The 52,457-nt window shown below is 72.6% G+C and carries 52 protein-coding genes and 1 pseudogene (1 of these 53 running past the window's edge); 23 read left to right on the top strand and 30 right to left on the bottom strand.

Annotated features, from left to right (window positions below; translation table 11 throughout):
• The first annotated feature begins 465 nt into the window (after nt 1-465).
• From ACYVOF_RS13930 to ACYVOF_RS13880, 11 genes are all read left to right on the top strand, one after another.
• Nucleotides 466-1,131, top strand: a complete 666-nt coding sequence (locus ACYVOF_RS13930; protein ID WP_460867422.1) for a GntR family transcriptional regulator — start codon at nt 466-468, stop codon at nt 1,129-1,131.
• Nucleotides 1,132-1,220: 89 nt separating this feature from the next.
• Nucleotides 1,221-2,099 (top strand): FAD binding domain-containing protein, encoded by an 879-nt coding sequence (locus ACYVOF_RS13925; RefSeq protein ID WP_460867420.1) that lies wholly within the window; start codon nt 1,221-1,223, stop codon nt 2,097-2,099.
• A gap of 1 nt (nt 2,100) precedes the next feature.
• Nucleotides 2,101-2,655 carry a (2Fe-2S)-binding protein gene (locus tag ACYVOF_RS13920; protein ID WP_460867418.1) on the top strand — a complete coding sequence of 185 codons (555 nt, stop codon included), beginning with the start codon at nt 2,101-2,103 and terminating at the stop codon, nt 2,653-2,655.
• Nucleotides 2,652-5,132, top strand: a complete 2,481-nt coding sequence (locus tag ACYVOF_RS13915) for a xanthine dehydrogenase family protein molybdopterin-binding subunit (protein ID WP_460867417.1) — start codon at nt 2,652-2,654, stop codon at nt 5,130-5,132. Before ACYVOF_RS13920 ends, ACYVOF_RS13915 begins: the two co-directional genes overlap by 4 nt.
• Entirely contained in the window at nt 5,129-6,037 is a 909-nt protein-coding gene (locus ACYVOF_RS13910; protein ID WP_460867415.1) for a cyclase family protein, read from the top strand. Before ACYVOF_RS13915 ends, ACYVOF_RS13910 begins: the two co-directional genes overlap by 4 nt.
• Nucleotides 6,038-7,045 (top strand): NAD-dependent epimerase/dehydratase family protein, encoded by a 1,008-nt coding sequence (locus ACYVOF_RS13905; RefSeq protein WP_460867413.1) that lies wholly within the window; start codon nt 6,038-6,040, stop codon nt 7,043-7,045.
• Nucleotides 7,046-7,067: 22 nt separating this feature from the next.
• On the top strand, nt 7,068-7,916 hold the full coding sequence (locus ACYVOF_RS13900; RefSeq protein ID WP_460867411.1) for a fumarylacetoacetate hydrolase family protein: 849 nt from the start codon (nt 7,068-7,070) through the stop codon (nt 7,914-7,916).
• A 37-nt stretch (nt 7,917-7,953) separates the two neighbouring features.
• Nucleotides 7,954-8,247, top strand: coding sequence for a putative quinol monooxygenase (locus tag ACYVOF_RS13895; RefSeq protein ID WP_460867409.1), 294 nt, complete (start codon nt 7,954-7,956; stop codon nt 8,245-8,247).
• 51 nt (nt 8,248-8,298) lie between these two features.
• Nucleotides 8,299-9,693 (top strand): NAD-dependent succinate-semialdehyde dehydrogenase, encoded by a 1,395-nt coding sequence (locus tag ACYVOF_RS13890; protein WP_460867408.1) that lies wholly within the window; start codon nt 8,299-8,301, stop codon nt 9,691-9,693.
• A gap of 73 nt (nt 9,694-9,766) precedes the next feature.
• Nucleotides 9,767-10,843, top strand: a complete 1,077-nt coding sequence (locus ACYVOF_RS13885) for a 2,3-butanediol dehydrogenase (RefSeq protein WP_460867406.1) — start codon at nt 9,767-9,769, stop codon at nt 10,841-10,843.
• Nucleotides 10,844-11,170: 327 nt separating this feature from the next.
• On the top strand, nt 11,171-11,386 hold the full coding sequence (locus ACYVOF_RS13880) for a TetR/AcrR family transcriptional regulator C-terminal ligand-binding domain-containing protein (RefSeq protein ID WP_460867403.1): 216 nt from the start codon (nt 11,171-11,173) through the stop codon (nt 11,384-11,386).
• Nucleotides 11,387-11,486: 100 nt separating this feature from the next.
• On the opposite strand, the gene budC is transcribed toward ACYVOF_RS13880, so the two are convergent.
• Both budC and ACYVOF_RS13870 read right to left on the bottom strand, forming a co-directional pair.
• Complete coding sequence (gene budC / locus ACYVOF_RS13875) at nt 11,487-12,260, bottom strand: meso-2,3-butanediol dehydrogenase (protein ID WP_460867402.1); 774 nt, start codon at nt 12,258-12,260, stop codon at nt 11,487-11,489.
• Nucleotides 12,257-12,922 carry a GntR family transcriptional regulator gene (locus ACYVOF_RS13870; protein WP_460867400.1) on the bottom strand — a complete coding sequence of 222 codons (666 nt, stop codon included), beginning with the start codon at nt 12,920-12,922 and terminating at the stop codon, nt 12,257-12,259. Before ACYVOF_RS13870 ends, budC begins: the two co-directional genes overlap by 4 nt.
• A gap of 85 nt (nt 12,923-13,007) precedes the next feature.
• Between ACYVOF_RS13870 and ACYVOF_RS13865 the strand changes: the two genes are divergently transcribed.
• A complete protein-coding gene (locus ACYVOF_RS13865) occupies nt 13,008-13,718 on the top strand; it encodes an SDR family oxidoreductase (protein ID WP_460867398.1) in 711 nt (236 codons plus the stop codon).
• Between the two features lie 11 nt (nt 13,719-13,729).
• Nucleotides 13,730-14,269, top strand: coding sequence for a tetratricopeptide repeat protein (locus ACYVOF_RS13860; RefSeq protein ID WP_460867397.1), 540 nt, complete (start codon nt 13,730-13,732; stop codon nt 14,267-14,269).
• A 12-nt stretch (nt 14,270-14,281) separates the two neighbouring features.
• On the opposite strand, the gene ACYVOF_RS13855 is transcribed toward ACYVOF_RS13860, so the two are convergent.
• The 3 genes from ACYVOF_RS13855 to ACYVOF_RS13845 form a co-directional block, all read right to left on the bottom strand.
• Nucleotides 14,282-14,635 (bottom strand): DUF1636 family protein, encoded by a 354-nt coding sequence (locus ACYVOF_RS13855; protein ID WP_460867395.1) that lies wholly within the window; start codon nt 14,633-14,635, stop codon nt 14,282-14,284.
• A gap of 31 nt (nt 14,636-14,666) precedes the next feature.
• The gene (locus ACYVOF_RS13850) at nt 14,667-15,977 is read right to left on the bottom strand and encodes a metal-dependent hydrolase family protein (RefSeq protein WP_460867393.1); all 1,311 of its coding nucleotides are present in this window, start codon (nt 15,975-15,977) and stop codon (nt 14,667-14,669) included.
• 65 nt (nt 15,978-16,042) lie between these two features.
• Complete coding sequence (locus ACYVOF_RS13845) at nt 16,043-17,701, bottom strand: bifunctional fumarylacetoacetate hydrolase/alpha/beta hydrolase family protein (protein WP_460867390.1); 1,659 nt, start codon at nt 17,699-17,701, stop codon at nt 16,043-16,045.
• A gap of 189 nt (nt 17,702-17,890) precedes the next feature.
• Between ACYVOF_RS13845 and ACYVOF_RS13840 the strand changes: the two genes are divergently transcribed.
• Nucleotides 17,891-18,556, top strand: coding sequence for a FadR/GntR family transcriptional regulator (locus ACYVOF_RS13840; protein ID WP_460867388.1), 666 nt, complete (start codon nt 17,891-17,893; stop codon nt 18,554-18,556).
• Nucleotides 18,557-18,970: 414 nt separating this feature from the next.
• Here the strand turns inward: ACYVOF_RS13840 and ACYVOF_RS13835 are convergent, their stop codons facing one another.
• From ACYVOF_RS13835 to ACYVOF_RS13825, 3 genes are all read right to left on the bottom strand, one after another.
• Nucleotides 18,971-19,183 carry a hypothetical protein gene (locus ACYVOF_RS13835; protein WP_460867386.1) on the bottom strand — a complete coding sequence of 71 codons (213 nt, stop codon included), beginning with the start codon at nt 19,181-19,183 and terminating at the stop codon, nt 18,971-18,973.
• Nucleotides 19,184-19,280: 97 nt separating this feature from the next.
• On the bottom strand, nt 19,281-19,526 hold the full coding sequence (locus ACYVOF_RS13830; RefSeq protein WP_460867384.1) for a hypothetical protein: 246 nt from the start codon (nt 19,524-19,526) through the stop codon (nt 19,281-19,283).
• 382 nt (nt 19,527-19,908) lie between these two features.
• Complete coding sequence (locus tag ACYVOF_RS13825; protein WP_460867382.1) at nt 19,909-20,892, bottom strand: SDR family oxidoreductase; 984 nt, start codon at nt 20,890-20,892, stop codon at nt 19,909-19,911.
• Between the two features lie 188 nt (nt 20,893-21,080).
• Between ACYVOF_RS13825 and ACYVOF_RS13820 the strand changes: the two genes are divergently transcribed.
• From ACYVOF_RS13820 to ACYVOF_RS13790, 7 genes are all read left to right on the top strand, one after another.
• Complete coding sequence (locus ACYVOF_RS13820) at nt 21,081-21,920, top strand: SDR family NAD(P)-dependent oxidoreductase (protein ID WP_460867380.1); 840 nt, start codon at nt 21,081-21,083, stop codon at nt 21,918-21,920.
• Complete coding sequence (locus tag ACYVOF_RS13815; protein ID WP_460867378.1) at nt 21,907-22,854, top strand: alpha/beta fold hydrolase; 948 nt, start codon at nt 21,907-21,909, stop codon at nt 22,852-22,854. Before ACYVOF_RS13820 ends, ACYVOF_RS13815 begins: the two co-directional genes overlap by 14 nt.
• Before the next feature lie 50 nt (nt 22,855-22,904).
• Nucleotides 22,905-23,594: a TetR/AcrR family transcriptional regulator gene (locus tag ACYVOF_RS13810; RefSeq protein WP_460867376.1), complete on the top strand. Its 690-nt coding sequence runs from the start codon at nt 22,905-22,907 to the stop codon at nt 23,592-23,594.
• A 54-nt stretch (nt 23,595-23,648) separates the two neighbouring features.
• Nucleotides 23,649-24,605 carry a fumarylacetoacetate hydrolase family protein gene (locus ACYVOF_RS13805; protein WP_460867374.1) on the top strand — a complete coding sequence of 319 codons (957 nt, stop codon included), beginning with the start codon at nt 23,649-23,651 and terminating at the stop codon, nt 24,603-24,605.
• 15 nt (nt 24,606-24,620) lie between these two features.
• Nucleotides 24,621-25,259 (top strand): VOC family protein, encoded by a 639-nt coding sequence (locus ACYVOF_RS13800; RefSeq protein WP_460867372.1) that lies wholly within the window; start codon nt 24,621-24,623, stop codon nt 25,257-25,259.
• Complete coding sequence (locus ACYVOF_RS13795) at nt 25,256-27,082, top strand: FAD-dependent oxidoreductase (protein ID WP_460867371.1); 1,827 nt, start codon at nt 25,256-25,258, stop codon at nt 27,080-27,082. The genes ACYVOF_RS13800 and ACYVOF_RS13795 overlap by 4 nt, the downstream gene beginning before the upstream one ends.
• Before the next feature lie 260 nt (nt 27,083-27,342).
• Entirely contained in the window at nt 27,343-28,065 is a 723-nt protein-coding gene (locus tag ACYVOF_RS13790; RefSeq protein WP_460867369.1) for a VOC family protein, read from the top strand.
• Between the two features lie 428 nt (nt 28,066-28,493).
• Here the strand turns inward: ACYVOF_RS13790 and ACYVOF_RS13785 are convergent, their stop codons facing one another.
• On the bottom strand, nt 28,494-29,468 hold the full coding sequence (locus tag ACYVOF_RS13785; RefSeq protein ID WP_460867367.1) for an SDR family NAD(P)-dependent oxidoreductase: 975 nt from the start codon (nt 29,466-29,468) through the stop codon (nt 28,494-28,496).
• Between the two features lie 43 nt (nt 29,469-29,511).
• Between ACYVOF_RS13785 and ACYVOF_RS13780 the strand changes: the two genes are divergently transcribed.
• Nucleotides 29,512-30,105, top strand: a complete 594-nt coding sequence (locus tag ACYVOF_RS13780; protein WP_460867365.1) for a TetR family transcriptional regulator — start codon at nt 29,512-29,514, stop codon at nt 30,103-30,105.
• A gap of 28 nt (nt 30,106-30,133) precedes the next feature.
• Here the strand turns inward: ACYVOF_RS13780 and ACYVOF_RS13775 are convergent.
• The 7 genes and pseudogenes from ACYVOF_RS13775 to ACYVOF_RS13745 form a co-directional block, all read right to left on the bottom strand.
• Nucleotides 30,134-30,382 (bottom strand): annotated as a pseudogene (locus ACYVOF_RS13775) (DUF1349 domain-containing protein); the annotation flags it as partial.
• 198 nt (nt 30,383-30,580) lie between these two features.
• Complete coding sequence (locus ACYVOF_RS13770) at nt 30,581-31,273, bottom strand: alpha/beta fold hydrolase (RefSeq protein WP_460867364.1); 693 nt, start codon at nt 31,271-31,273, stop codon at nt 30,581-30,583.
• Nucleotides 31,274-31,381: 108 nt separating this feature from the next.
• On the bottom strand, nt 31,382-32,770 hold the full coding sequence (locus tag ACYVOF_RS13765) for a DUF1254 domain-containing protein (RefSeq protein ID WP_460867362.1): 1,389 nt from the start codon (nt 32,768-32,770) through the stop codon (nt 31,382-31,384).
• A gap of 80 nt (nt 32,771-32,850) precedes the next feature.
• Nucleotides 32,851-34,209, bottom strand: a complete 1,359-nt coding sequence (locus tag ACYVOF_RS13760; protein WP_460867360.1) for a DUF1254 domain-containing protein — start codon at nt 34,207-34,209, stop codon at nt 32,851-32,853.
• 43 nt (nt 34,210-34,252) lie between these two features.
• Nucleotides 34,253-35,965 (bottom strand): ABC transporter permease, encoded by a 1,713-nt coding sequence (locus tag ACYVOF_RS13755; RefSeq protein WP_460867359.1) that lies wholly within the window; start codon nt 35,963-35,965, stop codon nt 34,253-34,255.
• Nucleotides 35,962-37,134 (bottom strand): ABC transporter ATP-binding protein, encoded by a 1,173-nt coding sequence (locus tag ACYVOF_RS13750; RefSeq protein ID WP_460867357.1) that lies wholly within the window; start codon nt 37,132-37,134, stop codon nt 35,962-35,964. Before ACYVOF_RS13750 ends, ACYVOF_RS13755 begins: the two co-directional genes overlap by 4 nt.
• A 45-nt stretch (nt 37,135-37,179) precedes the next feature.
• Nucleotides 37,180-38,244 carry an ABC transporter substrate-binding protein gene (locus ACYVOF_RS13745; protein WP_460867355.1) on the bottom strand — a complete coding sequence of 355 codons (1,065 nt, stop codon included), beginning with the start codon at nt 38,242-38,244 and terminating at the stop codon, nt 37,180-37,182.
• A gap of 235 nt (nt 38,245-38,479) precedes the next feature.
• Here ACYVOF_RS13745 and ACYVOF_RS13740 point away from each other — a divergent pair, with 235 nt between their 5' ends.
• A complete protein-coding gene (locus ACYVOF_RS13740) occupies nt 38,480-39,232 on the top strand; it encodes an SDR family NAD(P)-dependent oxidoreductase (protein ID WP_460867353.1) in 753 nt (250 codons plus the stop codon).
• Between the two features lie 9 nt (nt 39,233-39,241).
• Here ACYVOF_RS13740 and ACYVOF_RS13735 read toward each other — a convergent pair whose 3' ends face one another.
• From ACYVOF_RS13735 to ACYVOF_RS13670, 14 genes are all read right to left on the bottom strand, one after another.
• Nucleotides 39,242-40,264 (bottom strand): MBL fold metallo-hydrolase, encoded by a 1,023-nt coding sequence (locus ACYVOF_RS13735; RefSeq protein WP_460867351.1) that lies wholly within the window; start codon nt 40,262-40,264, stop codon nt 39,242-39,244.
• Nucleotides 40,261-40,584 carry an EthD family reductase gene (locus ACYVOF_RS13730; protein ID WP_460867349.1) on the bottom strand — a complete coding sequence of 108 codons (324 nt, stop codon included), beginning with the start codon at nt 40,582-40,584 and terminating at the stop codon, nt 40,261-40,263. The genes ACYVOF_RS13735 and ACYVOF_RS13730 overlap by 4 nt, the downstream gene beginning before the upstream one ends.
• A 53-nt stretch (nt 40,585-40,637) precedes the next feature.
• Complete coding sequence (locus tag ACYVOF_RS13725) at nt 40,638-41,294, bottom strand: TetR/AcrR family transcriptional regulator (RefSeq protein WP_460867347.1); 657 nt, start codon at nt 41,292-41,294, stop codon at nt 40,638-40,640.
• A gap of 1 nt (nt 41,295) precedes the next feature.
• The gene (locus ACYVOF_RS13720) at nt 41,296-42,795 is read right to left on the bottom strand and encodes a class I adenylate-forming enzyme family protein (protein ID WP_460867345.1); all 1,500 of its coding nucleotides are present in this window, start codon (nt 42,793-42,795) and stop codon (nt 41,296-41,298) included.
• 58 nt (nt 42,796-42,853) lie between these two features.
• On the bottom strand, nt 42,854-43,930 hold the full coding sequence (locus tag ACYVOF_RS13715; RefSeq protein WP_460867343.1) for an alcohol dehydrogenase catalytic domain-containing protein: 1,077 nt from the start codon (nt 43,928-43,930) through the stop codon (nt 42,854-42,856).
• Nucleotides 43,927-44,691 carry an SDR family NAD(P)-dependent oxidoreductase gene (locus tag ACYVOF_RS13710; RefSeq protein ID WP_460867341.1) on the bottom strand — a complete coding sequence of 255 codons (765 nt, stop codon included), beginning with the start codon at nt 44,689-44,691 and terminating at the stop codon, nt 43,927-43,929. The genes ACYVOF_RS13715 and ACYVOF_RS13710 overlap by 4 nt, the downstream gene beginning before the upstream one ends.
• Complete coding sequence (locus tag ACYVOF_RS13705; protein WP_460867340.1) at nt 44,691-45,449, bottom strand: SDR family NAD(P)-dependent oxidoreductase; 759 nt, start codon at nt 45,447-45,449, stop codon at nt 44,691-44,693. The genes ACYVOF_RS13710 and ACYVOF_RS13705 overlap by 1 nt, the downstream gene beginning before the upstream one ends.
• Entirely contained in the window at nt 45,446-46,756 is a 1,311-nt protein-coding gene (locus ACYVOF_RS13700; RefSeq protein WP_460867338.1) for an acyl-CoA dehydrogenase family protein, read from the bottom strand. The genes ACYVOF_RS13705 and ACYVOF_RS13700 overlap by 4 nt, the downstream gene beginning before the upstream one ends.
• A 30-nt stretch (nt 46,757-46,786) precedes the next feature.
• Nucleotides 46,787-47,773 (bottom strand): phosphotransferase family protein, encoded by a 987-nt coding sequence (locus tag ACYVOF_RS13695; RefSeq protein ID WP_460867336.1) that lies wholly within the window; start codon nt 47,771-47,773, stop codon nt 46,787-46,789.
• A complete protein-coding gene (locus ACYVOF_RS13690) occupies nt 47,770-48,972 on the bottom strand; it encodes an acyl-CoA dehydrogenase family protein (protein WP_460867333.1) in 1,203 nt (400 codons plus the stop codon). The genes ACYVOF_RS13695 and ACYVOF_RS13690 overlap by 4 nt, the downstream gene beginning before the upstream one ends.
• Before the next feature lie 8 nt (nt 48,973-48,980).
• Nucleotides 48,981-50,129, bottom strand: coding sequence for a thiolase family protein (locus tag ACYVOF_RS13685; protein ID WP_460867433.1), 1,149 nt, complete (start codon nt 50,127-50,129; stop codon nt 48,981-48,983).
• On the bottom strand, nt 50,129-50,521 hold the full coding sequence (locus tag ACYVOF_RS13680; protein WP_460867332.1) for a Zn-ribbon domain-containing OB-fold protein: 393 nt from the start codon (nt 50,519-50,521) through the stop codon (nt 50,129-50,131). Before ACYVOF_RS13680 ends, ACYVOF_RS13685 begins: the two co-directional genes overlap by 1 nt.
• A gap of 40 nt (nt 50,522-50,561) precedes the next feature.
• The gene (locus ACYVOF_RS13675) at nt 50,562-51,350 is read right to left on the bottom strand and encodes an enoyl-CoA hydratase/isomerase family protein (protein WP_460867330.1); all 789 of its coding nucleotides are present in this window, start codon (nt 51,348-51,350) and stop codon (nt 50,562-50,564) included.
• A gap of 132 nt (nt 51,351-51,482) precedes the next feature.
• Nucleotides 51,483-52,457: the 3' portion of an acyl-CoA dehydrogenase family protein gene (locus ACYVOF_RS13670; RefSeq protein ID WP_460867328.1), read on the bottom strand. Its footprint extends 174 nt past the window's final position; 975 of the gene's 1,149 nt are visible here — the last part of the coding sequence; the start codon falls outside the window, past its right edge; its stop codon occupies nt 51,483-51,485.

The following is a 52,457-nucleotide window of genomic DNA, read 5'->3' as shown; positions in this document are numbered from 1 at the left end:
ACCACCTAGAATCAGCACCCAGGATCACGCGGAACACCGACTCACACACCACCTCCCTGGACGCGACCGCATCGTGCGCCGGTGTCGCTGTCGCGACGAAGCTAGAACGGCGTGCCGGCATGCTTTCGGCGACGGTGTTGGACCCCTAGTGATCGGCCCGCCGGTCGCGTCGCGCCGTGTCCTTTCGAAGCGTCCGTGGTCCGGAGTCACAGGCTGCACCGCGCCGACGCGGTATGCGCGGAGATGTCGGCAGTCGACTCACGGTCGAGCCTGAACGTAGAGCCGACCCTCCGAGCTTCCCCCAGACGGAGGTATCGGTCACCGCCGCGCATCAGGTTCTAACGGCCGCCGTGCGCGAGGTGATCAGCTCGGCCCGTCGCGCCCACATCGGCCGCCGCGGCTAGCCGTGCGGGGCTCGAAAACGAGACCGTTGACACACTCTCGATTATCGAGAATCCTAGGGACATGACGTCGTCGTCGGACGCCCTGTCGCGAGGCAGCCTTCGTGAGCAGGTCCGTGAGCTGGTACTCAAGCGCATCTTGGACGGGGTCTATGCGCCCGGTGATCGAGTCGTTGAGTACCGGCTCACGAAGGAGCTAGGCATCAGCCAGGCGCCGGTCCGGGAAGCGTTGCGCGAGCTCGAGGCCATGCGCTTCGTCGAGAGCGAGCCCAACCGTGGCGTCAGAGTTCGGTTCATGTCCCCGGCCGAGATCGGCGAGATGTATCCGGTCCGCGCGACGCTCGAGGAGCTTGCTGGCCGTACAGCAGCGCCGGTGATCACTGAGGAAACGCTGGCCGCCCTCGACGTCGAGGTTTCGCAGATGCGAGCGGCCGCTGAGCGCGGCGACACCCACGAACAGCTCCGCCACGACGCCCGCTTCCACGAGCTGATCGTCCAGGCGGCCGGCAACAGCTTGCTGTTCGACCTCTGGCGTTCTCTGCACGTCGAAACCCGAACTCTTGTCACTCTCGCCCGCATCGAGCACGACCTCCCGGCGATAGCCGACACCCACATCCCGATCCTCAGCGCTTTGCGCCACGGCGATCCAGAGCTGGTCGGCAAGGAGATGCGGAACCACATCGAGTACTTCGGTGCGCTCGTCATGCGCACGCCACCGGCTTCGAGCTGACCACCGGCTCGACCCACCCTCAGCACTACCGGTTTTGACCCACCGTCAGCACCACCGCCCCGGCACCGACGCCGAGGAAGGACACAACCGTGAAGCCCTCAGCATTCGAGTACCACGCACCGACCGCCATCGACGAGGCCATCAGCCTCCTCGCCGAGCACGGCCCAGAGGCCCGCGTCCTCGCCGGAGGCCAGAGCTTGGTGCGTCTGATGAACGCACGCAGCGAGACCCCGTCGGTCATCATCGACATCAATCGGATTCCCGACAGCGATCAGGTGACCGTGGACGGCACCACGATCTGTTTCGGGCCGCTGGTCAGACAACGCGCCTCGGAGACCTCCCCGGTAATCTTGCAGCACGCACCGGTGTTCTCCGAGGCGGGCGCTGAGGTCGCCCACGTCTCGGTTCGTGAGCGCGGCACCGTCGTTGGCAGCCTGGCCTACGCGGACCCGTGCGCCGAGCTGCCGACCGCGTTCCTGGTCCTCGACGGGGAGGTCACCGCCCGAAGCGCCCGCGGCGACCGCGTGATCGCCGCACGTGACTTCTTTCACGGCCCTTACGCCACCGCCGTGGCGGACGACGAGATCCTGACCGAAGCCCGCATCACGGCCCTCCCCACCGGTCGCACCGGGTCGGCGTTCATCGAGATCACCCGGCGCCATGGCGAACTGCCCGTGTGTGGGGTCGCCACCGTCGTCAGGCTGGATGACGACGGGCTGATCGCCGAGGCCCGTATCTCGGTCGGTGGCGTCGGGCAACGACCGACGCGAGCGTCGGCCGCCGAGTCGGAGTTGATCGGTCAGCGAGCGGACGACGAGTCCTTCCGAGCCGCAGGCGACGCGGCTGCCGCCGAGATCGAGCCGCGCCCAACGGTCCACGGTTCCACGGCCTACCGCCAACACCTCACCACCGTCGTCACCCGACGGTCGCTCGCCCGCGCTGCCGCCCGCGCCGCAGAAGGAGCCTGACATGACCGACAAAGTCCGCCTCACCGTCACCGTCAACGGCGACGAGCACGACCTGCTGGTCGAGCCACGCAAGCTGGCTCTCGACCTGATTCGCGACGATCTACACCTGACCGGGACCCACGCCGGCTGCGAGCAAGGCGTGTGTGGTGCCTGCACCGTTCTCGTCGACGGCCAGGTCACCCGCGCCTGCATGATGTTCGCCGTTCAGCTCGACGGCTGCTCGATCGAGACCGTGGAGTCGATGGGCTCGCCCGACGGGACGCTGCACCCCATCCAGCAGGCCTTCACCGACCACCACGGCCTCCAGTGCGGCTTCTGCACCCCAGGAATGCTGATGGCCACCCAGGCCTTTCTGCGTGAGAATCCCGAGCCCGACGCCGACGCCGCCCGCGCCGCCATCTCCGGGAACCACTGCCGCTGCACCGGCTACCAGAACATCGTGGCGTCGGTCTGCGCGGCCGGGCGCACCCTGTCCGGCCAGGTCCCACCCGAGCCCGACTCACAGGCCACGAACGTCCAGGACGTCGACGCCGACGAGCAGGGAGTCCCGGCATGACTGACATCCAGACCAACCCCGACACCGACGTGAAGGTCGTCGGCGGTCACGACGGGTTCAAGTGGATCGGCAAGTCGGTCGCCCGCAAGGAGGACCCGGCGCTGGTCACGGGCCGGGCCACCTACGTCGGCGACGTCGACCTGCCCGGCATGCTTCACGCGGCCGTCCTCGGCAGCCCCCACAGCCACGCCCGGATCGTCTCCATCGACACCTCCCGAGCGAAGGCGCTGCCTGGTGTCGCCGCCGTCCTGACCGGTCGCGAGGCGACCGAGCTGATCGGCCCGATGACGGCGTTCTGCGCCGAGCCAGTCCAGCAGGACGCGATCGCGGTCGACAAGGTGCGCTACTGGGGCGAGCCGGTGGCGGTGGTGGCCGCCAGCGACCGCTACGTCGCCGAGGACGCGCTCGCGCTCATCGACATCGAGTGGGAGCTGTTGCCGCCCTTGGTCGACATGGTCGCGGCGATGGACGACGGTGCCGCGAAGGTGCACGACACCCTCGACAGCAACGTCGTGTTCCACTCCGACCGCAGCTACGGCGACGTCGAGGCGGACTTCGCGCGCGCCGACCGTGTGATCCGGACCAAGGCCCGCTGGCACCGCATGGGCGCACAACCCATCGAGACAGCCGGCGCCGTCTGCTCCTGGGACCCGTTCTCCCAGGCCATGACCATCTGGTCCAACTCGAACTTCTACAACTTCCTGCCGTGGTCGTTCGCGGCCATGCTGAAGATCCCCACCAGCCGCATGCGGATCATCCCGTGCGCCGTGGGAGGCAGCTTCGGCAGCAAGCACCTGACGAACAAGGTGCTGGCCATCGCCGGTGCGCTTTCCAAGGCCACCGGCAAGCCGGTCCGCTACCTGGAGGACCGGCTGGAGAACATCTCCGCCAACGACAACGTCGGCTGCGACCGGATCTACGAGGCCGAGCTCGCCGTCACCGACGCGGGGGAGATGCTCAGCCTGCGGCTGCACTGCATCGACGACTACGGCGCCTACTTCCAGTTCGGTCCAGGTCAGCACGGCTGCGCGATGGCGCAACCAGTTGGTCCATACCGCATTGCCAGCCTGCAGTACGAGGTGTCGGCGGTGCTCACAAACAAGGTGCAGCAGGGGTTCTTCCGCGGCGCCGGCGCCGACCACGGAAACTTCATACTCGAGCGCGTCGTCGACGCCGCCGCCGACGAACTCGGCATCGACCGCGCCGAGATCCGCCGGCGAAACTTCATCCAGCCTGAGCAGTTCCCGTACAAGATCCCGTCGGGCAACATCTACGACAGCGGCAACTACGAAGGCGTCCTCGACCGCGCGCTGGCCCTGGCCGATGTCGACTACTGGCGCGCCGAGCAGGAGCGCGCCCGGGCCGAGGGCCGCTACATCGGCATCGGCCTCGCGACCTGCCAGGAACGCACCGCCTACAACGCGACTGAGTGGTGGTTCCTCTACGACACCCCGCCGCTGCCCGCCACCTCGACCCCCGAGACCGTCAAGGTCGACGTCGACGCCTTCGGCGGGATCCGCGTCGAACTAGGCTGCCCCGTCTGGGGCAACAGCCCCCAGACCGTGGTCTCGCAGGTCATCGCCGAGGAGTTCGGCGTCGACCCGGCCGACATCAGCGTCGAGCACAACGACTCCACCTCGGGAGCTATTTCCGCCGGACCGGGCGGGAGCCGTCTCACCGTCATGCTGTCCGGCGCAGCACGAGGCGCGTCGAAGGCCATCTTGCAGAAGATGGCCCGCATCGCCGCCCACGCGATGGAGGCCGATCCGGATGACATCGAGCTCGTCGACGGATCGTTTCAGGTCAAGGGTGTGCCGACCGAAGGGTTGTCGATGGCTGACGTGGCCATGAAGGCGCACCTGTTCGTGCAGACCGGCCCAGAGGGCGAGTCCAGCGGTCTCGTGAGCACCTACACCTATGACCACCCGCTCGCCTCCATGCCGAGCGAGGACCGCAAGGACACCGGCGCCTTTTACCCGATCGTCTCTCACGGTTGCCACATCCCCATCGTCGAGGTGGACCCGGAGACCGGCATCGTCCGACTGCTGAAGTACTACGCGGTCAACGACTGCGGGACCGTGATGAACCCCAAGTTGGTGGAGGGCCAGGTCGTCGGTGGCGTGGTGCAGGGCATCGGGGCCGCGTTCATGGAGGAGTACCGCTACGACGACCAGGGCGGGCTGCTCAGCGGCTCGTTCCGGGAGTACCTCATGCCCAGCGTGTTCGAGGTCCCCGAGATCGTCGTCGAGCACCAGGAGACGCCCTCGCCGGTCACCGAGTACGGCGTCAAGGGCGCGGGCGAGGGCGGACGGTTGATCGCGCCGACCGCGATCGCCGCCGCGGTCGACGACGCACTGAAGCCGTTCGGGGTGTGGATCGACGAGCTGCCGATGACCCCCGAGCGCGTGATCGAGGTGCTCCGGCTCGCGCGAACGGACAACAAGCGGACGGACAACACGTCGGAGGGACAGTCATGACCAACACCGAGACCACCCGCCCAGCCGGAGTCGGTCCCGCCGGCTCCCTGCCGCCCGAGCAGCGCGTGCGCGCAGCCGCGATGGTGAAGACCGGCCAGGCGTACTCGCTGGCCGCGTCCCGCTTCCCCGGCATGCCGCTGTTCCCCGGCCACCCGCCGTTCCAGGTGCTCACCTACCGCACACCCCAGGGCCTGCGGTCCGCCGGGCAGAACTTGTGGGAGCCGACCCCGAACGAGGTCGAGCTGGGCTGCATGACCGAGGTCGTCAGCTCGAGCACGCACAGCGGAGCGCACATCGACGCACTGGCGCACATGACGGTCGGTCACGACGCGCACTGGTTCGGCGGCTGCACCGCCGGCGAGCACCTGACCGACTTCGGTCCCACGGTGGGCGACGCCGCCGCACTGCCGTCGTTCTTCACGCGCGGCGTGCTCATCGACGCCGCACGCCACTTCGGCGTCGACTGTCTGCCCGCCGGCCACCCAGTCACCGCCGACGACGTCCTGGCCGCAGCGGACGAGCAGGGCGTCACCATCGGGCAGTGGGACGTCGTGCTGGTGCGGACGGGGTACATGGGCCTGTGGCCCGACGCGGAACGGATGGCCGAGCACAAGACCCCCGGCCCGGACCTGTCCGCTGCGGACCTGTTCGCCGACCGCGGGGTGATCGCCGTCGGCAGCGACACCGAGACGTTCGAGGTGCAACCCGCCCCTGACCCGGGATCGCCGTCGAACCCGCAACCCGTCCACGTGCGGCTGCTGATCGAGAACGGCATCTACATCATGGAGAGCCTGAACCTCGAGGAGCTCGCCGCGGCGGGCGTCTACGAGTTCCTGTTCGTAGGGTTGCCGCTGAAGATCGCCGGCGCAACCGGGTCCATGCTGGATCCGCTGGCGGTGGTGTGAGTGACCACCACGTTGATCACGGGCGGCACCGGACTCATCGGCGCTACAGTGGCCGACCGCCTGTTGGCCCGCGGTGACGGTGTCGTGCTACTCGACATCCTCCCTTCACCTAGTAGAGAAGCGGCACTGCGCAGGAAATTCCCCGAAGGGCAACTGCACGTCGCCCGAGGTGACGTCACCGCGCTCGCGTCTCTGCTCGACCTGGCCGAAGCCCAGGACGTCGATGCGGTCATCCACCTGGCGTCGATGCTCGGACCGGACAGCGACGCCGATCCCGGACTCGCCGCCAGCATCAACTGCGCCGGGACGACGAACGTGCTCGACCTCGCACGGTTACGGGGGCTGCAGCGAGTCGTCATCGCCAGCTCGATCGCGGTCTACGGCGACGACTCGCGCTACACCGCAGAGGACTTCCCCCTTCGGGAGGACTCCCCGCAGTGGGGCGCTCCCGGAATGAGGATGTACTCCGCCGCCAAGATCTACGGCGAGCAGCTTGCCCAGCACTACCGCGACCGCTTCGGCGTCTCCGTGGCGGCGCTGCGCCCCAGCGTCGTGCACGGGCTCGGGCGCCGCAACGGCGCCACCGCGGTGGTCACCAAGATCATCGAGGACGCCGCGCTCGGTGAGCCGGTGACTGCCGGTCTCGGCGACGCGAGGATGAGCCTCATCTACGTCGAGGAAGTCGCGGACCAGTTCCTTGCCCTGCTCGACGCCGATCCGGACGTCCTGAAGCAGCACACGTTCTTCAACACGGGCGGGTTTGCCTGCACCGTGCGCGAGCTCGCCTCGGTGGTCACCGACATGGTGCCCGAGGCCCGGATCACCGTCGAGTCGTCGACTCAACGCGACGTCGGAGGTCTCGCGAGCGAGGTCAGCGGGGAGCTGATCGCCGACGTCCTCGGCTACAAGCCCCGATACCCGACGCTGGCCGACGGAGTTCGCCACCAGATGGACCTAGCAGTTGGCGCCGCTCGGCCGTCGCCAGCGGGTGCTACGGGCGCAAACTGACGGCAGTTGGGAGCTGACGACCGTGAAGTACCTGACCTATTCCGACGCCGGACTGGCCCGCGTGGGGTTCCTCGACGGCGAGGACGTCGTGGACGTCGGCTTCGACGGCGACATGGTGGCGTTCATCGAGGCCGAGGCCCCGCACCCGGCAGAACGTCGAGTCGGCTCGATCGACGGAATCACCCTGCTCGCGCCCCTACGGCCGCGGACCATCCGTGACTTCCTGGCCTTCGAGGGTCACCTGAAGAACGCCTTTGCCGGCCTGGGCAGGGAGATTCCCGACGAGTGGTACGAGGTCCCCGCCTACTACAAGGGCCTGCCAGACACCGTCATCGGACCCGGCGCCGAGATCCCGTGGCCGAACTACACCACCAAGCTCGATCACGAGCTCGAACTCGCAGCCATCATCGGGCGGTCCGGCAAGGACATCGCCCCAGGGGACGCTCTGTCTCACGTCTTCGGCTACACGTTGTGGAACGACATGTCCGCCCGCGACACCCAGACCAGAGAGCTTCCCGTCGGCATGGGCCCGTGCAAGGCCAAGGACTGGGACGGGTCCAACGTCTTAGGCCCCTACCTGGTCACCGCCGATGAGGTCGACCCCCACGACGTCGACCTCGAGGTCATCGTCAACGGCGAACGCTGGGGCGGTGACAACACCGGCGCGATGCACCACACCTTCGAGGCGATGATTGCCTACGCCTCGCAGGGTCTCACGCTGCGCGCCGGCGAGCTGCTCGGTTCCGGCACCGCCACCGGTGGCTCGGGGCTCGAGCTCGACCGCTGGCTGCAACCCGGTGACCGCATCGAGATGCACGCCTCCGGGATCGGCACCCTCCGCAACACCGTCGGCACCCGTACGACCTGTTGACCACCACCCGAATCACCCACGAACGAGGAGTCAAAGCATGGCATTCGTCGTCGCCGCCATTTGGAAGGCCAAGCCCGGGGAGGCCGACCGGGTCGAGAAGACGATCCGCGAGATGACGCCGCTGTCTCGAGAGGAGCCGGCCAATCTCTACTACCAGGCCCAGGTCTCACCCGAGGACCCCGAGACGTTCTTCCTCTACGAGCAGTACACCGACGAGGCCGGCTACGAAGCCCACAAGGCTTCGCCGTACTTCCAGGAGAAGGTCTTCGGCTACATCATCCAGCACCTCGCGGAACGGTCGGTCAAGACCTACACGACCATCGACGTCTGAGCTCTTGAGCCGACGTTCCAGTGGAGTTCCAGCATGGGGAGGCGTTGCGTCGTGAGCGCTGATGCAGTCACCACGGTCACCACCATCAACCCCGCGACCGGTGAGCCGATCGCGACCTACGACGCGATGAGCGGCAGGGACATCGCCGCGGTCGTCGACCGGGTGGTCGACGCCCAGGCGGCGTGGGCGGACACACCGATCGAGAAGCGGGCGCAGGTCCTGCGGGACGTGGCCGCGACGTTGCGCGAGCAGAGTCACGAGTTGGCCGCACTCGCGACCACTGAGATGGGCAAACCCATCGCCGAGTCGCGGGCTGAGGTCGAGAAGTGCGCCTGGGTGTGCGAGTACTACGCGGACCAGTCTCCGAGGGTTCTGGCCGACCGTGAGGTCGAAGCGTCCGGCTCGCGCAGCTGGGTGAGCTACGAATCGCTCGGTGTAGTGCTGGCGATCATGCCGTGGAACTTCCCCTTCTGGCAGGTCTTCCGGTTCGCGGCGCCCGCGCTCATGGCGGGCAACGCGAGCGTGCTCAAGCACTCACCCAACGTCACCGGCACCGCATTGGCGATCGAGTCCGTGCTGACGGACGCAGGCTTGCCGGCCGATGTGTTCCGCGCGCTGGTCGTCGTCGAGCCCGATGTGCCGGGCGCGGTCGAGCGGCTCATCGCTGACGATCGCGTCGCGGCGGTCACCCTGACCGGCAGCAACCGCGCGGGAGAACAGGTTGCGGCCGCGGCCGGTCGGGCGACGAAGAAGACGGTGCTGGAGCTGGGTGGGTCGGACCCGTTCGTCGTCCTCGCCGACGCTGACCTCGACGACGTCGTCCCGAAGGCCGTGGCCGGGAGGTTCCTCAACTCCGGTCAGTCGTGCCTGTGCGCGAAGCGGTTCATCGTCCACGAGTCGTTGGTCGACGAGTTCGGCCGACGGTTCGCCGAGCAGGTCGAGGCGCTCGAGGTCGGTGACCCGCAGCAGCCGACCAGCAAGATCGGCCCGCTCGCCCGCGCCGACCTCGCCGACAATCTGTTGCGGCAGGTCGGTGAGTCGGTCGCGGCGGGAGCCACAGTGCTCACTGGCGGTCGACGGTTGGACCGCGGTCCGGCGTGGTTCGCTCCGACCGTGCTGGCCGACGTCACCACCGACATGCCGGTGATGAGCGAGGAGACGTTCGGACCGGTCGCGGCGGTCATCGGGTTCGACACCGACGACCAAGCGGCGGTGCTGGCGAACGACACCCCGTACGGTCTCGGCGCCAGCGTGTGGTCGGCTGACACTGAGCGGGCCCTGGTAGTCGGGCGGCGCATCCGGTCCGGGGCGTTGTTCATCAACGCCAACACCGCATCCGACCCGCGGTTGCCGTTCGGCGGCGTCAAGAAATCCGGGTACGGCCGTGAACTCGGCGACGCCGGCGCCACCGAGTTCACCAACATGCGCACAGTACTGCTGGGCTGACAGAGCAGCGCAGAACGCCTGTGAGAGCGGACGGTCACGTGAGGACAAGCCGAACACAACCAAGAGGAGACAGATGAAGGCCGCGCGGTGGCATGCGAAGGGCGACGTCAGGATCGAAGACGTTCCAGAGCCGGAGATCCGGGCCGGTGCGGTCAAGATCGACGTCGCGTGGTGCGGAATTTGCGGGACCGACGTTCACGAATTTCTGGAGGGCCCTCTCTACATCCCTCGCCCCGGTCATCCGCATCCCCTCAGCGGCTTGGAACCACCAGTGATCTTGGGACACGAGTTCGCCGGAACAGTCTCAGCAGTGGGGGACGGGGTCGACGACCTGTCGATAGGTGACCGGGTCGCCGTCGAACCTCTCACGGTGTGTAACGAGTGCCCACCCTGCAAAGCAGGAAACTACAACACTTGTCACAAGCTGGGGATCCTCGGTCTTGGCGGCGGTGGCGGTGGTCTCAGCGAGCGCGTGGTCGTGGACCGGCGTTGGGTTCACCCCGTCGGGGACATGCCGCTGGATCAGGCGGCGATGATCGAGCCCCTTGCAGTCGCACGTCGCGCGGTTGTCCGAAGCGACTGCAGCTCCGGCGACGTCGCGGTGGTGGGAGGAGCGGGACCAGTCGGTCTGCTCGTAGCCGCCGTCCTTCGCGGCATCGGCTGCAAGACCGCTCTGCTCGAAGTCAGCGCGGAACGAAGGGCAGTAGCCGAACGATCCGGCGTCGCGGACTGGGTGCTGGATCCCACGGCTGTCGACGTCGTGGCCGAGGTCATGCGTCTCACCGGAGGCCGAGGCGCCGACACCGCCTTCGAGTGCGCGGGCGTCGACGCCGTTCTCGACACGTGCCTCTCCGTCGTCAAGCCGGGAGCCGTCGTCGTCAACGTGGCCATCTGGGGTCACCGCCCTCCCCTCGACATGGAGCTCATGGTCAACAAAGAGATTGATCTCAGAGGGATTCTGGCGTACCGCAATGACCACCCCGCAACGATCGACCTCGTACGCAGCGGCGCCATCGACCTCACTCCGTTCATCACGAGCAAGATCGAACTAGACGATCTGGTTGCCCGTGGGATCAAGAGGTTGATCGACGACGCCGGTTCCGCTGTGAAGGTTCTTGTCCGTCCCGGAGCTGGATCCGAGACCCCCTGACGTCGAGCGCAAACCGGAGCGGTCCGGCGAGTCGCCACACGCGTTTGGTCACAAGGTGGATATCTGCGCGGGACGCACTCACCGTTGCGGTGTTCAGCCACGCGAGCCGCTCAACGCCGGTGTCGATCTGGCCGCCGTCCCCGCCGTCCGCTTCGGTCATCCGGGCGGTGGGGCCAAGCGTGGCCCGATTCGACCCTGACCAAGTGGCGGTACGTCCAATCCTGGGTGTCGCCTGAGGCTCGGAGTGGCGAGAGACGGCCAGGCAGCGGACGCGGGCCACGCCCCTCAGGCGTGGCCCCGTTACCTCGAGCCAGCTTTCGTCGACAGGTGCGACAGTTCGCGCTGGACGATTTCGACGGCGCCCCGAGCCAGGAAAACGGCGCCCTCGCCGTCGCGGTGATCGGGCGCGCCAGGCGCCGCGGTGAAGTCCCCTCCGCCCTCGACGCCGCCGGCACATTCGGTCTCCTCATCGCCCCGCTGCACTACAGGACGCTGCTGACCCGCCGATCTACCGCCAAACCATCACCAGCACTAGGATCCTGAACGCGTACCTCGATGGGTTTGAGACGCCGGGATTCAACCCTGACAACGGGGATGATCTCCTGCGGCTCTGGGGGATCATGCTGTGGCTCTGCGCGAGCCCTCAGGTGTGCGGCTGGCCGGTCGAGGCGCTGGTACCGCCGTCGACGGCGAGGACGGCGCCGGTGATGTAGTGGGCGGCGTCGCTGGCGAGGAACAGGACGGCGGGGGCGATGTCGTCGGGCTCGCCGGGGCGTCCGAGGGCGATGCGGTTGAGGAACGGTGCGAGCGACTCGTCGTCGCGGCCCATGCCCTCGGTGAGCTCGGTGAGGGTGAAGGCGGGGGCGACGGAGTTGACCCGGACTCCGCGTGCGCCCCAGTCGAGGGCCAGCGAGCGGACGAAGTTGGTGACGGCGGCCTTGGTGGCGTTGTAGGCGGCCTGTCCCCAGTCGCCTCGATCCCCGGACACCGAGGACACGGCGACGAGGTTGCCTCCGCTGCTGGCGAGGTGGGGCAGCGTGGCCTTGGCGAGGTGGAAGAACCCGTCGACGTTGGTGGTTCGCAGCGCCTCCCAGGCCTCGTCGTCGACGTCGGTGATCTCCCCGGCGACGTGGCCGCCGGCGTTGCTGATGACGACGTCGATCCGGCCGAAGCGCTCGAGGACGTCGGCGACGAGGGCGCGGACCTCGCCGCCGTCGGAGACGTCGGCGGCGAGTGCGGCGGTGCGCTCGGCCGGGTAGGGCGCGAGGGTCTGCTCGAGCCGCTCGCGGCGGCGTCCGGTGATCGCGACGGTGGCGCCGGCGTCGAGGAAGGCGGTGGTGATGGCAGCACCGATGCCGGTGCCGCCTCCGGTGACGAGGACGACGGTGTCGGTGAAGTCGTGGGTGGTGTTCTTCACGGGAGCTCCTGGGGGTCGGTGGGGGATCGGGTGGGGCGGGGGTCGAGGCGCAGGCCGTAGTCCGCGGCGTGCGCGGCGAGGAGCGTTGCCGCGGCGTCGGCGTCGCCGGCGTGGAGGGCGTCGAGGATGGGGGAGTGCTCCTCCGCCGCGCCGGCGAGGTCGATGTCGGCGCGGGCCAGGCTGACCGGGGTCAGGACCTCGATGCCGAGGGCCTGCCAGGCCTGTCGGAGCGGATTGTTGTCGGCGGCGTCGATGATCTGCCGGTGGAAGTCCACGCTGTGCCGGGCGAGACCGGGCAGGTCGTCCTCGGCGGCGGCGATGCGCATGCCGCGCAGCGAGTTCCGCAGCCCGTCGGTGGCACCGGCGAGCCGCGGCGCGGCCAGGGCGCCGGCGAGCGACTCCAGTGCTGCGCGCACCGGGTAGCTGGCGTGCAGGGCCCGGTCGTCGAGGTCACGGACCCGCGTCCCCCGGCGAGGTTCGGTGACGACGAGGCCGAGGGCGGCGAGCTCACGGAGGGCCTCGCGGACCGGGCCCTGGCTCACGCCGAGGGTGTGTGCGAGCGGGAGCTCGCGCACCCGGTCTCCGGGTCGCAGCTCCCCGGAGGCGAGCTGCTCGACGACGTGGGCGCGGACCTGCTCGGACAGGGATTGCCTGGGTTGCACGGGACCTCCTGTCATCGAGGTCGGGGAACAACCTGCGTCCCGGTAAGTTATCAATAATCGATAGCAACCAGCGTAGGGAGTCAGGATGAACGTGTCAGGGCAGAAGATCGTGGTCGTGGGAGGGACGTCGGGCATGGGCCGGGCGGTCGCCGAGGCGGCGGTCGCGGACGGCGCCGAGGTGGTCGTGGTCGGCCGGGACGCCGCGAGGGCCGGCGCGGTGGCGGCGGAGCTGGGCGCGACGGGGGTCGCGTGCGACCTCACCGACCCGGCGTCGATCGACGCTCTGGCGGAGCAGGTCGGGCCGTTGGACCACCTCGTGCTCAGCGCCGCGACGCTGTCCTACGGCCCGTTCCTGGAGATGGACGTCGACGAGGCCCGTGCGGTGCTGGACGGCAAGTTCTGGGGGTACTACCTGGCGGTGCGGGCGCTGGCCCCGCAGCTCTCGGAGCAGGGGAGCATCACACTGTTCTCCGGGGTCGCTGCAGTGCGCCCCGACTCCGGGACCACCATCGTGACCGCGGTCAACGCGGCGATCGAGGGGCTCGCACGGTCGCTGGCCATCGAGCTCGCGCCCCGACGGGTCAACGCGGTCAGCCCTGGGGTGGTGCAGACCCCGAGCTGGGCGCACCTCTCGGAGTCCGAGCGGCAGGACACGTTCGACCAGCTCGCCGACTCCCTGCCGGTCGGTCGGGTCGGGCAGCCTGCCGACGTCGCCCACGCCGTGCTGGAGCTCGCGAGCAACGGCTACACCACGGGTGAGGTCCGCACCGTCGACGGTGGCGCGCGACTCGTCTGAGGAGGACGGCAGTGGCACGGACAGACCCGGACGACCTGGGGGAGTTGATTCGCAGGGGGCGCGCGCACCGGGGGGCCGGCGATCTCGACGCAGCGGTCGCGGTGTTCACCGCGGCGCACCACGCACACCCGGCGCAGCCCCGGCCGCTGGTCGAGCGCGGAGCGATCCTGATCCTGCAGGGCGGCTATGACGCGGCGCGGGCCGACTATGACTCGGCCGCACAGCTCGATCCGGGCTATCCCGGGCTGGCGTCCTACGTGGCCGAGCTGGACCTCTACACCGGGCGTGCGCAGCAGGCATTGGAGCTGAGCACCACTGCAACAGTCGCAGAGCCGGACAACCTGATGCACCCGATCAACGTCGCCCACGCCCACCTGCTGCTCGGGCACCGCGATGAGGCGCTGGCCGGGTACCGGGCCGTGGCCCACCGGGTGCACCAGGGCAAGGGGCTGAGCGGGGCCGAGGTCGCCGCGCACGACCTGCACCTGCTCACCAGGGCCGGCGTCGATGTCCCTGGGCTTGCGGAGGTGCGGGCGCTGCTGCGCGGCTGAGGGTGGCTGGGTTCAGGGGTCGTCGCTGTGCCGCTTGCGGGTGACGGCGGTGATCCTGGCGGCCAGGTTCTCCGGCAGTGCCAGCTCGTCGGGGTCGCCGTGCACCGCGTCGGCGTGGGCGAGTGTCGCGGCCACGAGGGCAGGCGCGTCCTCGGCGGTGAGGCCGGAGAAGCGGATGCGGGTCTTGCCCACCGCGTCCAGGGTCACGCTGCCTGGCGTGGGGCAACCCGCTACGCACGCGACCTGGCGCAGCGGCAGCGCCCGGTCACCGGTGGACGCCCCGGCCAACGCCGGGAGCAGCGTCGCGGCGAACGCCCCGGAGTCGGGACGGTCGCGGGGGCAGGTGCGGCAGACCATCAAGGTCATGCTGGTACCTGCCCCCGCGGGGTCCGCTCGATCAGGGGTCGAGGCCCGTGCCGGCGCCGACGAGGTCGGTGTCGAGGCGGTGCTCGTCGCGGACGTCCGGGGTCGGGTCGCTGGGCTCCTTGTGGAACGCGCCGCCCTTCATGATCGCGGTGATCCTGCCGGCGTCCTGCAGGACGGTGATGTCCTCCAGCGGGTCGCCGTCGACGAGGATCAGGTCGGCGTAGAAGCCGGGCTTGACCTGGCCGAGGTCGTCGGGCATCCGCATGATCTGCCCACCCAGGGCGGTCGCGGTGAGCAGCGCCTCCTTGGTCGTGTAGCCGAGGAGCTCCACGAAGTGCTGCAGATCCCGGGCGTAGGTGCCGTGCGGGGTCCAGGCGAAGCCGTAGTCGCCGCCGGGCAGCACCCGGATGCCACGCTTCTTCATCTCCTTGAGACCCCAGATCGCGGCCTCGAGCTCCTTCTTGTAGCCGGCAGCCTCCGCCGCCTCGGGCGGGTAGCCGAAGCTCGCGGCGTCGTTGAGGGTGGCGATGAGCCAGTTGATGCCGGGGGCGACGAAGACCTCGTCCTTCTTGGCCTCCAGCATGTCCAGGCCCTCCTCGTCGATGAACGAGGCGTGGTAGATGATGTCGACCCCGTTGCGCAGGCTCATCTTGACGCTCTCCCCGGAGCGGGCGTGGGTGCAGACCCGCAGGCCGCGGCGGTGGGCTTCGGTGGTGACGGCGAGGACCTCCTCGTCGGAGAAGTAGTTGTCCTCGGCGTGCTGGTTGCCGGTGATCTCCTCCCCGGACATGGACAGCTTGACCAGGTCCGCGCCCTGGGACACGTTGAAGCGCACCTGCTTGCGCATCTCCTCGGGTCCGTCGGCGAAGGCGGTGATGCCGTCGATGAGCGCACCACCGGTGACGGCGATCTCCTGGCAGTTGGCCAGGTAGCGGGGGCCGGGGATCTGCCCCTCGTTGATGGCGTTGCGGATGACGACGTCGAGGCGGGGCTTGGCCGAGGCCGCACCGACGCACATGGTGTAGCCGGAGTCGATGTAGGTCTTGGCCGAGGCGGCGGAGAGCAGGGTGTGCTCCTCGACGCCCATCGTGCCGAGCCCGGGCAGGTCGGCGGAGTTGATCCAGGAGAAGTGGGTGTGGGCGTCGCACAGCCCGGACATGAGGAACTGCCCGCCGCCGTCGACGACACGGACGCCCTCCTGGGGCAGGTCGCCGCGGCCCTGGCGGACCTCGACGATGCGCTCGCCCTCGACGAGGACCTCGCCGTCGAACGGGTCGGAACCGGTCGAGTCGAAGACGCGGACGTTGGTGAACAGGATCTTGCTGGGGGTGGGCGACGACATCGTCACCGCTCCTTCCGGTCTGGGGTGGGAGAGAGGGGAGTGCGCAGGTCTGGGTTCGAGCAGGTTCAGGGCTTGAGCAGGAAGTCCACGAGGCGGTGGGTGACCGCGGCCGGGTCCTCCACGGAGTGCCAGTGCCCCACGCCCGGCAGCACGTGCAGCTGGGCACTCGGGAAGACGCCGAACAGCTCGTCGTTCACTCCGACCGGGCTGACCCGGTCCTGCTCGCCGGTCAGCAGCATCACTGGCACGGTGATGGACGCAAGGTCCGCCTCGGTAGCGGCGGCGAGGGCCTCGCAGGCGCCGGCGTAGCCCTCGGGGTCCTGGCCGAGGAGGAGCTCGCGGACGAGGGCCACTGACAGGGGTCGTCCCTCGCGGGTCTCCTGCGACAGGGCCGCCCCGACGATGGTGTCGGCCACGGCGGCCATGCCCCCAGCCCGGACGGTGGCCGCCCGCGACCGGGTCGCGGCCTTGGCCGTGTCTGGCTGCGGGCGGACCGCGCCGAGCAACACCAGCTTGCTGACCCGCTCGGGGTGCGTCGCGGCGAGGTGGGTGGCGACCAGGGTGCCCATGGAGTGGGCTACGAGCTCCACGGAGTCGAGCCCCTCGGCGTCGAGCAGCGCGAGCAGCTCGTCGACCCACCCGGCGATGCTGGGAGCACCGGCCTGAGGTGAGCGGCCGTGGCCGGACAGGTCGTAGCGCAGGACGGTGCGGTGCTCGGCGAGGGCGTCGACCTGCGGCTGGTAGACGTCGGTGGTCCCACCGAGGCCGTGCACGAGCACCACCGCGGGGCCATCGCCGGTGCGTTCCACGAACAGCTCTCGGCCAGCCACGCGACGAAGGCCGGGCCCGGCGGGTCGTAGCCCGATGGTGTTGCGCAGCTCGCCCAGCCCGGGTGCGGAGACGACGACCTGGTCGCCCTCGACGAGGTACTTGGGCGGGTCGAAGCCGATGCCGACGCCGACCGGGGTGCCGGTGGCGATGACGTCACCCGGCTCGAGGGTGATGCCTGCGGACAGCGTGGAGATGATGGTGGCGACGTCGAAGATGAGGTGGGCGGTGCTCGTGTCCTGGCGCAGCTCGCCGTTGACGTGGGTCTGCAGCTGCAGGTCGGTGATGTCGACGTCGTCGGCGCTGACCGCCCAGGGTCCGATCGGGCAGAACGTGTCGAGGCTCTTGCCGATGAACCACTGCTTGTGGTCCTTCTGCAGGTCCCGCGCGGTGACGTCGTTGACCAGGGTGTAGCCCCAGACGTGGTCCATCGCGTCCGCGGCGGAGACCTTGCTGGCGCGGCGGGCGATGATCACGCCGATCTCGCCCTCGTAGTCCAGGGCCGAGGTGATGTCGGTGTGGGGGTCCACGCGGTCCCCGGAGGCGACGATCGATGCGGCGGGCTTGGTGAAGACCACGGGGTGGCTCGGCAGGTGGTCGTCCGCGGTGGACCCGGAGTCGAAGCCCGACTTGGCGAACTCCGCGGCATGCTCGGAGTAGTTGCGGCCGACGCAGAACACGTTGCGGTCCGGCACCACGGGCGCGAGCAACCGCCCCGACGCGGCGGGCTCGTCAGCGACCAGCCGCTCGGCTGCGCCGGGGCCGCCTGCGATGACCTCCTGCAGGCGGGTGACTGGGGTGCCGGTGTCGGAGAAGCGCAGCGGGTGCGCCCCACCGTCGTCGTCGACCCGGCACAGCACCGGGCCGCTCGGGGACTGGATGCGCGCATACCGCACAGGGAACCTCCGTGTGAACCAAATAGGACCAATGACCGACCGGCCTTGATTGGTCCACCGTAGGTCGCGTTGCGTGTGACCGTCAACACTCAGAAACAGCAGTGCAAAACCGCCGGGCTGGTTCACCGGGTGCTGGTTGCGCTACGTTTTGGTCCGGATTGGTCCAGGCACGCAGGTGAGGAGCAGGAGATGACGGCACCCGTGGGCCCGCTGGCCACCGCGCTCCGCGTCCTCGACGACCTCATCCGGGCCGACGGCGTGTCTCCGGGCGACAAGCTCCCGACCGAGCGCGAGCTCGCCGCGCGAGCCGGGGTGAGTCGCGCCGTGGTCCGGTCTGCACTCGACCAGCTGGCGGACCGCGGCACCGTTGTCCGCCACGTCGGGCGCGGCACCTTCCTGGCCCCGGCCGAGAGCGCCCCAGCCCAGACGGGCCCCAGCCCCGCCGAGATCATGACTGCGCGCCTCGTCCTGGAGCCACAGCTGATGCCGCTCGCCGTCGCCGCCGCGACCGGGGACGACCTCGAGGAGATGCACCGCTGTCTCGAGGGCGGCCGTGCCGCCACCACCTCGGCGGACTTCGAGCGCTGGGACACCGCGCTGCACCACAGCTTCGCCGTCGCGACTCACAACGCGCTCCTCGTCACCGTCAGCGAGCTGCTCACCAGCACGCGTCGCGGCCCGGTGTGGGGCGGCCTCAAGCAGCGCACCTTCACCCCCGAACGGCACCGGTGCTACTGCGGCGAGCACGACGCCATCGTCGCCGGTCTCGCCGACCGCGACGCGGACGCCGCACAGCAGGCCATGCGCACCCACCTGCGCACCGTGCGCGCCACGCTGCTCGGCGAGCACGGCTGACAGCAACGACGCGTAGGACGTCGTGGCACGACGCGTCTCGGGCCCGACACACCTTCGGGCGCGGCCGCATCCCTCGTCACTGACCCATCGCCACAGCAGTTCTCGTACTCCCCGCCTGCGCGAGGCGCCGCTGCCCGAGTTCGCCCGCCCGCCGTCGCCGTGCGGCGGTCGGTGCGAGTCGGGCACGTCTAGGCGGCGTTCTGGGCGACGTCGCGACTGGTTCGTGTCAGGGCCCTGACGAAAGCGGGCGCGAAAGCGCGCGGGCCGAGCCCCGCCGTGAGCCCCAGCCGCGGATCACCGACCTCCCCGCCCTCCTCGACGGGGCCGGACCGGGCACGACGTAGGTGGTCGAGGTGCCCGACAAGGCGCCCGCACCCGTGCAGCGCGCGGTGTACCGCACCGCTCAGGAAGGACTCACCAACGCCCGCAAGCACGCCCCCCGGCGCCCCGGTCGAGGTCACCGTCCACCAGCGCGGCGGGGCCGTCGAGGTGGTCGTGCACAACGGGCCGGCGCACGAGCCGGGTCTCGCGCTCCCCGGAGGCGGGCTCGGCCTCCTCGGGCTGCGCGAGCGCGCGGAAGGGCTGGGCGGCACGCTCGAGGCCGGGCCGGTGGAGCACGGCGGCCACCGGCTCCAGGTGTCCCTGCCGGTGCGGCCCGGCGGCTGAGCAGTGCGGGCGCCTCGAGCGCGGCGACCAGTCCTCGACCGGTCCGGGGCAGTCGTCGTCAGGTCGGGCTGACGAGCCGGAGCAGCGCGTTGACGGCGTACGCCACCAACCCGGCCGCGACCACGAGCCGCACGAACCCGCCGACCCGGACCCGTCGGGGTGCCCGCCGTCGGCGCACCGCGTGGATCCCGGACACGACCAGGACCAGTGCGAGCGGCAGCAGGACCACGACACCGACCACCGCGCTCGCGGTGTCGTCCACTGACGCGGCGAGCGGGAGCGGGCCGTGCCTCGCGGTCGTCACGACGGTGAGGCTGCCACGCACCTGGGTCGACGGTGGCTCGCGCCGCTGTCGACGCGCGGTCGCCGGCAGATCGGGCGAGGTGATGCTGCAGCGCGCCCACCACGACGAGATTCCACCCCCAGCAGGCGCCTCGAGGAGCTCGTGGTGAACCAGCGTGTGATGGCGGTGTGGTCACAGGATGCGCGGCACCACCGGGACCCCGTGCCGGATCGCCGGGCAGTTCAGGTCGTTGACCAGCACGAACAGGAACCGTCAGGAGTCGTCGCACTCGCTGGACCCGTCTCGTCATGAGAAGGTCGTCGGTTCGATTCCGACAGGCGGCTCCGAACGACGCGAGCCCGAGCGGTGACCCCACGAGCTGGCCTTCACGGCGCGGGTCGGCTCAGGACCCGCGGACCCCGCGTCGGGCGGCCTCGCGCTCGGCGAACTGCCGGTAGGTGGTGGCGGGCCTGCCGAGCAGCGCGGGCAGCACCGTCATGTCCCCCGCGGGCAGCCCGTGCTGGTCGTAGTACGTCATCATGGCCACGTAGCAGTTCTTCGACTCCTGCGGCCAGCTGCGCACGCCCTTGGCGTTGGACGACTGGGCCAGGCCGCGGAGCCAGTGGAGGGGGGCGCGGACGCCCGTCGACCGCAGCGAGTGGACCAGCGCGACGGAGGCCGAGCCGAGACCGTGCACCGGGTCGCCCACCGCGGTGGGTGGGATCCGCAGGGCGGTCACCGGGTGCCCCAGGACCTCGGACCAGACCTGGGCCATCTCGTGGCGGGTGAGCTCCTGGGTGGAGAGCTCGTAGGTGCGCCCGGCGTGCGACTCGACGGGTGCGGTCAACACGGTCGCGGCGACCTCGCTGACGTCCTCGGCGTCGACGACCCCCATCACCGAGTCGGGCGAGGACGGGTAGGGGAGGACCCCGCCGCGGAGGAACTCCCAGAAGTCGAGGTAGTTCTGCATGAAGTGCGACGCCCGCAGGTTGGTCGTGGGGACGCCCGACGCGCGGAGGACCTCCTCGACGCGGCCCTTCTCCTGGTGGTGGAACATCGCGGTGATGTCGGGGTGGATCACCGAGTGGTAGACGACCTGCTCGACGCCGCTCTCCCGTGCCGCGTCCGCGAGGGTCCTGGCCAGCTCGACCTCGTGCACGACGCTGGTGGGCGTCGCGTGGAACACGCGTTGCACGCCCCGGACGGCGGCGGTGAGGTCCGCGGCCGACCGGACGTCGCCCACCACGGTCTCGGTGGCGCCGTCCGCGCGTGCGGTGCCGGCCTGCGCTGCGTTCTTGACGAAGGCGCGGACGTCGACGTGGCGCTCGTGCAGCGCGCGGACGAGCGCGCGCCCGACCCCACCCCCTGCGCCGGTCACCAGGATCATCGGCTGGCTCCCCCCGGGGACCGACCACGAGACGCGCTCGTGTGGTCCCTCGTCGGTGCTCGGGCCCGGCGCGTCAGGTGCACGGGCGGCTCGAGGCAGGTCGGTCGGCCCGCCGGGCGTCACCGTACCCCGATTGACTCGCGGTCAACGAACTGCGAGCCTGCCTCCTGTGGACGAGCAGGGACGAGGTGGCCACCGTGCTGGGGCGTGAGCGCCGGGTGTTCCGGGCGCGGCGGGCCCTGGTGACGGGCGCGAGCTCGGGCATAGGGGGGGAGTTCGCGCGCGCTCTCGCCGCGCGGGGGACGGACCTCGTCCTGGTGGCGCGGCGCGAGGACCGGCTGCGGGACCTCGCCTCGGAGCTGACCGCGCAGCACGGGATCGACTGCGCCGTCGTGCCGTTCGACCTGACCACCGAGGACCCGGGGGAGGCGCTCCGCGCCCGGGTGGTGGGCGAGATCGACCTGCTCGTCAACAACGCGGGCTTCGCGACGCAGGGCGCGTTCCTCGGCACCGACCCCGCGGACCACCGGCGCGAGCTCGCCGTCGACGTCCTCGCGGTGGTCGACCTGGTCCGCGCCTTCCTCCCCGAGATGGCGGCCCGCGGGCACGGCGCGATCATCAACGTCTCCAGCACGACGGCGTTCCAGCCCGTGCCGTCCCTGGCGGTCTACGCGGCGTCGAAGGCGTTCGTGCTCAGCCTGAGCCAGTCCCTGTGGTTCGAGGCGCGGCGACACGGGGTCACCGTGCTCACCCTCGCCCCGGGCCCCACCCGCACCGAGTTCTTCGACGTCGTCGGCGACGGCGCGGCCGTGGTCGGCTCCTTCCAGACCCCGCAGCAGGTCGTCGGGACCGGGCTCCGCGCGCTGGACCGCCGGCGGCCCCCGCCGCACGTGGTCTCCGGGCGGCGCAACGCCGCGGCTGCGCACCTCGCCGCGCTGGTCCCCCGCCGCGTCCTGCTGCCCGTGCTCGACCGGGTGCTGCACCCGACCCCGACCGCCGACCGGGAGGTCGACCGTGCCCACCCCTGACCGCGCCCGGGTGGTGCCGGACTGGCGCGACGTGGCGTGGGAGGAGGTAGCGCGCGACGTCGACGTCGACGGCCGGCGGGTCCACCTCGTCGACCTCGACCGCGCCGGTGACGGGAGCGACGTGGTCGTGCTGCTGCACGGCGTCTCGGCCAGCTGGCGCTGGTTCCTGCCGGTCCTTCCCGATCTCGCCCTCACCCACCGGGCCGTCGCGGTCGACCTGCCCGGGTTCGGCGGCTCCCAGCTCCAGCTGCGCCGCAGCGGGTTCGACGGGCTGGCGCACGCCGTCGCGGACACCTGCTCGGCACTCGGCGTCGACCGCGCCGCGGTCGTCGGCCACTCCATGGGCTCCCTCGTCGCCACCCGCCTGGCCGTCGACCGGCCCGAGCTGGTCGACTCCCTGGTCATCACCGGCGGCCCGATCCTGTCCCTCACCGGTCTCGGACGGCACCCGCTGCGGACGGTCCGGGCGCAGCCGTGGGCGGTGGCCACGCTGCTGACCGAGCTGGCCACCATCGGGGTCCCCCTGCCGCAGCGGGTGACCCGCCTGGCGGCGTCCTCGCCCACCCTGCTCAGGCTGGCGCTGGGCCCGTTCCTCGCCCACCCCGAGCGCCTCGACCCCGACCTGATGGCGCACGTGATGTCCGCACTGGGGGCGCCGGGCTCGTTCCCGGCCCTGCTCTCGGCGCTGCGCGGCGACCCCAACACGGGCCTGGACCGGATCGCCTGCCCCACGAGGATCATCCGCGGCCCGGGGGACCCGTTGGCGCCGAGGTCCGACGTCGAGGCGTTCCTCGCCGCGGTGCCCACGGCGTCCGCGGTCGAGGTCCCGGGGACCGGCCACTGGCCCCACATCGAGGACCCCGAGACGTTCCTGGCCGAGCTCCGCGCGTTCCTGGCCGAGCCCGGCGAGCTCCCGGAGGAGACCGGCCGGTGACGCGGGGCCGACGCGTACCGTCGCCGCGTGAGGCTCGCGGGGTCCGACGCGTGACCGGGGGCAGCCCCCGGGCACGGGGCGCCACCTCCCGGGCGCAGCAGAAGGCGGCCACCCGTGACCGAATCCTCACCGCGGCGTCCGAGCTCTTCGCCGAGCAGGACTACGACGTCGTGACCGTGTCCGCCGTCGCCACCCGGGCCGGGGTCGCCCACGGCCTGGTGTTCCACCACTTCGGGAGCAAGGAGGCGCTCTACCGCGCCGTCCTCGACGCCGTCGTGGCGCAGATGGACGCGGCGTTCACCGCCCCCGCCGCCGACGACGCCCCGACCATCGTCCGCACCGCGCTGCGTACCCACCTGACCTACCTGCAGACCCACCGCGGCGTCGCGCTCCGCCTCGTCGTCGGGCGACGCCACGCCGACCCCACGGCGGCCGCCGTGTCCGACGGTGGTCGGGCACGGGCGCTTGCGGCGCTCGCGCAGGTGCTGGGCCTGGACGCGGCCGACCCCGTCGTGCAGTACGTCGGGACGACCGTGGTGGCCGCGTTCGACGAGGCCACCCGGTGGTGGCTCGTGGACCCGCGCCCCGTCCCGGTCGACGCCCTGGTCACGTCGCTGCTCGAGCTCGGCGCCGGCGCGCTCCGCGGGGCGCAGGCGCTCGACGGCTGCCCGGACGTCACCGGCGCCCTCGCCGTGATCGCCGCCGCCACGCGACCCGGCGAGGCGTCGACGATTCGTTGACCGTCAGTCAATGAATTGCTAGCCTCGGGTCCACCCCGAGGACGGAGCACCGCCATGGCCACCCACCTGAGCCGTTTCGCTGCGGACGGGGGTGCGCTGTGGGGGGTGGTGTCCGGGTCCGCGGTCACCGCCCTCGAGGGGCGTTACGCGACCACGGCCGAGCTGCTCGAGCACGGCAGGGACGACTGGACGGCCGCCGCGTCGCGGCCGCCGACCCACGAGCTGGGGACGCTGGAGGTGCTCTCACCGGTCACCACCCCGTGCCGCGTGCTGTGCCAGGGCGCGAACTACCGGCAGCACGCCATCGAGTCCGGGATGGACCCCGACCACCGCTCCTTCAACCTCTTCTTCGACAAGACCGACGCCTCCGTCACCGGCCCGAGCGCCCCGGTCACGCGCCCGGCGCACGTCCGTCTCCTCGACCACGAGATCGAGCTGGCCCTGGTGATCGGCAGGGCCGTCACCGGCCCGGTGACGGTCACCGAGGAGACGCTGCTCGACCACGTCGCGGCCGTCACCATCGCCAACGACCTGTCGGCGCGGGACGTGCAGCTGCCGCAGGGGCAGTACCTCAAGGGCAAGAGCTACCGGGGCTTCTGCCCGCTGGGCCCGGTGCTCGCCGTCCTGGACGGCTCCGACCGCGCGCGGCTCGACGACCTGGTGCTGCGGCTGGAGGTCAACGGCGAGCTGCGGCAGACCGACACGACGGCCAACCTCGTGCACCGCCCTGCCGAGTCGCTCACCGAGCTCAGCACGTTCAGCGACCTCGCCGTCGGCGACGTGCTGCTCACCGGCACCCCTCACGGCACCGCGGCCTCGTCCCCGCCCGCCCTCGTGCGCCGCCTCGCGACCGCACTGCTGCCGGAGCACGTGATGTGGCGGCTGTTCGTGCGACGCAACCTCTCCGGGCCCTTCCTGCGGCCCGGTGACCTCGTCACCGCATCCATCCGTTCCACCGACGGTGAGCTCGACCTCGGTGAGCAGCGCACGCCGATCGTCGCCCCGAGCTGACCCGGAGGAGCCGCCATGACCACGCAGACCCCGAGCCCCGCCCCGACGGCGACCGCGCTCGCACCCGACTACCTCGCCCACTTCGTCGTCAAGACGGCGCGCCCCCAGCAGATGGTCGAGTGGTACTCGACGGTGTTCGGTGCCACCGTCGTGCACGAAGACGAGCAGATCGTGTTCCTCACCTGGGACGGCGAGAGCCACCGCCTCGCGCTGGTCAAGGTCCCCCCGATCGCGCGGCACGTGTTCCCGCTGGGCCGGTTCCGCCGCAAGGTCCACGGCGTCGACCACCTCGCCTTCACCTACACCTCGCTGGAGCGCCTGCTGCTCAACCACGAGCGGCTGGCCGCGGTGGGGATCCACCCGGTGTGGGCCATCAACCACGGGCCGACGACGTCGCTGTACTACGAGGACCCCGACGGGACCCGCCTGGAGCTCCAGGTCGAGAACTTCCCCACCGCGGCGGAGACCGCAGCGTTCTTCTCCAGCCCGGAGTTCGCCGCGAACCCGATCGGGACCACGATCGACCCGTCCTACCTGCTCGAGCGGCTCCGCGACGGTGCCCCGCTGGAGTCGCTGCTCTGGCCCGACGCCGGGGTTCGGCCGGGCACCACGGCGCGGGTCGGCAGGCGGGCGATCACGCTGCGCACGTTGTGAGCGACCTGGCTCCGGTCGCGATCGTCGGGGCCGGGTCGACCGGCGCGACCCTGGCCCTGCTGCTGGCCCGTCGCGGTGTCCGCTCGGTGCTGCTCGACCGCCGCGAGGAGCCGCTCACCCACCCCGCGGCCCACGTCCTCCACGGCCGGTCGCTGGAGATCTGGCGGGAGGCCGACCCCGCACTCGCGCAGCAGGTCGCGGCGCTCGCTCCCCCCGTCGAGACCGTCAACCTCATCCGGTGGTGCTCGGACCTGCAGGGCCGGCCGCTCGGCGAGATCGACCTGGCCTCGCGACCGGAGCAGCTGGCCCGCGTCCGGGACCACAGCGACTTCCTGGTCTCCCACGTGGGGCAGCACCAGCTGATGCCGGTGCTGTGGGCAGCGCTGCAGCGGGAGCCACTGGTCGAGCTCCGCCGCGCGACGCGGGTGACGTCCGTCGAGCAGGACCACCGCAGTGCCTCCGTCGTGCTCGGCTCCGGGGAGACGGTGCGCGCCCGCGTCGTCGTCGGCGCCGACGGCGCGGGTAGCGCGGTCCGGGAGTCCGCGGGCATCGCGATGCGCGGGCCGGTGCTGGCCCAGATGGGCAGCGCCTTCTTCCGGGCCCCCGGCCTGTACCCGGCGTACGCGCGGCCCCTGCTCAGCTGGATCTACCAGCCCGGGTTCGCCGGTGTGATGATCGCCCACGCCGACGAGCACTACGTGCTCATGACCACCTACCTGCACCCGGAGCAGGACGTGGCCGGCGCGCGCGAGCGGTACTGGGCCCGTGCCCTGCCCGCGGTGCTCGGCCCGGATCAGGAGGTGGAGCTCGTCTCGACCGGGACGTGGACGATGACCGCGCAGTGCGCCGAGGTGTTCCGCCGCGGTCGCCTGCTCCTGGCGGGCGACGCCGCGCACCGGTTCCCCCACACCGGCGGGTACGGGCTCAACAGCGGCGTGCAGGACGCGCACAACCTTGCCTGGAAGCTCGACGCCGTCCTGGGCGGGCAGGCCGGCCAGCGCCTGCTCGACACCTACGAGACCGAGCGACGCCCCGTCGTCGAGCTCTTCGCCCGGCACAGCGTGGCCAACCACTTCCGGCTCGACGACGTGACCCGGCACTTCGGGGTGACCAACAGGATGCTGCAGCGCGCGACGGGTGCCGCCTCGCGGTTCCCGGTCACGGCCCTGCCGGGGTCCGTCGCGGCGCCCCTCGCGGACAAGGTGGTACGAGCAGGTCTCGCCCGCAGCCGGGTCCTGGGGTCCACCGGCCGGCGGGGACGGCGGGTCCGCGACCGCGTCGCCGGGGAGGTGCCCGGCCAGCTTGCGCACTTCGTCTCCACCGGGCTCGAGTACGGGTACCGCTACGGCGGGCCGCTCGTCCTGGGCGAGCCCGGCGACCCGCATCGCGCGTCGGAGCCCGACGTGGTCGAGTACCACCCCACCACCACCCCGGGCGGGCGGCTGCCCCACTCGGTCGTGGCCACCCCCAACGGGCCCCGCTCGACCCTCCAGCTCGTCGACCCGCGCCCACTGGCGCTCACGGTGCTCACCTTCGACCCGTCCGGGTGGTCCGCTGCCCTCGGCGCACCGGTCACGGCCCCGCTGCTGACGACCGTCGTCGACCTCGGGACCGCCACGGACCGGGCCGCTGCGGTCGAGCGCTACGAAGTGGGGACTGTGGGCGCCGTCGTGGTCCGCGCCGACGGCCACGTCGTCTGGCGCACACGGGACGGCGCCACCACCGCCGCGCCGCAGCTCGTGGACCAGATGCTGGCCGCGTGGGCGCCCTACGCCCCCGCAGCACGCCGGGACAGCGACCCCCCGGGCCGGGCGGTGGACTGACGATCTCCCGACGTGGGGCCCCGACAACGTCATCCACGACCTCGACCACCTCCCGGTGGAGCTCGGACACTCGGTCGCCGAGGTCTGCACCGCCCTGCCGCAGGTCGTGCCGCCGCCCACCGTGCTGGTCAGGTGGGGGACGTGGGCCACAGGCCACAGGCCCTCCGCCACGCGCCGCGACCCTGGGGCGGACGACGTCGCGTCCGACCGGCACGACAGCCCGCCGCAGCCGAGTTGGCTGCCGTTCTACGCTGCGCCAGGTGACCACGAACCCCGGCGGCACCTTGCCGCCACCCGCTGGACCCGCCGGCACCTCGGCCCGGATCCGCGGTGTCGACGCGAGGCCCGGCGACGACGGCAGTCCTGCCGGGCCGGCCCTCGTGATCGAGGTCGGCCACGTCGGGCTGACCGTGACCGACCTGGACGAGGCGCTGAGCATGTGGTGCGACGACCTGGGCTTCGTCCTCGAACGGACCTTCACCCTCGACGAGGCGACCACCGCCGGCACCACGGGCGTCCGGTCCGCGACCATCGACGCGGCCACCGTGGTCCTGGGTCCGCACCGCCTCGAGCTGCTCCAGTACCGCCCGGCGCCGGCCGGGGTGGCGCGAGCACTCCCGTCCCAGAGCGGCGCGACCCACATCGCACTCGTGGTCGCCGACCTCGCCGGGGTCCTCCTCGTCTGCCGCCGCCACGGCTGGGTCCCCGTCGGCGGGCCCCACCGACTCACCAGTGGCGCACGGGCAGGAACAGTGATCGTCTACCTCGACGGACCCGCCGGCGGCACGCTCGAGCTCATCGCCCCGCCCCGCGACGAACCGTCCGCAGGCGCCGGTGCTGGCAGCGAGGTCTCTGTGCCGGTCGAGCGCCGCGCCGCCGGGGACTACTCCCTCCCCGCTGACGCCGACCCCGTCGACCACGCCGGGGAGCAGCCCGCCCCGGCCCGCGGCGGGCTCCGGCGGAACCGGGTCGGCGGAGCCTGAACGATCCGGCCAGGGACCAGCGAACTGGGCTGCGGCGACCACGACGGGCGGGCGAGGTGGGGCCGTTCGACGTGCTCGGAGCCCCACGACCACCTCGCGGACGAGGTCGACGACGTCTACGTCGTGATCCGGGGCGACGGGTGGCTCGTCGTCGACGGAGAGGAGGTCCCCGTCGCGGCCGGGGAATTCATCGCCGTCACCGTCGAGTCGACCCGCCACCTGCGCGCGGCGAGGGCGGCCTCGTCCTCGTCGCCGTCTGCGGGTCCTGACCGCGCAGCGCAAGAGGAACCGTCGCCACTCACCGGTCCGGTGATCGGTCGGGTCCCGCGGCCGACGAGGACGAGGCCAGCAGCACGGCACTGCTGGCGGGCGGCGGCGAGCAGCGCGGCCCCGTCGACGGCGTGACGTAGAGGCTCGGCGAGCAGACGTCAGTCGGTCCGCCGTGCAGCAGCCAGCAGGCCCTCGGAGACGTCCCAGAGACGACGGGCGTCACCAGGGTCGAGGGCGTGGGGCAGCACCCCGTGGATGCCGTCGAGCCGGTCGACGACCGCCGCTTCGTGGCAGTCCTCGAAGTAGCGACCCCCGATCCCCTCCACGATCGGTGACGTGGCGAGGAAGACCGAGGTGGCAGCGCCCTGCTCGGGGGTCTTCATGCGGAACTGCCCGGACGCCTCGGCCTGCCGGGACTGCGCCTCGGCGGCGGCGCGCTGCTCGGCGGTCCAGTGGCGCTGAAGGGGTGTCCAGATGCCGCCGGGCATCAGTGCGTTCGCGCTGATGCCGTCCTCGGCCCACCGGCGGCTGGCCTCCACCGCGAACAGCGAGTTCGCGGTCTTCGACTGGCCGTAGGCGAGCCCGGGGTCGTAGTCGCGGCGCTCGAAGAACAGGTCGTCGAAGACCATAGACGACGCGGCGTGACCGCTGGAGGACACGGCCACGACCCGGGCGCGACCGGCCGCGGCCAGGGCCGCGTGCAGGCCGGCGGCGAGCGCGAAGTGGCCGAGGTGGTTGGTGCCGAGCTGGGTCTCCCAGCCCTGGGCCGTGGTGCCGAACGGCGTGTCCATCACGCCGGCGTTGAGGACGAGGACGTCGAGGGGCCCGGTCCACGCCGCCGTCAGGGAGTCGATCGAGGCCAGGTCCGCGAGGTCGAGGCGCAGGACGGCCACGTCGTCACGGCCGCTGCTGCGCGCGAGGTCGGCGGCCGTGCGGTCGCCGGCGGCGGTGTCGCGGACCGCCAGGGTGACCTGTGCTCCGGCGTGGGCGAGAGCGCGGGCGGTCTCGACGCCGATGCCGGAGGCGGCGCCGGTCACGAGGGCCCGCCTGCCGGTGAGGTCGAGGCCCTCGACCACCTCGAGGGCGGTGGTGGTGTCGTCGAAGGGGCTGGTGATGGTGCCGGGTGCCGTCATGAGCCCAGCATACCAACCAGTTGGTTGGATATAGGGTGGATGCATGGTGCGGGACGGGGATGCCAGCCGGCGCCGGTTGATCGGCGCGGCCACCGCCGAGTTCGCGGAGCACGGCCTCGCCGGCGCACGGGTCGACCGCATCGCGGCCGCGGCGCAGGTCAACAAGCAGCAGATGTACGCCTGGTACGGCTCCAAGGACGGCCTCTTCGACGCCGTCTTCGCCGCCCAGCTGGTGCGCATCGTCGACGCGGTCCCGTTCACCGCCGACGACCTGCCCGGGTACGCGGTGGCCCTGTACGACAGCTACCTCACCGACCCCGAGATCATCCGGCTGGTCGGGTGGAACCGCCTCGAGCGCACGCCCGTCGGCGACCTGCTCGCCGGTCACGGCGCGCTCACCGACCCCAAGCGGGTCGCGATCGAGCAGGCCCAGCGTGACGGGGTGGTGGTCGACGGGATCGCGCCCGACGACGTCTACTCGCTGGTCATCGGCATCGCCGGGTCCTGGTCGCCGCTCAGCGGCACGGCCACCGCCGCCCCGGACGACGACGAGGCCGACCACGTCCGGCGTCGGGATGCACTGCGCGAGACGGTGACCCGCGCCCTCGTGGCCGACGCGGGTCAGCGGCGGCCCTAGCCACGGCGGGCGTCTCGGGCCCGGCGCGCAGCAGCAGCCCGGTCTGGTCGGGCTGCTCGGTGCAGTCCAGACGGAACCGGACCTCGAGGGCCTCACGGGCGCCGAAGGGGGCGAGCAGGCCGTGCGCGCCGTCGTGGTTGTGGGTGAAGCCGTAGCAGGTGTGCCGCCGCGCGTCGCTGCCCTGCACCGCCGTGACCCGGAGACCGTCCGCGGTGGTCTGGACGGCGGCGGGCGGGATGGTCCACCGGGCTGTGCGCAGGAGGCTGTCGTTGATCACGGGAGCATCATCGCGGGCCGGCGCCGACCAGGTTTGCGTGGGACGAGCCAGGACGCCGGGGGTCGGCACGGGTGCGGCCGTGCCCTTCGCCCCGGTGCTCGGTGAGGTCGTGACGCAGCTGCGTGGCCCGCACCAGGGCCGATCCCCACTCGCGCGCCCGCTCCGCGAGCACGGCGAGGTCGAGGCCGGCCCCGGCCGTCATCGGAGACCGGCCAGGAGCTCGGCGAGCTCCTGGGGTGCGGCCACCATCGCCATGTGTCCGGTGTGGAGGTGGCGGACGTCGCCCCCGACCACTGCGCTGGACCGCTCCTGGAGCTCCGGCGGGTAGCAGACGTCCTCGGTGAGACGGATGTACGTCCTGGGGACGTCGGTCTGCAGGCCGCTCAAGTCGACCGGCTCCGTCAGCAGCGCAGCGGAGTCGTCGACCATCTGGTCGAGGGTCCACGCGCTCTGCTCGTCGTCGAGGTCATGGCACAGCATTGCCTCCGCCCCCTCCCGCCCCATCGAGTACAGGCCCCCGCCGAGGGAGGCGCGCACGGCCTCGCGCACGTCGGGGTCGATCTGGTCGAGCACCCGGGTCCCGTCCGGCGGCACGACTGCGGACAGGAACGCCACGTGCCGCAGCCGCGACGCCAGCGGGGCCATGACCCGGGGCGCGGAGACGCCTCCGAAGGAGTGCGCCACCAGCACGATCTCGTCGTCCCCGCCCGCTGCGGCCACGTCGTCGAGGATCGCCTGCGCGCAGTCGTCGAGGGTCAGCGTGTGCAGCGACCTGTCGGCGCGGGAACCGCGGCCGGGCAGGTCGACCGCGACGGCGGGGGCGTCGAGGAACGGCAGCAAGCGGTCCCAGCAGCTCGCGCCCATCCCTGCGCCGTGGACGAGGACGTACATGAGGTCTCCTGTCGTCGAGGTCGGTCCGGTGATCCTGCCGTGAGCCCGGGCGGGGGGTCGTCGTCGCGCGACCGGGGCCGCGCCGCTGGGCCCGCCCCGCACGACGGCTCACGGGGGAGCGGGGCCCCGCGGCGCGGGCGGGCCGGGTTCCACGCGGACCGCGGGGGGCAGCCAGGTGCCGTCGACCACCTCGGCCCCCGGTGAGTACACCCGCAGGACGAGGAAGAACTCGCCCGCCGGGCAGGGCAGCCAGTTGCCTGCCCGGGGGTCGCGTCGGCTCAGCACGACCTCGACCCGGCCGTCGTCGCCGACCTCGAGCGCGGGGTCCGCGCTGCCGATGCCGTGCTGCGCTACCCCGTGCACGAGCCGACCCGTGTCCGCCGCGTAGACCGTGAGGCTCCAGAACGCGTGGTGCGGGGGCGGGGACGGCAGCGTCAGCCGGTGGTCGCGGTCGGTCCCGTCGAGGCGGCGGCCGTCACCGTCGGCGTAGGTGTTGAAGGACGTGTTCTCCTGCACGACGTTCGCGGCGAGGCCGACCTCGTTCATCACGGCCCGCGCGAGGTAGTTGTGCCCGTGCGCACCCTTGTCCGCCACCCGGGTCCACCCCGTCCCCGTCGGCGACCCGAGCTGGGGCCGTGACGCCCGCACGACGGCCATGGCGTCACCGAACCCCTGCCGGGTCCCGGACCAGGTCTCCGCGTCGAGCGCCGCGGCCGACCACGGCTCGCGGGACAGCAGACCGAGCGTCCGGAACTGCCGCACGTGGGCCAGCTCGCTGCGGGGGCAGCCGTTGAGGCGGAGCACCGCGTCGAGGGCACGGAAGAACTGCTGGGGGTCCTCGCGGACGGCGTCGGGGCTCACGACCGTCGTCACGTCCGACGGGGCGGGACCGGTGGGCGCGACGCTGACGCGGTCCTGCAACGCGTGCACGCCCGCCAGCTCACCGTCGGTCACCTGGATGCGGAGCAGCAGCCACACGATGCGGCCGGGGACGGGCACCACGGTGACGCCGCTCGGCGCCGCACCGGACCAGGCCGGGTCGACCAGCCAGTACGTGCCCGGCCCGGGACCGCTCGTCCTCGAGCTGATGTTGACGGCGTTGCTGTAGGCGTCGAGCAGCTGCACGGTGTAGTAGCGGCCGCCGAACGCGGGGAGGCGCAGCTCGACGGGGCCTGCCCCGAGGTCCACCCAGCCGTTGGAGTAGAGGGTGTCGACGTTGGGCACCCGGAACGCCTCGTAGTCGGGTCCGGCGGTCGCGCGCTCGTGCTGGAACGTGAACAGCCGTCCCGGCGCCTCGGGGACCAGGCACTGCGCGCACATCTGCGCGTACTGCAGCACGGCGGGCAACCCGTAGACCGTGGCCTGCACGGCCAGGGCGGTGGCCCAGGCCCGTCGGGCGGTCGCGTCCGCGGGCCGGACGTCCGGCCCGCGGGACGACTGCAGCTGCGGCACGGACCCCTCCGCGTACCCGAGGAACCACTCGTCCGTCGTGCTCACCCCTGGTCCTCCTCCGGTGTCGGGTTTGTCCGGTGCCCGGCTCCGCTCGGTCGCAGCACCGGTCGACGTCCTCTCCTCGGTCACGGCCCGTCGACCCGCTCGACGGGGGGTGGTGCCCACGCGCCCGACAGCGCGCGCTCCTGCGGGACGTAGACCCGCAGGATCAGGCGGAACCCCTCCGCGGGCACCGGCAACCAGTTCGCGACGTGCTCCTCCGCCGGCCGGTCGGACCGGACGTGCACGGTCAGGGCTCCGTCGCGACCGAGGACCAGGCCGTCGGTGCGGTCACCGATGCTGTAGCGGGAGATCGGGTTCTCGCACAACCCCCCACCGTCCGACCGGTACACGGTCAGGGACCAGAAGGCGTCGGACGGCGGGAGCTCGCCCGCGGGGAACGTGAGCTCGTAGCGGGCGCCCCCGTGCAACGGCTCCCCGGACCGGTCGACGAGCGCGGTCGGGTAGAGCGCCTCCTCGGGCAGCGTGACGTAGATCTGGTCCTTGGCCACGGCGGAACGCAGCAGGTGGTCCGCCCCGAAGCGCGGGCCGAGGACGTTCGTCGTCCAGCCGTCGTCCTGCCGTCCCAGGCGCGTCGACCGGTGCAGGACGCTCGACCGACCCGCCCTGAGCCCGGCAGCGACCTGCTCGCGGGCGTCCGCGCCGAGCGTCCCGAGGTCGACGCCGCCCGGGCCCAGCCCGATCGGGGCCAGCGAGGCGGCCACCGCGAGGTCCGCCGCCGGCAGGGTCTCGTCCCGGAGCACGTTGCCGAGCTGCTGGAGCCAGCCGAGCTCCCCGAGCTCCGCGGAGACGCCCTCGTCGAGGGGACGCTGCCGGGGCACCTCCGGGAGCTCTGCGCTGCCCGCGAGGTGCTGTGCCCACGTCTGCAGCGTGACGCGGTCCTGCAGGCGGTGGACCTCGTGGAGGTCGGCGGGGCTGCCGTCGACGAGGATCCGGCAGGCGACCATGAAGTAGCGCGTCGTGCTGCGCACCACGAGGTGGCCCGCGGGGAGGTCCACGTCGTGCCCCGGCCCGGTGATGACCACGGGCGGCAGCTGACCCCCGTGGGTCCGCCTGCCGACCGACGCCAGGGTGGACGTGTCCGCCGCCGCGAGCTGGACGGTGTAGTAGCGGTCGACGACGGGTGGCACCGTGAGCACCAGGGGACCGTCCGCCAGGTCGAGCCACGCGACGCTGTAGAGCGTGTCGACGTTGGGTGCGACGCCGGCGCGGTAGCTGGGGTCCGACAGCGCGCGCTGGTGGCCGATGCGGTTCAGCGGCGCACCGGGTGAGGACGGTGACCGCGTCACGAAGGGGTCCTGCGGCACCGTCAGGTTCTGGCGCAGCTGCGCTGCCTGCACCAGGGCGTACCCCCACTCGTGGGCCCGTCGTGCCGACGCGAGCAGGTCGTCCGCGGGCTGGGTGGCGCCCGGGTGGGTCACCACTGCTGCCCCGTGCGCTGCGTCGACCTCGCTGCTCACCGGTGGCCTACAGCCGGCCCAGGGACTCGGACCCGCCCAGCACGAGGGCGACCGTCACCCCGACCGTCGTCACCGCCGACATGACCAGCGCCACGGCAGCGACCAGCGAGTAGTTCCCGTTCGTCCAGTAGTCGTAGAGCACGGTCCCCATCACGTCGGTGTGGATGGACCGCACCAGCACCGAGGCGGTGAACTCGTGGGTGAGGAGCACGAAGACCAGCGCCGCGGCACCGGCGAGGCTCGACCTGAGCAGGGGCAGCACGATGCGCAGCGTGGTGCGCGCGGGCCCGGCGCCGCTCATCCGCGACGCCTCCTGGTACGTCTGCCCGAGGGCCAGCAGCGCGGACATCTGCATGCGGGTCGCGAACGGCATCATCAGCGTGACGTAGACCAGGATCATGACCCAGGGCGTCCCGTAGAGGACCGCGGGACCCTGGCTGTAGGTGACCAGGAACCCGACGCCGAACAGGACGGCCGACACCCCGAGCGGGAGCGCGACCACGAAGTCCAGCACCCGGCCGACGACCGGGTACTGCCTGCCCTGCAGGATGATCGACGCGGCGGCGTAGCCGAGGGGCAGCACGATCACCACGGCGGCGATCGAGTACACCAGGCTGTTGGAGATGGCCCCGACGGTGCGCGGGTCGTTGAAGATCGTCTCGAAGTTCGTCGTCGACCACTTGCCGAGATCGACCTTGCTGCTCCAGTAGCGGGTTCCCGAGAGGGCCAGCAGCCCGAGCAGCGGGAGCACGATGGCCACGAACGCGTAGGCGGCGATGAAGACCGCAGCTCCGGCCGAGGAGCGGTCCGCCGGGCGGAAGCCCTTGCCGCCGTGGGTGACGAAGCGGCGCTCGTTGCCCAGGCCCACCTTCTGCAGCGCGACCACGATCACGCCGAAGATGAGCAGCGGCGTGCCGATCGCCGCGGCGGTCCCGTACTGGACCGGCGTGGCCTGGACCTGGTTGTAGATGTCCGTGGTGAGCACGGTGATGCCCTGGTTGGTCCCCAGGAGCAGCGGCGCCGTGAACTGGCCCAGCCCGAGGAGCAGCGCGACGCCGCCGCCGTAGATCAGGGCCGGCCGCAGCAGGGGGAGGATGATCTTGAAGAAGATGCCGAGCCCGGACGACCCGCTCACCGCGGCTGCCTCGAGGAAGTCGGCGTTGATGTTCGCCAGGGCGGAGCGGACGAACAGGTAGACGAAGGAGGTGAGCCCGAAGCCGGTGAGGATGATGATCCACGGCATCGAGTAGATGTTGACCGGACCCTCGGTCAGGCCGCTCCACCAGGGGAGCTTGCGCAGCAGGGCGTTCAGGTACCCCGGCGCCGGCGCGAGCAGGAAGGTCCACCCAGCCACCGATGCGATGGCGGGCACCACGATCGGCAGCACCGGAACGATGCTGAGGAAGCGCAGGCGCCGCGGCAGGCGGGTCGACGCCCACGCCAGCGCGGTGCCCAGGACCAGGCCGATGACGAGCGACCCGAGGGCCAGGCCGATGGTGTAGGTGATCGTGCGACCGACGCCCTGCCGGGTGAAGGCCTCGGCGAAGCCGCCGCCGTCGGTCCCGGAGAAGGCCATGAGCTCGAGGCGCACCAGCGGGACGAGCACGAGGTAGCCGACGACGAGCAGGAAGACCGTCGAGACGACGACGCGCTGCGCGGTGCGGCGGTCGACCCGCAGGCCGGTCGCGCGGGCCGGCGCGCGGACCGCCAGTGTGCTCACGCCCTCACCGCCGTGGTCCTCGCCGCCGCGGCGCCCCCGACGGCCACCGGCGCCGGGGCACCGGTCGGTGCGGTGTCGTCGGGGAACACGACCACGCGCTGCGGGTCCAGCGCGAGCAGGACGCGGTCCCCCGGGTCGACGGTCCGCGTCCACGTCCCGGGCCCCTCGAGGGGCACCGTCGACCGCAGGCTCGTCCCGAGCGAGTCGAGGACGAAGTGCCGGTCCCGCCCGCCGAACTCGGCGTCCTCCACCGTCACCGGAAGGCCGACCTCGTGCTCGGCCAGGTGGTCCCGGCCGGGGACCAGCCGGCCGTCCCTCGGGCTGAACCTGAGCACGGCGTGCTCGGGCCACCTCAGGCCCTCGACCGCCCCCACGAGCTCGATGGCCCCGGTCGACCACCCGTCGTCGGAGCGGTGGACGGGCAGCCGGTTCGACATGCCGATGAACCCGGCGACGTACTCCGAGGTCGGGTCCTCGAAGATCTGCTCAGGCGTCCCCAGCTGCTCGAGGGCACCGGACCGCATGATCGCGATGCGCTGGCCGAGGGCCAGGGCCTCGGACTGGTCGTGGGTCACGTAGATCGCCGTGAACGGCTGGCTCCGATGGATGCGGTGGATCTCGGTCCGCATCTGGTCGCGCAGCCGGGCGTCCAGGTTGGACAGCGGCTCGTCGAAGAGGATCACCTGGGGCTTGGCGGCGAGCGCCCGCGCGAGGGCGACACGCTGCTGCTGGCCGCCGCTGAGCTGCGCGGGCAGCCGGTCGAGCAAGTGCTCGCACTCCACCATCCGGGCGACCTCCTCGACCCGTCCCGCCTTGAGCAGGTCCCGCCGGCCGCGCGCCTTGAGCGGGTACTCGAGGTTCTTGCGCACCGTCATGTGGGGCCACAGCGCGTAGGCCTGGAAGACCATCCCGGCCTTGCGGCGGTCCGGCGGGACGTTGACCCGTGACGCGGAGTCGAACACGTCCTCGCCCCCGATGGAGATCGACCCGGCGTCCGGGCGCTCCAGTCCGGCGACGCAGCGCAGCGTGGTCGTCTTGCCACACCCGCTCGGTCCGAGCAGGGCGACGAACTCCCCCTCGGCGATGTCGAGGTCGAGCGTGTCGATCGCGGTCGTCGTCGGCTTCCCGTCGAAGGTCTTGTGCAGCCCGCGGATCGTGACTCGTGACATGCGTGCCCTCCTGGGCTCGGTGCTCGGGTGCTGGACCGGTACGGGTCAGCTCTGGAACAGGGCCTTGAACTGCTGGCGCACCTCGGCGATGCGGTCCGGGGCGAGCGTCGCGGGCTCGAAGGGCCGGATGTTGGACAGGGTCGTCACCGCACCGACGTCGGGCAGCACCGACGCGGCCTTGCGACCGAGGGCGGCCTGGCCCTGCGGCGAGACCATGAAGTCGGCGAGCAGCTGGGCGGCGTTGGGGTGCGGGGCTGCGGCCAGCACGCCGGTGTGGAAGGGGGCGCCCCATGCCGGGCGCGGCACCAGGAAGTCGACGGGCGCTCCGTCGGCCTTCTCGTCCACCAGCGGCTGGACCGCGATGGCCGCCCAGATCTGGCCGGAGGTGAGGGCCTGGCCCGCCGGCAGCGCCCCCGCGAAGATCTGGGGCTTCTGCGCCGCCAGCTCGGTGAGGAAGCTCGGCCCTGCGGTCTGCCCGACGTAGTCGTAGAAGTCGACCACGGCGGTGGAGACGGCGGGGTCGACGATCCCGACGTGCCCCTGCAGCTCCGGCTTGAGCAGGTCCTGGTAGCTCGTGATGCCGCCGGGCAGGTTCTGGGTGTTCCACCCCATCACGTACATGGCCGCGCTCGAGATGAACGAGCCGTCCGCGTCCAGGTTCTTCGCCTTGTCGTAGGCGGCCACGTCGAAGTTGGGGCCGGCGGGCTGCGCCCACGCGCCGGCCTGTCCCCGCTTCGCGACGTAGGCGCCGTCGGCGAGGGCGACGACGTCGGCCGTGGGCTGGTTGCTCGTGGACTCCGCGTCCAGCTTCGCCTCGAGGTTCGCGTCCACGTCGCGGTTGACCGTCACCGGGATGCCGTAGGCGGCCTCGAACTTCTTGCCCAGGTCGCCGAGCAGGTCAGCGCCCTGGCTCGAGTAGATCGTGACGGATCCTTCGCGCTTGGCAGCGTCGATGACCGCCTGGAAGGCGGGGGTGACCGGTGCGGCCTCGGCCAGCGACGGGGGAGCGCTCGCGCTCGAGGAGTCCCCGCCACCACACGCCGCGGCGGCCAGTGCCACCGCGACGGCCACCGTGGCCGCCCGCAGACCTGCGGTCGTTCGTCCCAGCATCAGCCCAGCCCTCTTCCTCCGGTGTCGCGCCGTCGGTCGTCGCGACTGTGTCTTGGCCGAACGGCCTGCCCGGTGCGTCTGACTACGCATGAACAGAGTTCAGTTCTGCCGAATGTAGGTGACCGGGGCCACAAGGGCAAGGCCGTCGTCAGCCCAAATTGAGACGAGTTCACTTCGGTACTGTCGTCGGTGGCGCGACCGGCGCGCCGGCGTGACACCGGGTGGAGGAGACGCGATGCGGCGGCTGGACGGGGCGAGGGTGCTCGTGACGGGGTCGACGGGCGGTCTCGGGCGCGAGATCTGCCGGCGGGTCGAGGACGAGGGCGGCCGCCTCGTCGTCACCGACGTCGACCGGGGCGCGTGCGAGGAGCTCGTGGCGTCGCTCGCGCGCCCGGCGGACCACCTCGTGGCCGTCCTCGACGTCCGGGAGGAGGACGGCTGGCGGGAGGTGGCCGCCACCGTCGAGCGGGAGTGGGCGGGCCTCGACGTGCTCGTCAACAACGCCGGCGTCGGCAGCCTGGCGGACGTCACCACCGAGGAGCTCGGCACCTGGGAGCGCGTGGTGGCAATCGACCAGACGGGCACCTGGCTGGGCATGAAGCACGCGGGATCGCTCGTCGAGCGGAGCGGCGGCGGCTCCGTGGTCAACATCTGCTCGATCCTGGGGACCGTCGGCGGGATGGGCACGAGCGTCGCCTACGCGGCGGCCAAGGGCGCGGTGCGCACCATGACCAAGAACGCCGCGCTGCACTGGGCCACGCGCGGGGTGCGGGTGAACTCGCTGCACCCCGGGTTCATCGGCACCCCGCAGCTGCTGGAGCGCTTCGCCGGCTCCGAGCGCCACGCGGCCATGCTGGAGGGGACCCCGATGGGCCGGCTCGGCACCGGCGCGGAGGTGGCCGCGGCCGTCGCGTTCCTGGCCTCCGGCGACAGCAGCTTCGTGACCGGCGCGGAGATCCACGTCGACGGGGGCTGGACCGCGCGGTGACCCGCCGTCCTAGGCGGCGCTGAAGCGGGGGACGAGCCCGCCCGTGCTGGTCGCCGCACCGCGGGCGACGAGCAGGTCGAGGTGGGCCAGGGTCTCGCAGACCGCGATCATCTGGTTGAAGTGGTCGAGCTCGGGCAGCGGGGTCGCGCGGCGGGTCCACGGCAGCGCGCGGGCCACCACCGCCCCGGTCGCCCCGCCCGCGTGGCCCACGAGCGCCGCGCCCACCTGCGCGAGCCGCTCCCGGTGGTGCTCGAGCAGCTCCCGCACCCGCTGGTGCACCGCAGCCCCGGGGTGTCCGTGGGCGGGCGCCAGCAGGGCGTCCGGACGCGACAGCAGCAGCTCGAGGGAGTCGAGGAACTGCCCGAGGGGCAGGTCGTGGGTGTCGAGCTCGAACCCGACCGAGGGCGTGATCCGCGGCAGGACGTGGTCCCCCGAGTACAGGACCCCGGCGTCGAGGTCGTGCAGCACCACGTGGCCCCGGGTGTGCCCGGGGGTGTGCACCACCTCCAGCCGCCGGCCCGCGACCTCGAGGGGCCCGGCCACGAGCCACTCGTCGGGTGCTTCCCAGTCCGCGACGTCGAACGGGGTGTCGGCGGTGGCGGCGGCCACGGCCTCGGCGAGGTCGGGGAGCCCGGCCCGGTGCAGCTCGCGCAGCGACGTCGTCGGCACGTTGCTGCCGAGCGCCCGCACCGCGGCGAGGTTCTCGCGCTCGTGACGGCCCAGCCAGACCCGCGCGCCGTGCTCGCGGCGCAGCGCGGTCGCCAGGGTGTAGTGGTCGCGGTGCACGTGGGTGACCAGGACGTGGCGGACGTCCGCGAGCCCCCGGCCGATGCGTGCGAGGCCGTCGGCGAGCTCGGCCAGGGCGCCGTCGACACGCCAGCCGCCGTCGACGAGCACGAGCCCGTCGGCGGCGGCGAGGGCGTAGACGTTGACCGCGCGGAGGCCGTCCTGCGGCAGGGTCAGCGGGATGCGGTGGCACCCGGGCACCACCTCGTGGCAGCCGGGGGCCGACCAGTCGACCGTCGTGGTCACGCCTGCTCGACCATGACCCTCTCGTCGCCCACCACCGCGATGCGGCGGCCCCGCATGTCGCCGACGTTGGCGACGGCCTCGGCCCACTCCGGGCTCGCCAGGGCCGCGTCGAGGGCCTCCTGGCTGTCGAAGCCGAGCACGGACAGCCCGTCCCAGCCCTCCGACTTCTCGCCCATCGCGCCGGTGATCTCGGTGTGGGTCCACCGCCGCAGCCCGGGCAGCCGGTAGGTCGGCTCGGCGTGCTCGCCGCGCCACCAGTCGACGAACTGCTCGTGCGTCCAGTCCCGCGGGCGGGCGGCCAGGACGATCAGGTTGAACATGGTGGTCCTCTCGGGTCGTCCCCTCGCCGGGGGGTGCCCGGGCCGGGGTGGGGTCAGGGCCCCACGAGCCGCAGGCAGGCGCCGGCGACGAAGTCGGTGATGTCGGTCAGGGAGCGGGAGCCGTCAGGCCGGTAGGACCGCCAGACGCTGTTGACGACGGCGAGCACGGCGAGGCTGGTCTGGCGGGCGTCGCGCTCGACGAAGTCGCCGGAAGCCATGCCGCGCTGGATGATCGACGACCACTCGTCCTCGATCTCCCGGACGAGGACGCGGGCCCGCTGCCGCTCGGTCTCCTCCCGCTCCGAGTGCCGGGGGGACTGCAGGAGGTCCATGTGGCTGAGCAGGATCCGGGCCGACAGCGCCTCGCGCGGGTCCACGTCGTACGCGCTGGCCACGGCGGCGCGCAGCGCCTCCGCCCCCGCCAGGCCGGCCGTGGCGCTGCGGACCCGGGCCAGGGACTGCTCCAGCTCGGTGCTGAGGATGGTCAGCAGGCAGTGCGCCTTGGACTCGAAGTAGTGGTAGAGCGCGGTCTGGCCGATGCCGACCTGGTCGGAGATGGAGGACCACTTGGTGAGCTCGTAGCCGTGCGCTCCGAAGGTGTCCACCGCGGCCTCGAGGATGAGGTGACGCTTGGAGCGGGAACCCAGCTTGGGCACGGTGTGCGCGGCGGCGGGCTCGGCGGTGCGCTGGTCCGGCGCGGTCTTGGTCATGTCATCCGTCCTCGCTCGAGGCCAGGCTCGTCGCCAGGGCGGCGGCGGCCGGCCGGGAGAGCTTGCCCACCCGATTATGTGGGAGGTCGGGGACGACGTGGACGAACTCCGGCCACTTGAACTTGGCCAGGCCCTCCGCGGCGAGGTGCTCGCGGACGTCGTCGAGGGTCAGCGCCCGGTCCGGTGAGACGACCAGCGCCGCCGCCCGCTCGCCGAGCATCTCGTCGGGCACGGGGACCACGCAGACCTGGGCCACCGGGGTCATGCGGGCGAGCGCCGACTCCACCTCGTTGACGTCGATGTTGCGCCCGCCGCGGATGATCACCTGCTTCTCGCGGCCCAGGATGGTGATGGTGCCGTCGGCGTCGACCCGTGCGAGGTCCCCGGTGGGGAGGAACCCGTCCGCGGTGAGCACGGGCGGCTGGGCGACGCCGTGGCGGGCGTAGCCGACGAACAGCGAGGGCCCCCGCACCTGCGCCCGGCCGGTCGTGCCCACGCCCACGGCCTCGTCGGCCTCCTGGACGACGCGGAAGTCGGTGCCGGGGAACGGCCGGCCGTCCGTGCCGACCCGGGTCGCAGCGGGGTCACCGGGCCGGGACGTCGTGTGCCCGAGGCACTCCGACATGCCGTAGACCCGGAGGAACCGGGTGCCCAGGGCCTGCTCCGCGCGCTCCAGCGCACCCGCGTTCATCGGCCCACCGCCGACCGTCATGGCGGTCATCGCCTCGAGGCTGCCGGCCGAGCCGGGGACCAGCGAGAGCTGCAGGGCCATGGTGGGGACGAGCATGGTCCAGCGCACCTCGTGCTCGTGGGCGAGCTGCAGGGCCTCCGCCGGCTTCCAGCCGTCCAGGCACACCTGGGGTCCGCCGAGCATCGCCGGCAGGTAGAGGCCGAAGCAGAAGGCGGCCACCGAGGACAGTGGCACGAACGCGCCGACCGCATCGCCGGGGGCCAGCCCGACGGCCTCGACGGTGGCGCGGCCCGCGTAGCGCAGGGCCGCCTCGGACTGCACGACGCACTTGGGCCGGCCCGTGGAGCCCGAGGTCATGGCCACCGCGGCGCCGCCCGCCCAGCGGGCGAGGTCCCGGGGCGGGGTCCCCCGGCTCAGCAGGTCCCACCCGGCGAGCGCCGGGTCGTGGTGCGGGAACACCGCACCGCGGATGCCCCAGGCGTCGAGCACCTCCGGCGCGGCGAGGACGGCGTCGGGCTCGACGTCCTCCAGGGCCAGCGCGAGCTCCGCCGCGGTCGCGTGCGCGCTGATGACGACGACGACACCGCCCCGGGCCCCGACCGCCAGTGCCGCGGTCAGCGTGCGCCAGGTGTTGTCCGCCTGGACCAGCAGGGTCGGCGGCCCGTCGACCCGTGCGCCGAGCAGGCCCGCGAGCGCGTCGGCGCCCGCCTGGACCTCGGCGGTGGTGTGCACGCCGGTGGCGTCGAGCACCGCCACCGAAGCAGGGCTGCCTGCCGCGCGCTGCGCGAACTCGGCCGCGAGGACCTGCATGGACCGCCTCTTCCCTTGTCTCAAACTGAATTCAAGTTAACGCCCACGAGCGGGCAGATCAAGCATCCCGGCCGGGCTCGACGACCAGCCGGCCCCGTACCCCGCCCGCGCGCAGCCGCGCGTAGGCCGCGACGACGTCACTCAGGCCCACCGTCTCGGTCTCGACGGCGACGGCCCCGGACCGGGCCAGGTCGAGCACGACGGGCAGCTCGTCGCGGCGGCCCCAGAACGGCGCCGTCACGGTCCAGCCCGGCGCCAGCTGCCCGCCCTTGCCGACGGCCAGCTCGCCCCCGGCGCTGCCGACGACGGTCAGCACCCCGCCCCGGCGCAGCCAGCCCGCTCCCGCGGACACCGTGGCCGGGGCGCCGACGAGGTCGAGCACCGCCTCCGCGCCGGGCTCGCCCGCACCCAGCCCGCGGACGAGCCCCGCCACCTCGGCCAGGTCGCCGGTGACGGCGTCCGCGCCGAGGCGGCGGGCCAGCTCGCGTGCCCCCGGGTCGGTGTCCACGGCGACGGTGCGCGCCCCGGAGGTCGCACGGACGACCTGCAGGGCCAGGTGCCCCACGCCGCCCACGCCCAGGACCACCACCACCGCGTCGGCGTCGAGCACCTCCCGGGCGGTGCCCACGGCGTGCAGCGCGGTCAGCCCGGCGTCGGCGAGCGGCGCGGCCTGCACCGGGTCGAGGCCATCGAGGCGCACGAGGTGGCGGACCGCGGGCACGAGGACGTAGTCGGCCAGCCCGCCGTCGCGGCCCAGGCCGCAGCCGATCGGGCCGGTGAGGTGGGCGCAGTCGTTGTCCCGGCCGCGCCGGCAGCTCCGGCAGGCCCCGCACGACCAGATGCCGTGCACGGCGCAGGTGGTGCCGACCCACCCCGGCGCCACGTCGGGCCCGGCGGCGACGACCGTGCCGGCGACCTCGTGGCCCAGGGTGAACGGCAGCGGGTACGGCAGCGCACCGGGCGCGGCGTCGGCGACGTGCAGGTCGGAGTGGCAGAGCCCGGCGGCGCGCACGGCCAGCAGCACCTCCCCCGGGCCGGGGGAGGGCACCGGGACCTCGACGAGCTCGGGCGGTGCGCCCCAGGCGGTCAGCCGCACCGCGCGCATGGTGTCCGGCAGCCCGGCGGGGGTGCTCACCGTGCGGTCCAGCCGCCGTCGACCACGAGGGTGTGGCCGGTGACGTAGCTGGCGGCGTCGGAGGCGAGGAAGAGCACGGCGCCGTCGACCTCGCCGGGCGCTCCGCCGCGGCCGAGCATGGTGCCCCGCCGGACCCAGCCCGCGGACTTCTCGTCGGTGAACAGCCCGTCGGTCATCTCGGTGTCGAACCAGCCGGGGACCACGGCGTTGACGCGGATGCCGCGCCGGCCCCACTGGCCCGCGAGCTCCCGGGTCAGCCCGAGCACCCCGGCCTTGGACGCGGCGTAGCTGGCCCCGCCGATGGGGGCCGTGGAGACCAGCCCGACGACGGAGGACACGTTGACCACGGAGAGCCCGCGGCCCTCGGGCACCGTGGCGGCGACGGCGACGGCGAGGTGGAACCCCGCGGCCAGGTTCACCGCGAGCAGCGAGTCGAACACCTCGGGGGTGTCGGACTCGGCGGCGGGCGGCCCCGGCCGGCCCGCGTTGTTGACCAGCACGGCGATGCCCGGTCCTGCCTCGAGCGCTCGGGCGACGAGCCGCGCGCGGTCCTGCGCCACCGTGACGTCGCACTCGACGGGCACGACGCCGGGCACCTCGGCGGCCAGGGCGGCGAGTCGGTCGGTCCGGCGGGCGGCGGCCAGGACGGTCGCGCCGGCGGCGGCCAGGGTGCGGGCGAACCCCTCCCCGAGGCCCGAGGAGGCACCGGTGACGATCGCGACCCGTCCGGTCAGGTCGAAGAGCTCGGCGGGGGTCGGCATCAGTACACCGCGGTCCGGCCGCCGTCGACGGGGAACAGCGCGCCGGTGGTGTACCCCGAGCGGTCGGAGGCCAGGTGGCACACGAGGTCCGCCACCTCCGCGGGGTCGCCCAGCCGGCCGGCGGGCAGCCGGTCGAGGACCTTGCCGAGGAACTCCTCGTCCCAGTCCGCGGCCATGTCGGTGGCGAACGCGCCGGGCATGACGCAGTTGACCCGCACGGTCGGGGCGTACTCCTGGGCGAAGGCCCGGGTCAGGGCGTTGAGGCCGTTCTTGGCTGCCGCGTACACCGCCTCCTGGGGGCTGGGCCGCTCGGCACCGATGCTCGAGATGTTCACGATGGACCCGCCCCCGGCGGTGACCATGTGCGCGCCGGCCACGGCCATCAGGCGGAACGGGCCGGCCAGGTCGACCTCGATCGTCTTGGCGAACAGCGCCCGGGAGACGTCGAGCAGGCGGGGGGCGAGCGGGGCGATGCCCGCGTTGTTGACGACGACGTCGAGCCGGCCGTGCTGGGCGACCACGCCGTCCACCGCGGGCTCGATGGCGTCCCAGTCGCCGACGTGCAGCGGCAGCGGGTGCACCGCGGCGCCCGTCGCGGCGGCGAGCTCGGCCGCCACCGCGGCGCAGGCGTCGGCCTTGCGGCTCGAGACGAGCACGGTGGCACCGTCGCGCGCGAGCGCCTCGGCGATGGCCCGGCCCAGGCCGCGGGTGGACCCGGTGACCAGGGCGACCTTGCCCGCCAGCTCCCCGGCGCTCACGACGCCGCCCCGGAAGCGGGCATGACGTCGGCGGGCTCGGGCAGGACGGGGTCGGCCGCGGCGAGGTCCGCCGTGCGCGGCGTGAGGCCACCGCCGTGGGGCTGCTCCGCCTGCGCCGCGAGCTCGAGGCGGGCGATGGTCCGCAGGTGCACCTCGGTCGGCCCGTCGGCGATCTGCAGCGCGCGGGTGATGGCGTAGAGCCGGGAGAGCACCGTGTCCCCGCTGACCCCGCGCGCCCCGAAGGTCTGCACGGCGCGGTCGACCACCTGGTGCGCGGTCTCCATGGCGGCGACCTTGATGGCCGCGACCTCCGAGCGGGCGGCGGCGTTGCCGTGGGTGTCCATGAGCCAGGCGGCCTTGAGCGTGAGCAGCCGGATCTGGTCGATCTCCATGCGGCTGCGCGCGATCCACTCCCGCACCACCCCGCGGCGCGCCAGCGGCTCGCCGAACGCCTGCCGGGTGGAGGCCCGTTCGCACATCAGCTGCAGCGCGCGCTCGGCGAACCCGATGGCGCGCATCGCGTAGTGCATGCGTCCCGGGCCCAGCCGGCCCTGGGCGATGGCGAACCCGCCGCCCTCCTCGCCGAGCACGTTGCCCACCGGCACGCGGACGTCGGTGAACTGGACCTCGCCGTGCCCGAGCCGGTCCCGGTAGCCGAACATCGGCAGGTCGCGGAGCACCTCGATGCCGGGGGCGCCGGCGGGCACCAGGACCATGCTCTGCTGGCGGTAGGTCGGGCCGTCGGGATCGGACTTGCCCATGAAGATGATGAGCGCGCAGTCGGGGTCCAGCACGCCGGAGGCGTACCACTTGCGGCCGTTGAGGACGTACTCGTCTCCCTCGCGTCGGATGGTGGAGGCGATGTTGCGCGCGTCGGAGCTGGCCACGTCGGGCTCGGTCATCGCGAACGCGGAGCGGATGGTCCCGGCCAGCAGCGGGCGCAACCAGCGGTCCTGCTGCTCCGGGGTGCCGTACATGGCCAGGATCTCCATGTTGCCGGTGTCCGGGGCGGAGCAGTTGATGGCCTCGTTGCCCAGGATGGAGCGGCCCACCAGCTCGGCGAGCGGGGCGTACTCCAGGTTGGACAGTCCCGCCCCCCAGCCCCCGTGGGTCATGAACAGGTTCCACAGGCCCTGCTCGCGCGCGGTGGCCTGCAGGTCGCGCATGACCTGGGGCTGCTGGTGCGGGTTGCTCGCCGCCTCGACCTGCGCGTCGTACACCGCCTCGGCGGGGTAGACGTGGGTGTCCATGAAGGACTGCAGCCGCGCCAGCAGCTCGGTGGTCGTTGCGGAGTAGGTGAAGTCCACGGGGTCCTCTCTGGGGCCGGTGCCGGGCGGTCAGGCGAGCTGGTCGAGCCCGGTGGCGATGAGACGGGTGATGGTGTCGGGCAGTCGTTCCTGGTCCGGGTCGTGGTGGCGGCCCTCGCGGTGGCGCCGCAGGTTGTGGCCCATGATGGCGGCCATCTTGAACCGCCCGAGGGCGTTGAACCAGGGCTGCTCGGGCAGGCACGGCCCGTAGCGCTCGAGCAGCTCGCCGGCCGGGGGCAGGCCGGGAACGGCTCGGCCGACGCCCGGGAAGTTGTCCCCGTCGGCGAACACGAGGAACCACCCCAGCTCGACGCGGGGGTCGCCGACGCTCCAGATCTCCCAGTCGATGACGGCGCGGGGCTCGGTGCCGGCGCAGATGAGGTTGCCCAGCCGGTAGTCGCCGTGCACCAGCACCGGGTCCACCGCCTCGGGGACCCGCCCACCGAGGCGCGCCTGCAGCGCCGCCGCGCCGGGCACGAGCTCGGGCGGGACGGCGCCCATCGTGCGGGCCCAGCGCGCGAGCTCGTCGGCCGGGGTCAGCACGGGCCCGGCGTCGGGCAGGCGGCCCGGGTCCACGGCGTGCAGCGTCGGCAGCACGTCGGCGGCGCGGCGCATCCGCTGCGCGGCCAGGTCCGGCTCCACCGCGGGGTCGTCGAGCACCGGCTCCAGGGACTCCCCGGTCACGAACTCCACCGCGTACCAGGCGGGCTCGCGGTCGTCGCTGGCCAGCAGGCGGGGCACCGGCACCCCGGTCCCGGCGAGGGAGCGCATGACGGTGGCCTGGCGGAGCACGTCGTGGCGGCCGACGGAGCGCTGCCCCGGCGGCACGGCCTTGACGACGACGGCCTCGTCGCCGACCGCGACGCGGTAGGTCAGGCCGGAGTGCCCGCCGGTCAGCGGCACCAGCGGTCCCACCTCGCCCGGGGTGCCGGCGTCGCGCAGCACCTCGGCGAGGCGGTCGCGCAGCGTCGGGTCCTGGGGTGCCGGGGGCTGGGTGGCCGGCTGGGGCGCGCTCACGAGCGGGGCTCCCGCGGCAGGCCGAGCACGCGCTCGGCGAGGATGTTGCGCTGGATCTCGTCGCTGCCCCCGGCGATGCGGTACCCGGGGGCGCCGAGGACGTGCTCGGTCCAGGCCCAGGTGCCCCACTGGTCGGAGTGCACGGTCAGGTCGGGGCCGAGCAGCGACCGGACCACCTCCGACGTGCGGGCCATGGTGTCGGTGGCCAGCAGCTTGCCCACCGACGCCTCGGGGCCGGGGTCCTTGCCGGCGACGACGGCCGCGGCGACCCGCATCCCGGCGACGCGCTGGACGTAGCTGCGGGTGACCAGGTCGGCGACACGGTCCCGGTCGATCTCGGTGAGCCCGTCGGCGCGGTGCCGTGCCAGCTCGACGGCCTGGTCGGCGTTCTCCAGGCCCAGGTTTCCCGAGTCCAGCCGCTCGGAGGCGAGCACGGTCAGCGCCACCTTCCACCCCTGGCCCTCGGGGCCGAGGCGGCAGTCGTCGCCCACGGCCACGTCGTCGAGGTAGACCTCGTTGAAGGAGCTGCCGCCCGTCATCTGGCGGATGGGCCGCACCTCGATGCCGGGGGCGTCCATGGGGACGAGGAAGACCGTCAGCCCGGCGTGCTTGGGGGCGCTGGGGTCGGTGCGGCACACGGCGATCCCGACGTCGGCGACCAGGGCGCCGGACGTCCACACCTTGTGCCCGGTGATGCGCCAGCCGTCCCCGTCGCGCACGGCGCGGGTCCGGACCGCGGCCAGGTCGGAGCCCGCCTCGGTCTCGGAGAACAGCTGGCACGCGATGACGTCGGTGCGCAGCATCGCCCGCAGGTAGCGGTCCTTCTGCTCCGGCGTGCCCCACCGCGCCACGGTGGGGGCGACCAGCTGCTGGGTGACGGGGAACATCTCGGTGCGCCGCGGCACGGCGAACTCCGCCTCGGCGCGGCGGAAGGCCAGCGCGTAGGAGACGGGCAGGCCCCGTCCGCCCTGCTCCTCCGGCCAGGTCAACGGGCCCCAACCGGCGTCGAAGCGGGCCTGCTCGTAGGCGCGGGTGCGGTCGGTCTCGGCGCGCTCCTGCTCCGGGGTCCAGCTCTCGAACACCGCCACGGAGTCCGAGCCGGTGCCCCAGTCGCCGTGCTCGCGGCGGGGAGCGACGCCCGCGAGCCACTCGCGGGCGTCCCGGGTGAACTCGGCGAGGTCGGGAAGGGTGGTGGTCACGGTGCTCCTCAACGCGCCAGGACGGTGCAGGCGCTGACGCCGGGGGCGCCGTAGACGTGGGTGAAGCCGACCCGCGGGTCGCCCGGCACCTGCCGGTCGCCGGCCTCGCCGCGCAGCTGGGTGACGATCTCGTGGACCTGGCGCAGCCCGGAGGCGCCGATGGGCTCGCCGTTGGCGATGCACCCGCCGTCGGTGTTGACGGGCAGCGCGCCGTCGATCTCGGTGACCCCACGGGCGACGAGGTCCTCCTGCTCACCGTGCTCGCAGAAGCCGCACTCGGCCATGTGCATGACCTCCGCGCCGCTCTCGGTGTCCTGCAGCTGCGCGACCGCGACGTCGTCGGGCCCGACGCCTGCCGCCTCGAACGCGGCGCGGGCGGTGTCGGCGCTGACGCTGGACGGCGCGCCGCTGCCCTGGATCGCGGGTGCGAACACCTCGAACGAGCCGAACCCCCGGGTGCGCGCGGCGACGGACAGCAGCCCCACGGGCCGTCCCCCGAGGCGCCGGACGGCGGCGGGGCTCGCGACCACGATGGCCGCACCACCCTCACCGGGCGAGCAGAACATGAGGCGGGTCAGCGGGTCGTTCACCATGGCCGCGGCGGCGATGTCGGCGGCGGCGACGGCCTCGCGGCGCCACGCGTTGGGGTTGCGGGCCCCGTTGCGGTACGCCTTGGCCGCCACGGCGGCCAGCGTGGCGGAGGTGATGCCGTGCTCGCGCATGTAGCGCGCGATCTTGATGGCGAAGAACTGGGTGGTGACCATCAGCCCGGCCTCGCCGTACCCGCTGGCCAGGCCCCAGTCCTCCGGCCGCGGGTCGAAGGCACCGCGCGGGTGCTTGTCGAAGCCGACGGCCAGCGCGACGTCGGCCGCGCCGGAGCGGATCGCGTTGACGGCGGAGACGAGTGCGCTGCCGCCGGTGGCGCAGCCGTTCTTGACGTTGGTGAAGGGGATGCCCGTCAGGCCCAGGTCGCTGACCAGGGTGTCCGCGAGCCCGGACCCGTCGCTGCCGCCGAAGGCGACCTGCACGTCGGGCCAGGTGATCCTGGCGTCGTCCAGCGCCGCACCGACGGCCTGCAGCGCGAGCTGGCGGCCCGTGACCCCGGGCTGGCGGCCGAAGCGCGACAGCCCGGCGCCGATGATGGAGACGTCCGCCATCACGCGCCCCCGGTCCGGGCGCGGTCCGTCGCGAAGCGCGGCACCGGCAGGACCTCGACCAGGCCCACCTCGGCGTCGGAGAGGTCCTCGCCACCGCCGGCGTCGAGCCGGGCCTGCACCCGCACGCCGTCAGGCAGCTCGACGTACCCCACCGCGAAGGGCGTGAAGCCCTCCGCGGGGGGGACGTAGGGCGGTGACTTCGGGGCGAAGTGCTGCACGGTGTGCGCCCACACGGTGCCGCGCCGGGAGAGCTCGACGGTCCCCTCCACCCGGGTGCCGCAGCGTTGGCAGGTGGTTGCTGCGGGGAAGGCGATGGTGCCGCACTCCGGGCAGCGGCTGCCGAGCAGCACGGGGTCGGTCGTGTCCGGGCTCGGGTCCGTCGTCGGGGCCACGGTGTCCTCCTGGTCAGCGGTGCGGTCGGGGTGGTCCTGCCTAGCGGCCGACCCACTTGGGCTCGCGCTTCTCCAGGAAGGCCGAGACACCCTCGCGGCCGTCCTCGGACTGCAGCGCGTTGCCCACCGCGAGGTGCTCCATGACCATCAGCGACTGGATGTCCGCGTCGAGGCCGCGGTCGATCGTCATCTTGGTGAGCCGCATCATGAACGGGCTCTTGTCGACCAGCGGGGCGATGAAGTCGGCGACGCACTGGTCGAGCTCGGCCGCGGGCGCGCTGTCGTTGATGAGGTCGAACGCCTTGGCCTCGGTGCCGGAGAGCAGCTTGCCGGTGAGCATGAGCTCCTTGGTCTTGCGGATGCCGATCATGCGGGGCAGCCGGTAGATCGGGCCCGCGCCGCCGAAGAGGGCGCGCCGGATGTGGAAGTCGCCGATCTTGGCGTCGTCGGCCGCGACGGCGAAGTCGCAGGAGATCATCAGCTCGAAGCCGCCGGCGGTGACGTAGCCCTCGAGCACGGCGACCGACGGGGTCTTCATGGAGTACAGCCGGTCGCAGACCTTGGCCGAGAGGATCGCGACCTCCATGGCCATGGTGCTGCCGACGTAGTTGGCCAACAGCTCGTCGAGGTCGAAGCCCGAGCAGAAGGTGCCGCCCCGGCCGCGGAGCACCAGCACCTTCAGGTCCGGGTCCTCGTCGACCTCGACGATGATCTCGTCGAGGCGGTGCAGCAGCTCGACGGTGACGGCGTTCTTCTTGTGCGGGCGGTTGAGCCACACCCGGGCGACGTCGCCGTCCTTCTCGAGGACGATGTGGTCGGTGTCGATCATGGCAGGGCCTCCTGAAGTGAACTGGATTCGGTTTAGTGTGTGGTGAGCGCCACGGGGTGTCAAGAGATTTCCTGAAGTGAGTTCAGGTACTGCTCGTCGGCGGTCCCCGGCGCCCACGGCCGGTCGGGACCGCTACAGGCCGACGAGCCCGGCGACGCGGGCGCGGTGCGCGCGGGCGTCGCCGAACAGGCCCTCGTCCCCGAGGGCCCGGCGCAGGTAGAAGTGCGCCGGGTGCTCCCAGGTGAAGCCGATCCCGCCGTGGAGCTGCACCGCCTCGTGGGCGGTGCGGATCACGGCGTCGGTGCACACGGCGGCGGCGACGGCCGCGGCGAGCGCGGCGCCCGTCGGGTCGCCGGCGCAGGCCGCCGCGGCGTACCGGGCGGCGGAGCGGGCCCGCTCGAGGTCGACGAGGACGTCGGCCAGCCGGTGCTTGACGGCCTGGAAGGACCCGATGGGTCGGCCGAACTGGTGGCGCGCGACGACGTGCGCGGTGGTGGCGGTGAGCAGGTGCGCCACCATCCCGGCGTGCTCGCAGGCCACGGCCGCGTCGACCAGGGTGCGCAGGGACCGCCACGCCGCGGCGGAGCCCGCGGGCCCGACCAGGAGCGTCGCGGGTGCCGCGTCCAGGACGAGGTCGGCCTGCGGCCGCGTCAGGTCGAGCGTCTCGTGCGCGACGGCGTCGACGCCCGAGACGTCCACCGCGAGCAGCGCGTCGCCACCGTCCACCGCGGCACGGACGACCAGCAGTTCCGCGGTGGCGCCCTGCAGCACGCGGAGCGCGGTGCCGGTCACCGCCCAGCCGTCCGCGGTGCGGGTGGCGGTGAGCGCGGCTGCAGCGCCGAGCCCGACGGTGGCGAGCACGTCGCCGCGCAGCACCGCGCCGCGTTGCACGGCGACCGCATCCGGGTCCTCGGCCAGGGCCAGCGCGCCGGCGCCGAGCACCGCGCTGGACAGGACCGGCTCCGCGAGCAGCGCCCCGCCGGTGACCTCGAGGACGACGCCGAGCTCGCGCATGCCGTACCCGGCTCCGCCGAGGTGCTCCGGCAGGGCCATCGCGGCGACGTCGAGCTCGGTGCACAGCTCGGACCACAGCGCGGGGGAGTACCC

This window comes from Rhodococcus aerolatus, from assembly GCF_054783215.1.
The sequence above is the reverse complement of the archived record's forward strand: the minus strand, read 5'-3'. Positions and strand labels throughout refer to the sequence as shown.

Coding starts and splice junctions, on each gene's coding strand:
- ACYVOF_RS13930 (WP_460867422.1), top strand. CDS start 466: ATGACGTCGTCGTCGGACGCCCTGTCGCGAGGCAGCCTTCGTGAGCAG.
- ACYVOF_RS13920 (WP_460867418.1), top strand. CDS start 2,101: ATGACCGACAAAGTCCGCCTCACCGTCACCGTCAACGGCGACGAGCAC.
- ACYVOF_RS13915 (WP_460867417.1), top strand. CDS start 2,652: ATGACTGACATCCAGACCAACCCCGACACCGACGTGAAGGTCGTCGGC.
- ACYVOF_RS13910 (WP_460867415.1), top strand. CDS start 5,129: ATGACCAACACCGAGACCACCCGCCCAGCCGGAGTCGGTCCCGCCGGC.
- ACYVOF_RS13895 (WP_460867409.1), top strand. CDS start 7,954: ATGGCATTCGTCGTCGCCGCCATTTGGAAGGCCAAGCCCGGGGAGGCC.
- ACYVOF_RS13885 (WP_460867406.1), top strand. CDS start 9,767: ATGAAGGCCGCGCGGTGGCATGCGAAGGGCGACGTCAGGATCGAAGAC.
- ACYVOF_RS13865 (WP_460867398.1), top strand. CDS start 13,008: ATGAACGTGTCAGGGCAGAAGATCGTGGTCGTGGGAGGGACGTCGGGC.
- ACYVOF_RS13855 (WP_460867395.1), bottom strand. CDS start 14,635: ATGACCTTGATGGTCTGCCGCACCTGCCCCCGCGACCGTCCCGACTCC.
- ACYVOF_RS13850 (WP_460867393.1), bottom strand. CDS start 15,977: ATGTCGTCGCCCACCCCCAGCAAGATCCTGTTCACCAACGTCCGCGTC.
- ACYVOF_RS13840 (WP_460867388.1), top strand. CDS start 17,891: ATGACGGCACCCGTGGGCCCGCTGGCCACCGCGCTCCGCGTCCTCGAC.
- ACYVOF_RS13825 (WP_460867382.1), bottom strand. CDS start 20,892: ATGATCCTGGTGACCGGCGCAGGGGGTGGGGTCGGGCGCGCGCTCGTC.
- ACYVOF_RS13805 (WP_460867374.1), top strand. CDS start 23,649: ATGGCCACCCACCTGAGCCGTTTCGCTGCGGACGGGGGTGCGCTGTGG.
- ACYVOF_RS13800 (WP_460867372.1), top strand. CDS start 24,621: ATGACCACGCAGACCCCGAGCCCCGCCCCGACGGCGACCGCGCTCGCA.
- ACYVOF_RS13785 (WP_460867367.1), bottom strand. CDS start 29,468: ATGACGGCACCCGGCACCATCACCAGCCCCTTCGACGACACCACCACC.
- ACYVOF_RS13780 (WP_460867365.1), top strand. CDS start 29,512: ATGGTGCGGGACGGGGATGCCAGCCGGCGCCGGTTGATCGGCGCGGCC.
- ACYVOF_RS13770 (WP_460867364.1), bottom strand. CDS start 31,273: ATGTACGTCCTCGTCCACGGCGCAGGGATGGGCGCGAGCTGCTGGGAC.
- ACYVOF_RS13750 (WP_460867357.1), bottom strand. CDS start 37,134: ATGTCACGAGTCACGATCCGCGGGCTGCACAAGACCTTCGACGGGAAG.
- ACYVOF_RS13745 (WP_460867355.1), bottom strand. CDS start 38,244: ATGCTGGGACGAACGACCGCAGGTCTGCGGGCGGCCACGGTGGCCGTC.
- ACYVOF_RS13740 (WP_460867353.1), top strand. CDS start 38,480: ATGCGGCGGCTGGACGGGGCGAGGGTGCTCGTGACGGGGTCGACGGGC.
- ACYVOF_RS13730 (WP_460867349.1), bottom strand. CDS start 40,584: ATGTTCAACCTGATCGTCCTGGCCGCCCGCCCGCGGGACTGGACGCAC.
- ACYVOF_RS13725 (WP_460867347.1), bottom strand. CDS start 41,294: ATGACCAAGACCGCGCCGGACCAGCGCACCGCCGAGCCCGCCGCCGCG.
- ACYVOF_RS13720 (WP_460867345.1), bottom strand. CDS start 42,795: ATGCAGGTCCTCGCGGCCGAGTTCGCGCAGCGCGCGGCAGGCAGCCCT.
- ACYVOF_RS13710 (WP_460867341.1), bottom strand. CDS start 44,691: ATGCCGACCCCCGCCGAGCTCTTCGACCTGACCGGACGGGTCGCGATC.
- ACYVOF_RS13685 (WP_460867433.1), bottom strand. CDS start 50,129: ATGGCGGACGTCTCCATCATCGGCGCCGGGCTGTCGCGCTTCGGCCGC.
- ACYVOF_RS13675 (WP_460867330.1), bottom strand. CDS start 51,350: ATGATCGACACCGACCACATCGTCCTCGAGAAGGACGGCGACGTCGCC.